General features: G+C 70.8%; 48 protein-coding genes and 2 pseudogenes. 34 read left to right on the forward strand and 16 right to left on the reverse strand.

Features of this window, described 5'->3' with window-relative positions; all coding sequences use genetic code 11:
* Positions 1-498: GNAT family N-acetyltransferase (locus GB864_RS06895; protein WP_160423612.1), on the reverse strand; the 498-nt coding region annotated here is incomplete at its 3' end.
* A gap of 114 nt (positions 499-612) precedes the next feature.
* Between GB864_RS06895 and smc the strand changes: the two genes are divergently transcribed.
* Entirely contained in the window at positions 613-4,125 is a 3,513-nt protein-coding gene (gene smc, locus GB864_RS06900; protein WP_160423613.1) for a chromosome segregation protein SMC, read from the forward strand.
* 111 nt (positions 4,126-4,236) lie between these two features.
* Here smc and GB864_RS06905 read toward each other — a convergent pair whose 3' ends face one another.
* Positions 4,237-4,869 (reverse strand): hypothetical protein, encoded by a 633-nt coding sequence (locus tag GB864_RS06905; RefSeq protein WP_160423614.1) that lies wholly within the window; start codon positions 4,867-4,869, stop codon positions 4,237-4,239.
* An 82-nt stretch (positions 4,870-4,951) separates the two neighbouring features.
* Between GB864_RS06905 and ftsY the strand changes: the two genes are divergently transcribed.
* The 3 genes from ftsY to ffh are packed head-to-tail and all read left to right on the forward strand — an operon-like array spanning position 4,952 to position 7,950.
* Positions 4,952-5,827 (forward strand): signal recognition particle-docking protein FtsY, encoded by an 876-nt coding sequence (gene ftsY, locus GB864_RS06910; RefSeq protein WP_160423615.1) that lies wholly within the window; start codon positions 4,952-4,954, stop codon positions 5,825-5,827.
* A gap of 16 nt (positions 5,828-5,843) precedes the next feature.
* A complete protein-coding gene (locus tag GB864_RS06915; protein ID WP_160423616.1) occupies positions 5,844-6,332 on the forward strand; it encodes a DUF2004 domain-containing protein in 489 nt (162 codons plus the stop codon).
* 31 nt (positions 6,333-6,363) lie between these two features.
* Positions 6,364-7,950: a signal recognition particle protein gene (gene ffh, locus GB864_RS06920; protein ID WP_160423617.1), complete on the forward strand. Its 1,587-nt coding sequence runs from the start codon at positions 6,364-6,366 to the stop codon at positions 7,948-7,950.
* Positions 7,951-8,017: 67 nt separating this feature from the next.
* On the opposite strand, the gene GB864_RS06925 is transcribed toward ffh, so the two are convergent.
* Positions 8,018-9,424 carry a hypothetical protein gene (locus GB864_RS06925; RefSeq protein WP_160423618.1) on the reverse strand — a complete coding sequence of 469 codons (1,407 nt, stop codon included), beginning with the start codon at positions 9,422-9,424 and terminating at the stop codon, positions 8,018-8,020.
* A gap of 115 nt (positions 9,425-9,539) precedes the next feature.
* Positions 9,540-10,394, reverse strand: a complete 855-nt coding sequence (locus tag GB864_RS06930; protein ID WP_160423619.1) for a hypothetical protein — start codon at positions 10,392-10,394, stop codon at positions 9,540-9,542.
* Positions 10,395-10,700: 306 nt separating this feature from the next.
* Between GB864_RS06930 and GB864_RS06935 the strand changes: the two genes are divergently transcribed.
* Complete coding sequence (locus tag GB864_RS06935; protein WP_160423620.1) at positions 10,701-12,134, forward strand: GH1 family beta-glucosidase; 1,434 nt, start codon at positions 10,701-10,703, stop codon at positions 12,132-12,134.
* An 85-nt stretch (positions 12,135-12,219) separates the two neighbouring features.
* Here GB864_RS06935 and GB864_RS06940 read toward each other — a convergent pair whose 3' ends face one another.
* Both GB864_RS06940 and GB864_RS06945 read right to left on the reverse strand, forming a co-directional pair.
* The gene (locus GB864_RS06940; RefSeq protein ID WP_160423621.1) at positions 12,220-12,627 is read right to left on the reverse strand and encodes a hypothetical protein; all 408 of its coding nucleotides are present in this window, start codon (positions 12,625-12,627) and stop codon (positions 12,220-12,222) included.
* A gap of 61 nt (positions 12,628-12,688) precedes the next feature.
* Positions 12,689-13,828 carry a glutamate--cysteine ligase gene (locus GB864_RS06945; RefSeq protein ID WP_160423622.1) on the reverse strand — a complete coding sequence of 380 codons (1,140 nt, stop codon included), beginning with the start codon at positions 13,826-13,828 and terminating at the stop codon, positions 12,689-12,691.
* 305 nt (positions 13,829-14,133) lie between these two features.
* Here GB864_RS06945 and rpsP point away from each other — a divergent pair, with 305 nt between their 5' ends.
* From rpsP to rimM, 3 genes are read left to right on the forward strand one after another with little or no spacing between them, the layout of a single operon-like run.
* Complete coding sequence (gene rpsP / locus GB864_RS06950; RefSeq protein WP_160423623.1) at positions 14,134-14,544, forward strand: 30S ribosomal protein S16; 411 nt, start codon at positions 14,134-14,136, stop codon at positions 14,542-14,544.
* Between the two features lie 3 nt (positions 14,545-14,547).
* On the forward strand, positions 14,548-14,784 hold the full coding sequence (locus GB864_RS06955; RefSeq protein WP_160423624.1) for an RNA-binding protein: 237 nt from the start codon (positions 14,548-14,550) through the stop codon (positions 14,782-14,784).
* A 1-nt stretch (position 14,785) separates the two neighbouring features.
* Positions 14,786-15,415: a ribosome maturation factor RimM gene (gene rimM / locus GB864_RS06960; protein ID WP_160423625.1), complete on the forward strand. Its 630-nt coding sequence runs from the start codon at positions 14,786-14,788 to the stop codon at positions 15,413-15,415.
* A 100-nt stretch (positions 15,416-15,515) separates the two neighbouring features.
* Here rimM and GB864_RS06965 read toward each other — a convergent pair whose 3' ends face one another.
* The gene (locus tag GB864_RS06965) at positions 15,516-17,612 is read right to left on the reverse strand and encodes a molybdopterin oxidoreductase family protein (protein WP_160423626.1); all 2,097 of its coding nucleotides are present in this window, start codon (positions 17,610-17,612) and stop codon (positions 15,516-15,518) included.
* Between the two features lie 189 nt (positions 17,613-17,801).
* Between GB864_RS06965 and GB864_RS06970 the strand changes: the two genes are divergently transcribed.
* The 3 genes from GB864_RS06970 to GB864_RS06980 all read left to right on the forward strand — a co-directional run bounded on the left by GB864_RS06970 (position 17,802) and on the right by GB864_RS06980 (position 20,021).
* Positions 17,802-18,464, forward strand: a complete 663-nt coding sequence (locus GB864_RS06970) for an NTP transferase domain-containing protein (protein WP_202107033.1) — start codon at positions 17,802-17,804, stop codon at positions 18,462-18,464.
* Positions 18,461-19,660 (forward strand): molybdopterin molybdotransferase MoeA, encoded by a 1,200-nt coding sequence (locus tag GB864_RS06975; RefSeq protein ID WP_160423627.1) that lies wholly within the window; start codon positions 18,461-18,463, stop codon positions 19,658-19,660. The genes GB864_RS06970 and GB864_RS06975 overlap by 4 nt, the downstream gene beginning before the upstream one ends.
* Before the next feature lie 91 nt (positions 19,661-19,751).
* Positions 19,752-20,021 (forward strand): hypothetical protein, encoded by a 270-nt coding sequence (locus tag GB864_RS06980; RefSeq protein WP_160423628.1) that lies wholly within the window; start codon positions 19,752-19,754, stop codon positions 20,019-20,021.
* A gap of 44 nt (positions 20,022-20,065) precedes the next feature.
* On the opposite strand, the gene GB864_RS06985 is transcribed toward GB864_RS06980, so the two are convergent.
* From GB864_RS06985 to nirB, 5 genes are all read right to left on the reverse strand, one after another.
* The gene (locus GB864_RS06985; RefSeq protein WP_160423629.1) at positions 20,066-21,649 is read right to left on the reverse strand and encodes an FAD-dependent oxidoreductase; all 1,584 of its coding nucleotides are present in this window, start codon (positions 21,647-21,649) and stop codon (positions 20,066-20,068) included.
* 58 nt (positions 21,650-21,707) lie between these two features.
* Positions 21,708-23,138 (reverse strand): MFS transporter, encoded by a 1,431-nt coding sequence (locus tag GB864_RS06990; protein ID WP_419672776.1) that lies wholly within the window; start codon positions 23,136-23,138, stop codon positions 21,708-21,710.
* Positions 23,139-23,334: 196 nt separating this feature from the next.
* On the reverse strand, positions 23,335-24,522 hold the full coding sequence (locus GB864_RS06995; RefSeq protein WP_336603903.1) for a uroporphyrinogen-III synthase: 1,188 nt from the start codon (positions 24,520-24,522) through the stop codon (positions 23,335-23,337).
* Positions 24,519-25,325, reverse strand: a complete 807-nt coding sequence (cobA, locus tag GB864_RS07000; protein WP_236778946.1) for a uroporphyrinogen-III C-methyltransferase — start codon at positions 25,323-25,325, stop codon at positions 24,519-24,521. The genes GB864_RS06995 and cobA overlap by 4 nt, the downstream gene beginning before the upstream one ends.
* An 8-nt stretch (positions 25,326-25,333) precedes the next feature.
* On the reverse strand, positions 25,334-27,952 hold the full coding sequence (gene nirB, locus GB864_RS07005) for a nitrite reductase large subunit NirB (RefSeq protein WP_160423631.1): 2,619 nt from the start codon (positions 27,950-27,952) through the stop codon (positions 25,334-25,336).
* Positions 27,953-28,171: 219 nt separating this feature from the next.
* On the opposite strand from nirB, the gene nirD reads away from it, so the two are divergent.
* The 4 genes from nirD (at position 28,172) to GB864_RS07025 (ending at position 30,975) form a co-directional block, all read left to right on the forward strand.
* Positions 28,172-28,573, forward strand: a complete 402-nt coding sequence (gene nirD, locus GB864_RS07010) for a nitrite reductase small subunit NirD (RefSeq protein ID WP_160423632.1) — start codon at positions 28,172-28,174, stop codon at positions 28,571-28,573.
* Entirely contained in the window at positions 28,570-29,319 is a 750-nt protein-coding gene (locus tag GB864_RS07015) for a CbiX/SirB N-terminal domain-containing protein (RefSeq protein WP_160423633.1), read from the forward strand. The genes nirD and GB864_RS07015 overlap by 4 nt, the downstream gene beginning before the upstream one ends.
* A gap of 78 nt (positions 29,320-29,397) precedes the next feature.
* Positions 29,398-30,102 carry a tRNA (guanosine(37)-N1)-methyltransferase TrmD gene (trmD, locus tag GB864_RS07020; RefSeq protein ID WP_160423634.1) on the forward strand — a complete coding sequence of 235 codons (705 nt, stop codon included), beginning with the start codon at positions 29,398-29,400 and terminating at the stop codon, positions 30,100-30,102.
* 132 nt (positions 30,103-30,234) lie between these two features.
* Positions 30,235-30,975, forward strand: a complete 741-nt coding sequence (locus tag GB864_RS07025; RefSeq protein ID WP_160423635.1) for a sirohydrochlorin chelatase — start codon at positions 30,235-30,237, stop codon at positions 30,973-30,975.
* 105 nt (positions 30,976-31,080) lie between these two features.
* Here the strand turns inward: GB864_RS07025 and map are convergent, their stop codons facing one another.
* The gene (gene map, locus GB864_RS07030) at positions 31,081-31,848 is read right to left on the reverse strand and encodes a type I methionyl aminopeptidase (protein ID WP_160423658.1); all 768 of its coding nucleotides are present in this window, start codon (positions 31,846-31,848) and stop codon (positions 31,081-31,083) included.
* Between the two features lie 185 nt (positions 31,849-32,033).
* Here map and GB864_RS07035 point away from each other — a divergent pair, with 185 nt between their 5' ends.
* The 18 genes and pseudogenes from GB864_RS07035 to GB864_RS07120 all read left to right on the forward strand — a co-directional run bounded on the left by GB864_RS07035 (position 32,034) and on the right by GB864_RS07120 (position 45,505).
* Complete coding sequence (locus tag GB864_RS07035; RefSeq protein ID WP_160423636.1) at positions 32,034-32,558, forward strand: hypothetical protein; 525 nt, start codon at positions 32,034-32,036, stop codon at positions 32,556-32,558.
* Positions 32,559-32,769: 211 nt separating this feature from the next.
* The gene (gene rplS, locus GB864_RS07040; RefSeq protein ID WP_160423637.1) at positions 32,770-33,117 is read left to right on the forward strand and encodes a 50S ribosomal protein L19; all 348 of its coding nucleotides are present in this window, start codon (positions 32,770-32,772) and stop codon (positions 33,115-33,117) included.
* A gap of 113 nt (positions 33,118-33,230) precedes the next feature.
* Complete coding sequence (gene lepB / locus GB864_RS07045) at positions 33,231-34,001, forward strand: signal peptidase I (protein WP_336603904.1); 771 nt, start codon at positions 33,231-33,233, stop codon at positions 33,999-34,001.
* On the forward strand, positions 34,001-34,672 hold the full coding sequence (locus tag GB864_RS07050) for a ribonuclease HII (protein WP_160423638.1): 672 nt from the start codon (positions 34,001-34,003) through the stop codon (positions 34,670-34,672). Before lepB ends, GB864_RS07050 begins: the two co-directional genes overlap by 1 nt.
* 39 nt (positions 34,673-34,711) lie before the next feature.
* On the forward strand, positions 34,712-35,035 hold the full coding sequence (locus tag GB864_RS07055) for a DUF2469 family protein (RefSeq protein ID WP_160423639.1): 324 nt from the start codon (positions 34,712-34,714) through the stop codon (positions 35,033-35,035).
* 142 nt (positions 35,036-35,177) lie between these two features.
* Positions 35,178-35,543 carry a YraN family protein gene (locus GB864_RS07060; protein WP_336603905.1) on the forward strand — a complete coding sequence of 122 codons (366 nt, stop codon included), beginning with the start codon at positions 35,178-35,180 and terminating at the stop codon, positions 35,541-35,543.
* Positions 35,543-36,478, forward strand: a pseudogene (locus GB864_RS07065) (ATP-binding protein); the annotation flags it as partial. The gene GB864_RS07060 and the pseudogene GB864_RS07065, both read left to right, overlap by 1 nt.
* A 201-nt stretch (positions 36,479-36,679) precedes the next feature.
* The gene (locus tag GB864_RS07070; protein ID WP_160423642.1) at positions 36,680-37,786 is read left to right on the forward strand and encodes a hypothetical protein; all 1,107 of its coding nucleotides are present in this window, start codon (positions 36,680-36,682) and stop codon (positions 37,784-37,786) included.
* A 212-nt stretch (positions 37,787-37,998) separates the two neighbouring features.
* Positions 37,999-38,580: a hypothetical protein gene (locus GB864_RS07075; RefSeq protein WP_160423643.1), complete on the forward strand. Its 582-nt coding sequence runs from the start codon at positions 37,999-38,001 to the stop codon at positions 38,578-38,580.
* A complete protein-coding gene (locus GB864_RS07080) occupies positions 38,577-39,125 on the forward strand; it encodes a hypothetical protein (RefSeq protein WP_160423644.1) in 549 nt (182 codons plus the stop codon). The genes GB864_RS07075 and GB864_RS07080 overlap by 4 nt, the downstream gene beginning before the upstream one ends.
* A 187-nt stretch (positions 39,126-39,312) precedes the next feature.
* Complete coding sequence (locus GB864_RS07085) at positions 39,313-39,630, forward strand: hypothetical protein (protein ID WP_160423645.1); 318 nt, start codon at positions 39,313-39,315, stop codon at positions 39,628-39,630.
* A gap of 186 nt (positions 39,631-39,816) precedes the next feature.
* A complete protein-coding gene (locus GB864_RS07090; protein WP_160423646.1) occupies positions 39,817-40,122 on the forward strand; it encodes a helix-turn-helix domain-containing protein in 306 nt (101 codons plus the stop codon).
* Positions 40,123-40,462: 340 nt separating this feature from the next.
* On the forward strand, positions 40,463-41,323 hold the full coding sequence (locus tag GB864_RS07095) for a bifunctional DNA primase/polymerase (protein WP_160423647.1): 861 nt from the start codon (positions 40,463-40,465) through the stop codon (positions 41,321-41,323).
* A complete protein-coding gene (locus GB864_RS07100) occupies positions 41,320-42,573 on the forward strand; it encodes an AAA family ATPase (protein WP_160423648.1) in 1,254 nt (417 codons plus the stop codon). Before GB864_RS07095 ends, GB864_RS07100 begins: the two co-directional genes overlap by 4 nt.
* 600 nt (positions 42,574-43,173) lie before the next feature.
* Positions 43,174-43,452 carry a hypothetical protein gene (locus GB864_RS07105; RefSeq protein ID WP_160423649.1) on the forward strand — a complete coding sequence of 93 codons (279 nt, stop codon included), beginning with the start codon at positions 43,174-43,176 and terminating at the stop codon, positions 43,450-43,452.
* The gene (locus GB864_RS07110; RefSeq protein ID WP_160423650.1) at positions 43,449-43,745 is read left to right on the forward strand and encodes a hypothetical protein; all 297 of its coding nucleotides are present in this window, start codon (positions 43,449-43,451) and stop codon (positions 43,743-43,745) included. Before GB864_RS07105 ends, GB864_RS07110 begins: the two co-directional genes overlap by 4 nt.
* A 229-nt stretch (positions 43,746-43,974) precedes the next feature.
* A complete protein-coding gene (locus GB864_RS07115; protein WP_160423651.1) occupies positions 43,975-44,595 on the forward strand; it encodes a recombinase family protein in 621 nt (206 codons plus the stop codon).
* A 31-nt stretch (positions 44,596-44,626) separates the two neighbouring features.
* Positions 44,627-45,505: a DNA-methyltransferase gene (locus GB864_RS07120; protein WP_160423652.1), complete on the forward strand. Its 879-nt coding sequence runs from the start codon at positions 44,627-44,629 to the stop codon at positions 45,503-45,505.
* Here GB864_RS07120 and GB864_RS07125 read toward each other — a convergent pair.
* The 3 genes from GB864_RS07125 to GB864_RS07135 form a co-directional block, all read right to left on the reverse strand.
* Positions 45,455-46,114 (reverse strand): ScaI family restriction endonuclease, encoded by a 660-nt coding sequence (locus tag GB864_RS07125; protein WP_202107035.1) that lies wholly within the window; start codon positions 46,112-46,114, stop codon positions 45,455-45,457. The genes GB864_RS07120 and GB864_RS07125 overlap by 51 nt on opposite strands.
* 382 nt (positions 46,115-46,496) lie before the next feature.
* Positions 46,497-47,282, reverse strand: coding sequence for a hypothetical protein (locus tag GB864_RS07130; RefSeq protein ID WP_160423653.1), 786 nt, complete (start codon positions 47,280-47,282; stop codon positions 46,497-46,499).
* 18 nt (positions 47,283-47,300) lie between these two features.
* Complete coding sequence (locus GB864_RS07135) at positions 47,301-48,962, reverse strand: recombinase family protein (protein WP_419672777.1); 1,662 nt, start codon at positions 48,960-48,962, stop codon at positions 47,301-47,303.
* On the opposite strand from GB864_RS07135, the pseudogene GB864_RS07140 reads away from it, so the two are divergent.
* Positions 48,843-49,337: pseudogene (locus tag GB864_RS07140) on the forward strand (ATP-binding protein); the annotation flags it as partial. The gene GB864_RS07135 and the pseudogene GB864_RS07140 sit on opposite strands and share 120 nt — an antisense overlap.

A 49,337-nucleotide genomic window follows, 5' to 3' on the forward strand; every position in this document is an offset into this window, starting at 1 on the left:
GTAGCCGTGCGCGAGGGCGAACGCCGCGGCCGGCTCGTCGGCGGGCAGGCTCGCCGCGCCGTCGGGCGGGCGGAGGGCCGGCCCCGGGCGGTCGGCGTCGGCGGCGGAGTGCTCGCTGTAGCCGACGACGACGCTGCGGCCCGCGTCATCCGCGAACGCCTCGACGTGCGCGAGGAGCGCGCTGCCGACACCGGAACGCCGGTGCTCCGGCGCCACGCCGGCCTGCGCGTCGGTCGAGCGCGCCGCCGGATCCGGGTCGTACCAGGATGCCGCGTACCCGACGAGCCGCTCGCCCTCGTAGGCGCCGACGAGGTCGTGACGTCGGTACTCGTCGTCGCGCAGCCACGCGAGCCACTCGGCGGCGCTGCCCGCCTGGGAGTCGTCGCCCCAGACGGCGACGCTCAGCCGCTCGGCGAGCGCGACGTAGTCCAGGAACGGTGCCGCCGCCTCGTCGGAGAGGCGGTCGGGCAAGGGGATGGGCCGCAGGTCGGCGCGCATGGCGTCAGGCTAGTCGTCCTGCCGAGAGGCGGGTAGCGGCGCGTGCGAACGGACCCGGGCGACGCGTCGACTACGCTGCACGGAGCGTTCGCGCACGTGAGGAGCAGGTGGCCCGTGTACTTGAAGAGCCTGACGTTGAAGGGGTTCAAGTCGTTCGCGCAGCCGACGACGTTCGCCTTCGAGACCGGCGTGACGTGCATCGTCGGCCCGAACGGCTCCGGCAAGTCCAACGTCGTCGACGCCCTCGCCTGGGTCATGGGCGAGCAGGGCGCCAAGAGCCTCCGCGGCGGCAAGATGGAGGACGTCATCTTCGCCGGTACCGCGACGCGCGGGCCGCTCGGCCGCGCTGAGGTGGCCCTCACCATCGACAACTCCGACGGCGCCCTGCCGATCGAGTACACCGAGGTGACGATCAGCCGCACGCTCTTCCGCAACGGCGCGAGCGAGTACGCCATCAACGGCCAGTCGTGCCGGCTGCTCGACGTGCAGGAGCTCCTCAGCGACTCCGGCCTCGGCCGCGAGATGCACGTCATCGTCGGGCAGGGCCAGCTCGACGCGGTGCTCCGCGCGACCCCCGAGGACCGCCGCGGCTTCATCGAGGAGGCGGCGGGCATCCTGAAGCACCGGCGGCGCAAGGAGAAGACGCTCCGCAAGCTCGACGCGATGCAGGCCAACCTCACGCGCCTGTCCGACCTCGCCGGCGAGATCCGGCGCCAGCTCAAGCCGCTCGGCCGCCAGGCCGAGGTCGCGCGCGAAGCGGCGTCCATCGCCGCGATCGTCCGCGACGCGAAGGCGCGCCTCCTCGCCGACGAGGTGGGGGAGCTGCGCCGCGTGCTCGACGAGGCGGGCCGCACCGAGCACGAGCGCCATGCCGAGCGGCTCGTGCTGCAGGAACGGCAGGGCGACCTGCAGCACCGCATCGCCGCGATCGAGGCGAGCCTCGTCGGCGACGAGGTCGACACCGCGCGTTCGATCGCCTTCGCACTCGAGCAGGCGCAGGAGAAGCTGCGCAGCCTCGCCGGTCTCGCCGAGCAGCGCATCGCTTTGCTCGGGGCCGAACGCGAGCCCGAAGCGGTGCAGGGCGTCACCCGCGGTGCGATCGACGAGGCCAAGGCCGAGCTCGCCGGGCTCCGCGAGGCGATCGGCACGGCCGAGCAGGGGCTCGCGGATGCCCGTGCGGCCGTGCAGACCGCCCGCGACGGCCTCGACGTCGTCGACCAGGACATCGCCGCGCAGTCCGCCGCGGTGGCCCGCTACGACCAGGAGCGGCAGCGTCTCGCCGGCCGCCACGACAGCGCCGCCTCGAAACTCGCCGCCGTGCGGGGCGAGGTGCTGCGCCACGAGCAGGCCGTCGAGGCCGCCGCCCGCCGCGCCGACGCCGCCCGCATCGCGCTCGAGGAGGCCGAGTCGGCCGAGCTCGACGCCGAGCCGGACCTCGACCTCGACGAGGCGTACGAACTGGCCCAGGCGGCCGTCTTCGAGGCCGAGGGCGAGATCGAACGGCTCCGCGAGACGTTGCACGCCGATGAGCGCGAGCGCGACGCCCTGGCCGCGAAGACGAGCGCCCTCGGTCGCGCCCTCGACGTGCAGGGCGGATCGGCCGAGCTCGTCGCGGCGGGCCTGCCGGGCATCCGCGGCTTCGTCGCCGACGCCGTCTCGGTGCAGCCCGGGTTCGAGGCCGCGATCGCCGCGGCGCTCGGCACGCTCGCCGACGCCGTGCTCGTCGACTCCCATGACGCGGCGGTGGCCGCGCTCGCCGCAGCCGCGGACCGCGAACTCGGCCGGGTCGAGGTCGTCGTCGCCGGTTCGACGGCGCCCGACGCCGGCCCGGTGCCGGCCGGCGCCGTCGCCGCGGCCTCGGTCGTGCGCGCGCCCGCGGGCATCCTCGGCATCCTCCAGCACATCGCGGTCGTCGACGATCTCGACGCGGCCCGCGCACTGCTGCCCGAGCTCGCCGGCGGCACGCTCACGATCGTCACGAAGTCGGGCGAGGTCGTCGCCGAATGGATGCTCCGCGGCGGCAGCGGCGAGGGCGCCGGACGCATCGAACTGCTCGCCGAGCTGGATGCCGCACGGGCCCGCCACACGGAACTCGTCGGCCTCATCGAGCGCTCGCGCGACGAGCTCGGAGAGCACCGCGCCGCGCACGACCGCGCCAAGCAGGCCTCCCAGGCCGCGCTGTCGGCGCTGCGCGAGTTCGACGCCCACCTCGCCGAGCGCGCCGAGCGGCTGAACCGCGCCCGCGCCCAGCACGAGGCGGCCACGGCCGAGGGCGAGCGCCTCGCCGCGGCCGCAGCCCAGGCTGCGGAGCGCGTCGCCGACGCCGAGACGGTCGCGCAGGCCGCCAAGGCCGAACTGGAGACCCACGCGGCCGTGCCGCGCCCCGTCCTCGACGCCTCGGCGCGCGAGGGCGCGCTGGCCGTCGTCGAGCGCGCCCGCGAGAGCGAGGTTGAGTCCCGGCTCGCCGTCGAGACGGCCCGCGAGCGCGTGCGCAGCGAGGCATCCCGCATCGACGGCCTGGAGCGGCGCTACGAGGCCGAGCAGCGCGCCGCCGAGGAAGCCGCGCGACGGGCCGTCGTGCGCCGTCGTCAGCTCGACGCCGCGACCCGCGTCGCCCGGGCGCTGCCGCCGTTCCTCGAGTCCGCCTCCCGATCGGCCGCGGAGGCGCGCGCCGCGCTCGCCCGCGCCGAGCACGAGCGCGCCGGACGCAACGAGGAGCTCGTCGGACTCCGCCGCGACGAGGCGGGGGTGCGCGAGCGGTTGCAGGCCGTCACCGAGGACGTGCACGGACTCGAGCTGCGCATCTACGAGAAGAAGCTGCACGTCTCGAGCCTGCTCGAGCGCGCGCAGAGCGAGCTCGGCCTCGGCGAGGAGGTGCTGCTCGGCGAGTACGGGCCCGACCACCCCGTGCCGCTCGACGACGCGGAGCCCGACGAGGACGGCACGACCCCGACCAAGCCGTTCGTGCGGGCCGAGCAGGAGGTCAGGCACCGGGCGGCCGAGCGCAAGCTCGCCCAGCTCGGCCGGGTCAACCCGCTCGCGCTCGAGGAGTTCGCCGCGCTCGAGCAGCGCCACCTCTTCCTCACCGAGCAGTTGAGCGACCTCTCGAAGACCCGTGCCGACCTGATCACGATCATCGAAGAGCTCGACGGCACGATGCAGACGATCTTCGCGAGCGCGTTCGAGGACACGAAGGCGGCGTTCGACGAGGTCTTCCCGATCCTCTTCCCGGGCGGCGCGGGCTCCCTGACGCTCACGAATCCCGACGACCTGCTGACGACGGGCATCGACGTCGCCGTGCGCCCCGCCGGCAAGAAGATCGAACGGCTCTCGCTGCTCTCCGGCGGCGAGCGCTCGCTCGCGGCCGTGGCGCTGCTCATGGCGATCTTCACGGCCCGCCCCAGCCCGTTCTACATCATGGACGAGGTCGAGGCGGCGCTCGACGACGCCAACCTCGGCCGCCTGCTGACGACGTTCGAGCGGCTCCGCGCCGACTCGCAGCTCATCGTCATCACGCACCAGAAGCGCACGATGGAGATCGCCGACGCGCTCTACGGCGTCTCGATGCGCCAGGACGGCGTGTCGGCCGTCGTCGGCCAGCGCGTGCGGGAGGCGCAGCCCGCGTAACGCGGGAGTGCGCCCGGACGCGCGCGGCGCGGTCGGCCGGGCATCCGCTACCGTCGGGGTCGTGGATGCCTCCGCGCGATCGGGCTGCCGGCGGCTCCGTCGCCCGTTCGGTCAGTCGCCCCAGAGTCGGCGCTGCACCGGATCGCGTCGCGAGTGCGCCGCGTTGACCCGGAAGGTGCCGCCGAAGAGCCCGCAACCCGCGACGAGCAGCACGAGGCCGTACGCCCCGCTGAGCAGCCGCCCGGCCGCGGACTGCTCCGGCATGAATCCGGCGATCGAGAGGAGCATGATCGCGCCGAGCAGCGTGATCGAGGCGAGAGCGATGCGCCAGAACAGGAACGGCTCGAACACGAAGTACCGCGCGAGGCCGGCGTCGCCGAGGCCGCCGCGGTGCTCGGGACCGTAGGTCGAGCGATAGCGGGAAGCGAGGGCGCGCGCGAGCCGCCGGCCGCTGCGGTGGAGCCCGAGCAGGAGCCATCCCGTCACGACGGCACCGCCGAGGCCGACGAGCCCGAACGGCACGCCGAGCAGAGCGCCGCCCGTCGCCACGAGGTCGAGCGCTCCGCCGAGCACGAGCAGCGCGATGCCGAAGCCGAGGGTCGCCCCGATCCCCACGAACAGCCGCGACGCGCGTCCGTAATCGCGCCGCAGCGCCCGGGTCTGCTGGGGCAGGTTGCCGGGTCCGTCGGGGTAGTCGACGTCGACGAGCGGGCGCGATTCGGGCAGCAGGAACCGGAAGGTCACGTGGGAGAACCTATCCGGTCGACCGCCGCCGTCCGCGGCCGCACTGCACGGGCATCCGGGGCCGAGCGCCTAGGCTGGAGGCATGGCGGAACGTGCATCCTGGTCGCTCGGCAGCGCGCTGCGCGGCATCTTCGGCGCGAAGACGATCGACGATGACACGTGGGACGACCTGGAGTCCGCGCTCATCCGCGCCGACTTCGGTCCCGACGTCACGGAAGACATCGTCGAGCAGCTGCGCGCACAGGTCGAGCGGTACCGCACGACCGATCCGCGCGACCTCAACCGCATGCTGCGCGAGCTCATCGAGGAGCGCCTCTCGAAGTTCGACACGACGCTGAAGCTCACCGAACGGCCCGCCGTCGTGCTCGTCGTCGGCGTCAACGGCGTCGGCAAGACGACCACCATCGGCAAGTTCGCGAAGTTCCTCGGCAACTACGGCCGCAGCGTCCTCGTCGGCGCCGCCGACACCTTCCGCGCGGCCGCCGTCGACCAGCTCGCCACGTGGGCCGAGCGTGCCGGCGCGGCGATCGAGCGGCCCGAGCGCGAGGGCCAGGACCCGGCCTCCGTCGCCTTCCAGACCGTCGATCGCGCCAAGCGCGAGGGCATCGAGATCGTCATCATCGACACCGCCGGGCGGCTGCAGACCAAGGGCGGCCTCATGGACGAGCTCGGCAAGATCAAGCGCGTCGTCGAGAAGCAGGCGCCGATCAGCGAGGTGCTGCTCGTCCTCGACGCGACGACGGGCCAGAACGGGCTCGCCCAGGCGGAGGCGTTCATCCAGCACGCGGGCGTCACTGGCCTCGTGCTGACGAAACTCGACGGCTCGGCCAAGGGCGGCTTCGTCCTGGCCGTGCAGGAGAAGACGGGCCTGCCCATCAAGCTCGTCGGACAGGGCGAGGGCATCGGCGACCTCACGGGCTTCACGCCCCACGTGTTCGCCGAGAAGCTCGTCGGCTGAGAGCAGGGAGCAGAGCATGACCCTCGAACACGACTACTTCGGACTCATCGGCGACTATTGGTCGGAGCGGCGCCAGTTCGCCGACCAGGACGTCGAGGTCGTCCTCGACGCCGACGCCGACTTCGTCTCCACCGACGCCCTCGACCGGGCGGCCGGCTTCATCTCCGACCTCGAGGACCTCGACGGCGAGATCCGCGAGGCCTTCGTCGGCCAGCTCGCGAGCAGTTCGTCGACCGTCGTCGCGTTCCTGAACGCGTTGTTCGACGGCGACGAGGAGACGCTCGAGATCGCCGAGGAGTCCATCACCCGCGACTCGGGCGACCAGCAGATCGACGCGCTGCGTTCCCTGAGCCTCGTGCGCGTCGACCTCCGTCCGGACGCCGACGGGGGCGGCGAATCGTTCGCGGAGTTCGAGTACGCCCTCGCTCCGGAGGACCTCGACGACCGCCTCGTCATCGTCCTCGACATCACACGGGAAGTGGTCGACGTCCGACACGAGAGCTGAGGCCGCCGAGCCACGTAGAATGGTCGGCACTATGGCAACTTTCGGCACGCTCTCGGACCGTCTCGCAGAGACCTTCAAGAATCTCCGCACGAAGGGCAAGCTCTCGGCGGCCGACGTCGACGGCACCGTCCGCGAGATCCGTCGCGCCCTGCTCGACGCCGACGTCGCGCTCGAGGTCGTCAAGGAGTTCACGGGCAAGGTGCGCGAGCGCGCCCTCTCCGACGAGGTCAACCGTGCGCTGAACCCCGCGCAGCAGGTCGTGCAGATCGTCAACGAGGAGCTCGTCGCGATCCTGGGCGGCCAGCAGCGCCGCCTGCAGTTCGCGAAGAACCCGCCGACGGTCATCATGCTCGCGGGCCTCCAGGGCGCCGGCAAGACCACGCTCGCGGGCAAGCTCGCGAAGCACCTCGCGAAGGAGGGGCACACGCCGCTCCTCGTCGCCGCTGACCTCCAGCGCCCGAACGCCGTCAACCAGCTCCAGGTCGTCGGCACGCAGGCCGGCGTCGACGTGTTCGCGCCGGAGCCCGGCAACGGCGTCGGCGACCCCGTGAAGGTCGCGAAGGACGCCGTCAAGCACGCCGAGCGCACCCAGCACGACACCGTCATCATCGACACCGCCGGCCGCCTCGGCGTCGACGCCGAGCTCATGAAGCAGGCCGGCAACATCCGCAAGGCGACGAACCCCGACGAGGTGCTCTTCGTCATCGACGCCATGATCGGCCAGGACGCCGTCGCGACGGCCAAGGCCTTCCAGGACGGCGTCGACTTCACCGGCGTCGTGCTCTCCAAGCTCGACGGCGACGCGCGCGGCGGCGCCGCGCTCTCGGTCGCCTCCGTCACGGGCCGGCCGATCATCTTCGCGTCCACGGGCGAGGGCCTCGACGACTTCGAGGCCTTCCACCCCGACCGCATGGCGAGCCGCATCCTCGACCTCGGCGACATCCTCACCCTCATCGAGCAGGCGCAGACCGCCTTCGACGAGGAGGAGGCGCTCAAGGTCGCCGAGAAGCTCGCGAGCGAGAGCTTCACGCTCGAGGACTTCCTCGGGCAGATGCAGCAGCTCAAGGGCGCCGGCTCGATCAAGAAGATGCTCGGGATGCTGCCGGGCGCCGGTGCGATGCGCCAGCAGCTCGACCAGTTCGACGAGAAGGAGCTCACCCGCACCGAGGCGATCATCCAGTCGATGACGCCCGCCGAACGGCGCAACCACAAGCTCCTCAACGGCTCGCGGCGCCTGCGCATCGCCAGGGGCTCCGGCATGACCGTCACCGACGTGAACCAGCTCATCGCGCGCTTCGAGCAGGCCGCGAAGATGATGAAGACCGTCGCGCGCGGCGGCATGCCCCAGATCCCCGGCATGGGCCCGATCCCCGGCGCGATCGGCGGCGGCAAGCGCGCCGCGGCGAAGTCGAAGGGCAAGAAGGGCGGGTCCCGCTCGGGCAACCCGGCCAAGCGCGCCGCGGAGAACCAGGCCATCGCCGACGGCAAGCCGCTGCCCGGCGCGGCGGCCGCCTCCGGCGGTGCGGGCTTCGGCCTCGGTGGCGGTGCCGGTGCCGGTGCGGCTCCCGCGCCGTCGGCCGAGGACCTCGCAAAGTTCCAGAAGCTGCTCGGGCGCTGATCCCCGGCTCACAGGAACGGCCCCGGCTCGCGAACGCGAGCCGGGGCCGTTCCTGTTCCGCTCGACGTCAGTCGATGGATCGGAACTCGGCGCCGGGGCGTTCCACGAGCGATCCCGGGGTAATGCGGAGATCGAGGGGCACGACCGCGGAGCGGGAGGCGGTCGGCTGCGCCTGCTTCACCCAGGTGCCGCAGCCGAAGGTCTCGAAGCCGACGTCGCTCCCCAGAACCGGCCAGGTGACGACCTGGCCGGGCGTCGCGGTGTTGTTCGCGATGATGCTCGTCGCGTCGACGCCACGGAAGTCGCGGAGCGCGGAAACGTAGCATCCGGGGCTGTTCGCCGGCACCGTGGCGGTGTACGTGGCGGCGGCGACATCGATGCCGACGCGGTACTGGCCGTCGACGGGGGATGCGACCGGTGCCTTCGTGTCGTCCGGGAGCGCCTGCGTCCACGTGCCGCACGCCGGATACTCGGCGAACGCTGCCGCGTCGTTCCCGATCTGCGTGTACGAAGGGCGTCCGGCGCCGTAGCCGTACCCGTAGCCGATCTCCTCGCCGGCCTTGTTCTGGGTGATCCAGACGCAGTCGGCGGTGGCGTTCGTGGACTTGTACAGACCGGTCTTCACCTGCGTCGGGACGCTGTAGACCCAGACGCTCGCACCGGTGGGGCCGGCGGGGATGGTGTTGCGGACCGGAGCGGGGCGGCGGATGCCGAGGGTGTCGGTGCCGTCGCCGTTCCAGTCGCCGACGAGGACGGTGTCGGTGGCGCGGCCGTAGGCGAAGGTGAGGTTCGCGGCTCCGCCGGTGGTGCCGTTGGTGAGGTAGTAGGTGCTTTCGCGTCGCACGCCGAGGGTGTCTTTGGCGTCGCCGTTCCAGTCGCCGACGAGGACGACGTCGGCGGCTTTGCCGTAGGCGAAGGTGATGTCGGCGATGCCGCCGCGCGTGGCGTTGGTGAGGTAGTAGGTGCTTTCGCGTCGCACGCCGAGGGTGTCTTTGGCGTCGCCGTTCCAGTCGCCGATCATGACGACGTCGTTCGGTTTGCCGTAGGAGAAGGCGAGGTCGGCGGTGCCGCCGGCGGTGCCGTTGGTGAGGAAGAACTCGTTGGCGCGGCGGACGCCGAGGGTGTCTTTGCCGTCGCCGTTCCAGTCGCCGATGAGGACGACGTCGGTCGGTTTGCCGTAGGAGAACGTGATGTCGGCGTTGCCGCCGGTGGTGCTGTTGGTGAGGTAGTAGGTGTTGCCGCGGCGCACGCCGAGGGTGTCGGTGCCGTCGCCGTTCCAGTCGCCGATGAGGACGACGTCGTCGGCTTTGCCGTAGCCGAAGGCGAGGTCGGCGGTGCCGCCGGTGGTGCCGTTGGTGAGGTAGTACATGTTGCCGGGCGGCGTGGTTGCGGCGCCGGCGGGGGCGGCGGCGATGGCGGCGAGGGCGGCTGCGGCGAACGCGGCGACCGTCACGAGCACGGGACGACGTCTCATGCGGGGTGGCTCCTTCTTCGGATGGGCCGTGCTCGGGACGACACGGTCCCGGCGATGCTATGTCCTCGCTCTCCCGGCATCGGACGCCTGTGGAGAATCCCAGCGGCTCCCGCGCTCAGGGCACGAACTGCCAGCTGCAGTACTCCGAGAACACGATGCCGCGCGTCGCGATGCCGTTGTAGGAGGCGCGGACGACGACCGGCTTCGCCGGGTCGCTGAAGGTGGACCACTCGGCGAGCACGCTCCGGTCATCGTCGAATTCCTGGCCGCGGAAGTCGCGCACCGCCTGGACACGGCAGTACTGTCCCCCCTGCAGACGGAACGTGCCCGCCTCGACCTCGTGCCCGACTCGGAAGGAGCCGTTCCCTCCCTCGGTTTGCAGCGGGGCGCGATCGGTTGCCAGCACCTCCGACCAACCGCCGCACTTCGGCCAGGTGCCATCCGGTCGGCGGTAGGAGATCAGCTCGATCTCGTCGAACTCCGCGCTGATCTCGAGATAGGCGGGTTCGCCCGGATCGCTGCCGTAGCCGAGGGTCGCCTTCATCACCTGTCCGTCCAGTCGGTCGACGAGCGACCAGGCGCAGTCGCTCCAACGGAAGTCCATGCTCTTGTAGAGGCCGCGCTTGATCGGCACCGGCACGGTGTGGCGGACCCGTTCCGTTCCGACGGGCATTGCCGGGATCTTGGCGCGTGGAGGCTCGAAGCGGCGGATGCCGAGGGTGTCGGTGCCGTCGCCGTTCCAGTCGCCGATGAGGACGACGTCGTCGGCTTTGCCGTAGCCGAAGGCGAGGTCGGCGGTGCCGCCGGTGGTGCCGTTGGTGAGGTAGTACATGTTGCCGGGCGGCGTGGTTGCGGCGCCGGCGGGGGCGGCGGCGATGGCGGCGAGGGCGGCTGCGGCGAGGGCGGCTGCGGCGAGGACGGCTGCGGCGAACGCGGCTGCGGCGGCACGGGGAGAGGAACGTCGGAGCATTCGGGGCGTCCTTCATCGAAACGTCGGCCCGCCCCGGGGACGGCGGGTCGACGAGACTCTAGTGCAGTCGTGCACGCCGGGGCATCGGCCCATCGGCCGCGCAGCCGTCCGCAGAGCCGACCCCGCGGGCATCCGAGGTGCCGCCGCCCCGCCCGCTCGCGCGGCCCGACGAGGTTGCCGTTGCTGACCGGCCGGTCAGCGGAGCCGGGAACCCCGTCGATAGACTCGGGGGCGTCCGCGCGCCAGGGTCGACCCGCATCGGCCGGCCGGCGGATCCCATCACCTCGATCACGTCTGGGAGCCCTCATGACCACCGGCAACGCCGACTACCGCGACTCGGGGCTGGCCTTCCCCGACGGATTCCTCTTCGGCTCGGCGACCGCGTCGTACCAGATCGAGGGCGCCGCGCAGGAGGACGGCCGCGGTCCCTCCATCTGGGACACCTTCAGCCGCACTCCCGGCAAGGTGTGGAACGGCGACACGGGCGACGTCGCCTGCGACCACTACCACCGCTGGGAGTCCGACCTCGACCTGATGGCCGAGCTGGGCCTCGAGGCCTACCGGTTCTCGATCGCATGGCCGCGCATCCAGCCGACCGGTCGCGGTCCTGCGAACGAGGCGGGCCTCGCGTTCTACGAGCGGCTCGTCGACGGGCTCATCGCCCGCGGCATCACGCCCATCGCGACGCTCTACCACTGGGACCTCCCGCAGGCGCTGGAGGACGAGGGCGGTTGGACGAACCGCGAGACGGCGTACGCGTTCGCGGACTACGCCCGCATCGTCGGCGAGCGCCTCGGCGAGAAGATCGCAGTCTGGACGACCCTCAACGAGCCGTGGTGCTCGGCCTACCTCGGCTACGGCTCCGGCGCCCACGCGCCCGGCCTCATGGACGGCGGGAAGGCCCTCGCCGCGGTGCACCACCTGAACCTCGCCCACGGCCTCGCCGTCGCGGCGCTGCGCGAGGTCGTCCCGGGCGACCCGCAGTTCTCGATCACCCTGAACCTCCACGTCATCCGGCCCGTCGGCGAGAGCGGCCCGGAGGCCGCCCGCCGCATCGACGGCCTTGCCAACCGCGTGTTCCTCGGACCGCTGCTCGACGGCGAGTACCCGGCCGACGTCATCGCCGACACCGCCGCCGAGACCGACTGGTCCTTCGTGCACGACGGCGACCTCGAACTCATCCGGCAGCCGCTGCACGTGCTCGGCGTCAACTACTACTCGACCGTCACGGTGCGGATGTGGGACGGCGTCAGCGAGCGCGCGAACAACGACGGCCACAAGGACATGGGCGGAACGCCCTGGCCGGGCTCCCGCGACGTCGAGTTCCTCGTGCAGCCCGGGCCGTACACCGAGATGGGCTGGAACATCGACCCGTCCGGGCTCGAGGACCTGCTCGTCTCGCTCCACGAGACGTACCCCGCACTGCCGCTCATGGTCACCGAGAACGGCGCCGCGTTCGCCGACGAGGAGGTCGTCGAGGACGGCGAGCGGCGCGTCCACGACGCCGAGCGCCTCGACTACCTGCGCCGGCACTTCACGGCGGCGCACCGCGCCATGGCGCGCGGGGTCGACCTGCGCGGGTACCAGGTCTGGTCGCTCATGGACAACTTCGAGTGGGGCTACGGCTACTCGAAGCGCTTCGGCATCGTGCGCGTCGACTACGACACGCTCGAGCGCACGACGAAGGACTCGGCCCGCTGGTACGCGGAGCTCATCCGGCAGCGCGCGATCCCGGCCTGAGCCGCATCCGGAGCACGACGCGGCCCGGCCCCCGATCAGCGGGTGCCGGGCCTCGTCGTCGGCACGTGCGGCTGCGCCCGCGAGCTCAGGCGCCGACGGTCGGCGCGGCCGCGACGGTGACGAACCAGTTGGGCAGCATCGGCAGGACGCCGCCCGTGACGAGGGCGATCGCCGCGTAGGCGCCGACGGCCATCGCGGCGATGCCGAGGATGCGTCCGACGAGCGCCGCGGTGCGACCCGAGGGATGGGTGCTCGGCCGCCCCAGCATCCCGAGCGCGAACCCGACGGCGCCGAAGCCGACGACCCAGAGCGCGGGGAACACGGTGATCCAGCCGACGAGCACGAAGGCGAGGGACGCCCCGCCGACGAACGGCGCAGTCCACGCGAACAGCCCCACCGCGAACGCGTCGTCGAGTGCGCCGCCTCCCCACACGGGCGGCTGGCCGCTCGGCACGTCGTCTCGGTCGGGGGCGTCGTCGGGGCGCTCGGACATGGGTTCCTTCCACAGGGAGGCGGGCTCGCTCCGACGCTAGCGGGTCGTCGCCGGTGCGGGGCTACTCGGCGAGTTCGCGCACCAGATGCGCGACGACCTCGCGCAAGTCGCCGCCCGCGGCCTCGGCGACGGCGAGCTGCCGGGCGGCGCTGCCGCCGTCGTCGATGAGGTCGCGGACGTGGGCGAGCTCGCGCGCGCAGCCGAGCCGCACGGCGATCGGCTCGAGTTCGCCGAGGAGGTCGCGGAGATCGTCGACGAGCGGCACCTGCGTGCCCGCGACGTCCACGATGACGTCGGCCGCGAGGCCGTAGCGGGCCGCACGCCACTTGTTCTCCCGCACGTACCAGGGCTGCAGCACGCTCGGGCGGACCCCCTCGTCGAGCCGGGTCGAGAGCAGTTCGACGAGGCACTGCGAGAGGGCGGCGAGCGCCGCGATGTCGCGCGTCGAGGAGACGCCGTCGCACATGCGCAGCTCGACCGTGCCCCACTGCGGTGCGACGCGGATGTCGCCGCGGAACTCCGTCGAGTCGGCGATGACGTCGGTGCGCACGAGGTCGTCGATGTAGCGCTCGAACGACGCCCAGTCGGCGAGCGGATACGGCAGCCCGGCCGTCGGCAGCTGCTGGAAGAGCAGCGTGCGGTTCGAGGCGTAGCCGGTCGCCTCGCCGTTCCAGAACGGACTCGAGGCGCTCACGGCGAGCAGGTGCGGCAGGTAGCGCAGCAGCCCGTCGGCGATGGGCAGCGCCTTGTCGCGGTCCTCGATGCCGACATGCACGTGCACGCCCCAGATGAGCATGTTCTCGCCCCACCACCGGGTGCGTTCGATGAAGCGGGCGTAGCGCGGATGCTCCGTGGTGCGCTGGTCCCGGCCTTCGGCGAACGGGTGCGTGCCGGCGCACATGAGGTCGAGGTCGCCGACGCCCCGGGCCGCCGCGCGGGTGCGGCCGAGGAGGCCCCGCAGCTCGTCGACCGCCGTGCCGACCCGCTCGTGCACGCCCGTGACGAGCTCGACGGTGTTCTGCTGGAACTCGGCGGTCATGTGGGGGAGCGGCCTGCCGTCCTCGTCCTTGGGCGGCGTCGCCAGCTCGGCCAGGATCTCCGGCGCCGCGGAGACGAGGTCGCCGGTGTTCCGGTCGACGAGGGCGATCTCCCATTCGACGCCGAGCGTCGAGCGCTGCGATGGGGCGAACTCGAGGTGCATGGCTCTCCCGTCCCCGACGCGCTGCCGCCGGTCCCGTCATCCTGGCACTTCGAAGCCGTACGGGGGAGGGGTTGCGGACCGACGCCCCGATGGGGCAGGACCGACGGCATCCTGCCTGTGCGAGCGCCGCGAACCGTCCGACCCGATTCGCCGTTCGCTCGGCGATCTGCAAGAATGGTCAGTCGAGTTCCGTCTCGCCCGACCCTCTATCCGGCGAGGTGGAAACCCTTTGAGCTTCCGCCGAGTGTGCACCCCACGCTCACGGCTGTCAGTTCGCTTCCTAACGAAACCATTTCAGGAGAATTGTGGCTGTCAAGATCCGCCTCAAGCGCCTCGGCAAGATCCGAGCCCCCTACTACCGCATCGTCGTCGCCGACTCGCGCACCAAGCGCGACGGTCGTGTGATCGAGGAGATCGGCAAGTACCACCCCACCGAGAGCCCCTCGTTCATCGAGGTCGACTCGGACCGCGCCCAGTACTGGCTCTCCGTCGGCGCGCAGCCGACCGAGCAGGTCGAGGCCATCCTCAAGCTGACCGGCGACTGGGGCAAGTTCAAGGGCGACAAGGACGCGAAGTCCACCGTCCAGACCAAGGAGCCCAAGGCCGCCTACGTGGCCGACGGCGCCAAGAAGGTCGTCCTCAAGCCCAAGGCCGAGAAGCCGGCCAAGGCCGTCGAGCCCGAGGCCGAGGCCGAGGCTGCCGCGGACGAGGCGTAAGTCTTGCTCCGCTCCGCGCTGGAACACCTCGTCACGGGGATCGTCGATCACCCTGACGACGTTTCGGTCGTTTCCGCGTCGAGCGCACGCGGCGAGGTCCTCGAGGTGCACGTGCACCCCGAGGACCTCGGTCGCGTGATCGGACGCGGCGGTCGCACCGCCAAGGCGCTGCGCACGCTCGTGACGGCCCTCGCCGACGGCAAGCGCGTTCGCGTCGACGTCGTCGACACCGACCGCTGACGTGGCGGAACGCAACGGCGCCCGCGGCGCCGACCACGAACCGGCCGATCGCCTGCGCATCGGCCGCCTGACGAAGGCCCACGGCCTGAAGGGCGCCATCAAGCTCGAGCTCTTCACGGATGCTCCCGAGCGCCGGTTCGTGCCGGGCGCCCGGTTCTCGCTCCAGGTGCCGAAGGAGTCGCCCTGGCACGGCCAGGAACTGGTCTTCCGCGAGCTGCGCTGGTACAACGGCCACCCCGTCGGGTTCTTCGACGGCGTCGACGACCGCACCGCGGCCGAGTCGCTCATCAAGGCGATCCTCTGGATGGACGCCGACCCGGACGAGCCCGCCGAGCCGGACGCCTGGTACGACCACCAGCTCAAGGGCCTGAAGATCGTCCGCGACGGCGCCGAGATCGGCCACGTGCTCCGCGTCGAGCACCTGCCCGCGCAGGATCTGCTCATCGTCGCCCACCAGGGCGGCGAGGTCATGGTCCCGTTCGTCTCGGCGATCGTGCCCGAGGTCGACCTCGAGTCCGGCACCATCACGGTCACGCCGCCGATGGGGCTCTTCGAAGAACTCCCGGACGACGAGCCGGAGGCCGAAGCCGAGGCCGAGTCGGACTCCGAGCCCGGTTCCACCGAGGCCTGAGCCCGAACGCATCGAACGCCCGTCCCGCAGCAGCGGGGCGGGCGTTCTCGCATTCCGGTCGGCGTTCCAGCTCGACCTCCGGCGCGATCTCCGAGCCCGCTCAGGCCTTCGCGACGGTCACGACGGCGCTCTTGAACTCCGGCATCGAGCTCGTCGGGTCGACGGCGTCGCTCGTCAGCAGGTTCGCGCTGTCGCCGCCCGGGAAGTGGAAGGGCAGGAAGACCGTGTCGGGTCGGATGCCCGCGTCGAGCGCGATCGGGGCGGAGATGCTCGCGCGATGGTTGGCGAACACGGCCGTGTCGCCCTCCGCGAGCCCGCGTGCGCTCGCCGTGGTCGGATGCATCGTCGCGACGAGCCGCGGACGGGCATCCATGAGCTCGGGCACCTGGCGCGTCTGCGCGCCCGACTGGTAGTGCTCCAGCAGCCGCCCGGTGACGAGCCACAGCTCGTCGGGCCGGGAAGGGGTCTCGGGGTTCTGGCGCCGCTTCACCGGCACGAACTTCGCCAGCCCGTCGGGGTGGCCGAAGCGCTCGGCGAACGGGCGCGGGGTCGAGGTGCCGCCGGCCGGGAACGGCCAGTGCACCGGCTCGTCGCCATCGAGCATCCGGTAGTCGATGCCCGAGTAGTCGGCCTTGCCGCCCGCGGAGGCTCGGCCGAGCTCCCCGAAGACGGTCTCGGGGTCGGTGTCGAACTGCGCGGCCGAGCCGAGCCGGCGGGCGAGCTCGGCGAGGATCCAGAGCTCCGAACGCGCCTGTCCCGGGGGCTCGAGGGCCCGCCGGCGCCGGAGCACCCGGCCCTCCAGGTTCGTCATCGTGCCGTCCTCCTCGGCCCATTGGGCGATGGGCAGCACGACGTCGGCGAGGGCGGCGGTATCCCCGAGCAGGAAGTCGCAGACGACGAGGGTGTCGAGTCGCGCGAACGCCGCGCGCACCGCGCCCGCGTTCGGTGCGGAGATGACGGGGTTCGAGCCGTGCACGAAGAGGCAGCTGACCCCGCCGGGCGCCCCGGCGCTCTCGAGGAGCTGCACGGCGGGGACGCCGGGACCGGGGATCGAGTCGGGGTCGACGCCCCAGACCGCGGCCACGTGGGCACGGGCGGCCGGGTCGGCGATGGAGCGGTAGCCGGGGAGCTGGTCGGCCTTCTGGCCGTGCTCGCGCCCGCCCTGGCCGTTGCCCTGCCCCGTCATCGTGCCGTAGCCCGAGCCGGCCGTGCCCGGCAGGCCGAGCAGGAGGGCGAGGTTGATGGCGGCCTGGGCCGTGTCGGTGCCGTCGGCGTGCTGCTCGACGCCGCGACCCGTGAGGATGTACGCGTCGCCCTCGGCGAGGCGGCGCACGACCTCGCGCAGCCGGTCGGCCGGCACCCCGGTGACGGCCGCGGTGCGTTCGGGCCACCACTCGGCGACGCTGCGGCGCAGGGCCTCGAAACCGCTCGTGCGCGCGTCGACGTAGGCGCGGTCGACCAGGCCCTCCGCGATCACGAGGTGGGCGAGTCCGAGCAGCAGTGCGAGGTCGGTGCCGGGGGCCGCGGCGAGGTGGATGCCCACGCCGTCGGCGGTGAGGCGCGCGGTCGACGAGCGGCGCGGGTCGACGACGATGAGCCCGCCCGCGGCGCGCGCGCCCTCGAGGTGCCCGAGGAACGGCGGCATGGTGTCGGCGGGGTTCGAGCCGAGCAGGAGCACCGTGCGCGCGGCGTCGAGGTCGGTGACGGGGAAGGGCAGGCCGCGGTCGAGGCCGAAGGCCCGGTTCGCCGCCGCCGCGGCCGAGGACATGCAGAAGCGGCCGTTGTAGTCGATGCGGGAGGTGCGCAGCGCCGTGCGGGCGAACTTGCCGAGCTGGTAGGCCTTCTCGTTCGTGAGGCCGCCGCCGCCGAACACGCCGACGGCGTCGGCGCCGCCCGCCGCCTGCGCGGCCCGCACCCGGTCGACGACGAGGTCGAGCGCCTCGTCCCAGGACGCCTCGGCGAACGAGCCGTCGGGCTGCTTGACGAGCGGGACCGTGACGCGGCCGGGGGCGTCGAGCACGACGGCCGACGTCCAGCCCTTCTTGCAGAGCCCGCCGCGGTTCGTCGGGAAGTCGCGGCCGGCGACCTCCAGCAGCGGCTCGCCGGGCGCCCGCGAGGCCGGCTCGGTCAGGGTCATCGCGCACTGCAGGGCGCAGTACGGGCAGTGCGTGCGCGCGCCGCCGCTCGTTCGCTCCATGCGCGTCCCCTCCGATGCCGCCGCGGGACTCCGCGGTGCGGCACAGCCTAGGACGCGGGTGTGTCGGCGGAATGGCACCGGCCTCACAATCGGGCATCCGAAGCGTGAGCGTCGCGGCACGCGGACGCAACGGATGCCTCGCTACGCTGCGTGGACGGGCGGCGCCGGCCGCCGGGACGGAGGCGGCAGGTGAGCGTGCGCCCCGACGCGACCCCGCGATTCGACGCGATCGTCCTCGCGGGTGGGCGCGGCAGCCGGCTGGGCGGGCTCGACAAGGCGCGGCTCGTCGCCGGCGGCCGGATGCTCCTGGAGCGCAGCCTCGACGCGCTCGCCGCCGCCGACCGCGTCGTCGTCGTCGGCCCGGCGCCGGATGCCGCCGTGCTCGAGCGCGCCGGTTCCGAGCGGGTGCGGAGCGCGCTGGAGGCGCCGCGGTTCGGGGGACCGGTTCCGGCCCTCGTCGCGGGGCTCGGCGAACTCGCCGCGGACGCTCGCACCCCGCAGGATCTCGTGCTCGTGCTCGCCGTCGACCTCGTGCGCCCGGCCGACGCCGTCGCCGGACTGCTGCGCGCGGTGAGGGCCGAGTCGTCCATCGGCGCCGACGCGATCGTCGCCGTCGATGCCGCCGGAGTGCGCCAGCCCGTCCTCGCCGCCTACCGCCGCGCACCGCTCGTCATCGCCCTCGCCGAGCTCGACGCCGACGGCGGGCTCGACGGTGCGCCGCTCCGGCGCCTGCTCGCCGGGTTCGAGGTCGCCGAGGCGCCCCTCGGCGAGGCGTGCGACGACGTCGACACCCCCGAGGATGCCGCCCGTTTCGGCGTGGAGACCGCCCGCGTCGCGGAACGCGCGACATGACCGGCGGCGTGCCGTTCGACGAGGCCCGCTCGATCGCCCACGCGCTCGGCGCCGCGACGCCCGTGCGCCCGATCGACGTGCCGCTCGCACAGGCCGCTGGGCTCGTGCTCGCCGCCGACGTCGTCGCCCCGCGTCCGATGCCCGCCTTCGCCGCGAGCGCGATGGACGGCTGGGTCGTGGCCGGGTCGTCGCCCTGGCGCGTCGGCGAGGCGATCCTCGCCGGGGACGACCCGTGCGCCGTCCCGCTGGAAGCCGGCCGGGCGCGGCCGATCGCGACGGGGGCTCCGGTCCCGGCGGGCGCCCTGGCCGTCCTGCGCCGCGAGCACGGCCGGCTCGACGCCGATCGGATGCTCCGACCGCTCGAGCCGGGCGGCCCGCCGCCGGGCGCGGATCTGCGTCCCGCCGGGGAAGAGGCCGACCAGGGCGAGGTGCTGCTGCGAGCGGGCGTCCGGCTCGGGATCGGCGCCGTGGCGCTCGCGGCGGCCGCGGGGTGCAGCAGTCTCGCCGTGCGGCGTCCGCGGCTCGTCGTCGTCGTCACGGGCGACGAGGTCCGCACCGTCGGGGAAGCCGGCGGGGGAGCCGTCCGCGACGCGCTCGGCCCGGCGCTCGCCGCGCTCGTCCCGGCCCTCGGCGCCGAACTCGTCGTGCTCGAGCATGCGGGCGACGACGTCGACGTCCTCGTCGAACGGCTCCTGGCCGCATCCGCGACGGCCGACGCGATCGTCACCACGGGCGGCTCCTCGCACGGCCCGGCCGACCTCGTGCGGGCCGCGATCGCGGCGGCGGGCGGTCGCATCCTCGTGCCCGAGGTCGCGATGCGCCCCGGCCATCCGGTGCTCGTCGCCGAGGGCGTGGGTGCCGCGCCCGGCTGCGACGGCGTGCCGCTCGTCGGCCTGCCCGGCAACCCCCTCGCGGCGCTCGCGACCGCCGCGACGGTCCTCGCCCCGCTCGTCCGAGGTCTCCAGGGCGCGCCGCCGGCGACGCCCGCCGAACGGCGTCGGCACCCGATCCCGGACGGCTTCCCCGCATCCCGCCCGGGGTGCACGATGGTGCTCCCGTGGCGGAGCGACGACGACGGCGCCCCGGTCCCGACGGGCTGGACCGGCTCCGGCATGCTCCGCGGCATCGCCGCGGCCGACGGCCTCGTCGCGATCGACGAGACGGGCGCGCGCTTCCTCGACCTGCCGGGTCGCTGAGGCACGTCGCGCCGCGCCGAGCGGCCTTCGCGCTGCGGGTCCGCCCGCAGGCTGCACGCGGGCCCGCCCGAGTTCTGCGAGGATCGATGCCATGTCGAACGCCGTCGCACGCACCTCGAATCCCACCGCTTGGGCCGCATTCTGGGTCGCCCTCGCGGGCCTCGTGCTCATGCCCATCCCGCTGTTCATCGGGCTGATCGTCGGCGGCGGACTGTCGATCATCGCCGCGATCCTCGCGGTGATCGCCCTGCTGAAGGGGCTCGCCCGCGGCGGCAAGGGCATCGCGCCCGTCGTCTTCGCGGCGATCTTCATCGCCCTCACCTGGGGCGGCATCTCCATCGGCGGCGGCGTGATCTGGTGATCCCGCGCGGCTGACGCCGCGCTCGCGCGAGGCGGTCCGGCCGGCTACGCGACCGACGCCGGGGACATCGCCCCGTCGAGCACCGCCTGGATGCGGTCCTTGCAGCCGCCGCACCCGGTGCCCGCGCGAGTGGCCGCGCCGACCTCGGAGACGCACGTCGCCCCGCACGCGGCGGCGTCGGCGATGCGACCGGCGCTCACGCCGTTGCACCAGCAGATCGTCGTCTCGGGGGTGATCGTCGCGGACTCGGACGACGGGTCGTGATCGGCGCCGTCGAAGCGCAGCAGCAGCGAACGGTCGGCGGGCAGTTCGCCGCCGCGGTCGAAGAGGATCGTGAGCTCGGCCGCGGTGCGCGGCATCCCGACGGCGACGAAGCCGGTGAGCACGCCCGCGCGCGTGAGGGTCTTGACGTAGGCGCCGTGCTCGGGGTCGGCCCACTGCGCGACCCGGCGGCCGTCCTCGGGGGAGTCCCACGGCTCGGCCGCGACGTCGCCCACGGCGACGCAGTCGACGCCCTCGCCCTTCAGCATGACGACGGCGGGGCGTTCGGCGGGCGGCGGCACGTCGAACGGCGCACCGGATGCCTCGGCGCTCAGCCGCGCCGCGAGCCAGTCGGCCTGCTGCCAGCCGGGGCCGATGAGCCCGGAGGGCCCGCCGCCGATCCGCCCGCCGGCATCGCCCTCCGCGGGCGGGTCGGCGACGTGGGCGCAGTCGCCGATCGCGTGCACCGACGGGTCGCTCCACGACGTCAGCGTGCGGTCGACGACGACGCCCTGCTCGACGCGGAGGCCGGCGAGCGTCGCGAGTTCGCTGCGGGCGCCGACGCCGCACGAGAGCACGAGGAGCGAGCCGTGCACGTGCTTGCCGTCGGCCGTGACGAGGGCGTCGAAGTGCGCCTCGCCGGTCGTCTCGTCGTGCCGGTAGGCGATCGCCTCCGCACGGGAATGGGCGACGATGCCGACGCCCGCCCGGCGCAGCGACTGGGCGAGGGTGAGCCCGCCGCCCCGGTCGAGGTTGCGGGGCATCGGCGTCGGCCCGTGGTGCACGACGACGACCTCGCAGCCGGCCCGCGCGGCGAGCAGTGCGAACTCGAGCCCGAGCACGCCGGCACCGAGCACGACGATGCGCCGCCGGCCCTCGACCGCCGCCGCGACGCGGGCCGCATCCTCGAGATCGCGGAGCGTCGTGACGCCCGAGGGGAGCGCGTCGTCGGCGCCCACGAGCGCGGTTCCCGCCCGCTCGAGCGAAGTGCGGTCGCGGGCGACGCGGAGGATGCCGTCCAGCGTGGGCACGTTCGCCCGGGCGCCGGTGGCGAAGACGATGCGGTCGTACTCGACCGGCTCGCCGTCCTCGAGGAGCGCGGTCCGCGCCGCCGCATCCACCGACACGACCCGCGTGCCGAGCCGCACCCGGACGCCGGCCTCGGCCAGCGCGTCCGGGTCCTGCACGACGATCTCGTCGAAGACCGGACCGCCCACCGCGTGCTCGGCCACGAGCACCCGGTTGTATGCGGGCACCGGCTCGGCGCCGACGAGCGTGAGCTCGACCGACCCCGAGCGGACGGCGGGCACGAGCTCCTCGGCGAGGCGGGCCCCGACCGGTCCGGATCCGACGACGAGGACCCGCATCACCGGTCCGCCTCCGGCCGGGATCCGACGACGGCAGTGCCGTGGAGGAGTGCGCCCATCAGATGCGGTGTCCGGCGAGGGTGCCGCGGGGGCGGACGTAGACGAAGACGGTGATGAGGAGGAAGACCGCGTAGGCCGCGACGAAGCCGAGGAACGCCGCCGAGTAGCCGCCGGTGGCACCGTGCGAGGCGTTGAGCACCTGAGGGATGAGGAAGCCGCCGTAGGCGCCGATCGCGGAGATGATGCCGAGCGCGGCCGCCGACCGGCGCTGCGCGTCCTTCGCGCGAGGGTCGTCGGGACCGGTGGCGCCGCTCGTCGCGAGGAAGACCGCCGGGATCATCCGGTAGGTCGCACCGTTGCCGACACCGGCCGCCGCGAACAGCACCAGGAAGCTCACGAGGAACAGCCAGAACGACCCGAGCGGCAGGGTGAGCACGACCGAGAGTGCGACGGCGCCCATGACCGCGAACGCGACGACGGCGATCGTCGCGCCGCCGAAACGGTCGGCGAGCTTGCCGCCGTACGGGCGGGCCAGCGAACCGACGAGCGCCCCGAGGAACGCCAGCGTGATGGCGGCCGGGCCGATCGGGATCGTCGCGAACGCCGGGAACTGGTCGGCGATGAGCTTCGGGAAGACGCCGGCGAAGCCGATGAACGAGCCGAACGTGCCGATGTAGAGCAGGGCGAGCAGCCACAGGTGCGGCTCCTTGAGCGCGGCGGCGCTCGCGCCGAGGTCGGCCTTCGCGCTCGTCAGGTTGTCCATCTTGCGCCAGGCGCCGAACGCGGCGATGAGGATGAGGGGCACCCAGATCCAGCCGGCGACGCCGAGCCCCAGGCCGAGGGACGCGGCCGCGGAGAGCGCGACGACGATCGGCACGACGAGCTGGGCGACCGCGGCGCCGAGGTTGCCGCCCGCGGCGTTGAGGCCGAGCGCCCAGCCCTTCTCCGCCTGCGGGTAGAAGAAGGTGATGTTCGACATCGAGGAGGCGAAGTTGCCGCCGCCGAATCCCGCCAGGCCGGCCACCGTGAGGAGCACCCAGAACGGCGTCTCCGGGTTGCCGACCGCGAGCGCGAGGCCGACCGAGGGCAGCAGGAGGAGCAGGGCCGACACGATCGTCCAGTTGCGCCCGCCGACGAGCGGCACCATGAACGAGTACGGGATGCGCAGGGTCGCGCCCACGAGGCTCGGCAGCGAGATGAGCCAGAAGCTCTGGCTCGTCGTGAGGTCGAAGCCGGCGCCGGGCAGCAGCACGACGACGATCGACCAGAGCTGCCAGACGACGAAGCCGAGGAACTCGGCGAAGATCGACCAGCCGAGGTTGCGGCGTGCGATCGCGCGGCCCTGTCCGGCCCACTGACCGGCGTCCTCGGGGTTCCAGCCGGAGATCCACCGGCCGGGGAGGAAGCGCAGTGGCGCTGCGGCGACGTCGGTCGTCGCGGTGGTCGTCGAGTCGGTCGGTGCGTCGGTGGGGTTGAGCGTTTCGGTCACGGGAACCTCCTGCGTGCGCAGTGCCGGTGGATGAGTGGTTCCGACGCTACGGAGCGGGTGTTTCCCCGGTCCGCGCCCCCGGTAACACCCGCCGAACGTTGTCCCCACCGGACCCGGACCGGACTGTGAGGACCGTGTGACGCCCGCGACTCACCCGCGGCGCGGCGGGTGCGGGCGTCGGCCTCCATGGCGCCGATCAGTCGTCGAGGACGGCGATGCGGTAGCCGCGCTTGACGACCGTCGCGACGAGTCCCGGCGCGTCGAGCGCCGTGCGCAGGCGGCTGAGCGCCATGTCGAGCACGTGATCGTCGGGGTTGCCCGGCAGCGCCCGGGCGAGGTCGTCGCGCGAGACGACGGCGCCGCGCGCGAGGAAGATCGTGCGGAACACGGCGAGCTGCGTGGGCGTGAGCGGCACCCGCCGACCACCGATGCGCACGACCGTGCCGCGCAGCTGCACCCGGCCGTGGGCGGTCTCGAGGCCGCCGGCCGCGCTGCGCTCGAGCTCCTCGCACACGAGGCGGATGAGCGCGCCCATGCGGAAGCGGTCCGGCTGGATCGGCGAGATGCCGACGTCGACGAGCGGCGCCGCGGTCACCGGGCCGACCGCGGCGACGAGCACCGAGTCGCGCAGGGCGGCGATGAGCTCCCGTTCGCGGCCGAGTGTGGCGGCCGTGGCGAGGAGGGCGTCGACGGCCGGGGCGCTCGTGAACGTGACGGCGTCGAGCTGCGCGGAGCAGACCGCGTCGATGAGGCGGGCCACGCGGGTGTCGCCCTCGTCGGGCTCGCGCCACTGGTACGGGGCGACCGTCAGCACGCGCGGGTGCACGGCGCGGAGGCGGTCGAGCTGCGGGGCATCCGTCATGCCGTGCAGCTGCACGGCGACCGTGAGCCCCGACGGGAACTCCTCGAGCACCTTGTCGACGAGGGAGGGGGTCGTCTCCTCGCGGCTCATGCCGACGTCGTCGAGGCCGGCCGCTCGGATGCCGCCGCGGGCTTTCGGCCCCCGCACGAGGATGCTCGTGTTCGACAGCGCGTCGACGAGGTCGTCGCCGAGGCCCGCCGCGTCGGCGACCTCGAACCAGCGGCGCACGCCGTACGCGGTCGTCGCGAGCAGCACGTCGGGGCGGGCGGCGATGATGTCGTGCGTCGCCTCGATCACCGGGTCGTCGCGGTGCGCGTTGGCGATGTGCAGCGTCGGCGCGTGCAGGACGCTCGCGCCGCGGCGCTCGAACGCGTCGATGAGGTCGCCGGCGCGGCGATCGCTCGTGACGCCGATGCGGAACCCTTCGAGCTGATCGGGCCGGAAGCCGAGCACGCGCTCGCCGGGCTCCTCGAACGGTGCGCCGCTGTGCGCGGGGCCGTCTCCGGCGAGCACGTCGTTCACGTCGCCGCCGTGGAGAGGGTCGCGCCGAGGCGCTCGGCGCGGTCGACGAGTTCGGCGGCCGTCGCGTCGCCGGCGTAGGCGAGGCGCACGACCTCGCCGATGACGACGACCGCGGGGGAGGCGACGCCGGCCGTGTGCGCGTCGACGACGATGGAGTCGAGCGAGCCGATCGTCGTGCGCTGCTCGGGGGAGCATCCGCGTTCGATGATCGCGACGGGGGTGCCGGCGCCGAGGCCGTGCCGGGCGAGACCCGGCGCGATCTGGGGGAGCGTGTTGACGCCCATGAGCACGACGATCGTGCCGCCGAGCTTCGCGAGGTGCTCGAGTTCGTCCTCGTCGAGCGGGGCGTGGCCCGAGACGACCGTGAAGAGGCGGGTGATGCCGCGGTGCGTGAGCGGGATGCCCGCGGCGGCCGGCACGGCGATCGAGCTCGTCACGCCGGGCACGACGACGACGGGGATGCCCGCCGCATGGCACGCGAGCACCTCCTCGCTGCCGCGGCCGAAGACGTACGGGTCGCCGCCCTTCAGCCGCACGACGTGGGCGCCGCGGCGCGCGTGCTCGACGATGAGGGCGTTGATGCCGGACTGGTCGACGGGGTGGTGGCCGGGACGCTTGCCGACGTCGATGAGCTCGGCGTCGGGCGCGAGCTCGGCGAGGCGGTCGTGGGGCGCGAGACGGTCGTAGAGGACGACGTCGGCGGTGCGGAGCGCTTCGAGGGCGGCTGCGGTCAGGAGTGCGTCGTCGCCGGGCCCGCCGCCGGCGATGGTCGCACGTCCCAGCGCCGGTGCGGGATCGGTCATGCGGAGCATCATGACATGACTGCGGGGCGGACCGTGGGCATCCCGAGCTCGACGGGACCGGCGGCCTCGCGTTCCTCGGCCGTGGCCGGACGGATCTGCCCGCGCTCCAGGACCGTCTCGATCGACGGATCCGCGGCGTCCGGGGCGTTCACGAAGCTCCGGAAACGGCGCAGCCGCTCGGGGTCGGCGAGGGTCGCCGCCCACTCGTCCTGGTAGTCGCCCACATGACGTTCCATTGCGGCCTCGAGTTCCGCGGCGAGGCCGAGGGAGTCGTCGACGACGACGTCGCGGACGTGGTCGAGGCCGCCGGGGAGGTCCTCCATCCAGCGCGCGGTGCGCTGGAGGCGGTCGGCGGTGCGGATGTAGTACATGAGGTAGCGGTCGATGTACTTGATGAGCGTCTCGTCGTCGAGGTCGCTCGCGAGCAGCTGCGCGTGGGCGGGCTGGAAGCCGCCGTTGCCGCCGACGTACATGTTCCAGCCCTGGTCGGTCGCGATGACGCCGACGTCCTTGCCGCGGGCCTCCGCGCACTCGCGGGCGCAGCCCGAGACGCCGATCTTGAGCTTGTGCGGGGAACGCAGTCCCCGGTAGCGCAGTTCGATCTGCACGGCCATGCCGACGGAGTCCTGCACGCCGAAGCGGCACCAGGTCGAGCCGACGCAGCTCTTCACGTTGCGGAGCGCCTTGCCGTAGGCCTGCCCGGACTCCATGCCGCCGTCGACGAGCCGCTGCCAGATCTCGGGGAGCTGCTCGAGGCGGGCGCCGAACAGGTCGATGCGCTGACCGCCGGTGATCTTCGTGTAGAGCCCGTAGTCGGTCGCGACCTGGGCGATGACGGCGAGCTTGGCGGGCGTGATCTCGCCGCCGGGGATGCGCGGGACGACCGAGTAGGTGCCGTCCTTCTGCATGTTCGCCATGGCGCGGTCGTTCGTGTCCTGCAGTCCGCCGCGACCCTCGTCGAGGATGTGGCGGCCGTGCTGGCTCGCGAGGATGCCGGCGACGGCCGGCTTGCAGATGTCGCAGCCGCGGCCCGTGCCGTAGCGGCCGAGCACCTCGTCGAACGAGGTCAGCCCGAGCACGGAGACGGCCTCGAAGAGCTCCTGCCGGCTGAGCGCGAAGTGCTCGCAGAGGGCGCGGCTGACGGTGACGCCCGACTTCGTCAGTTCCGCCTCGAAGAGCTTCTTGAGCAGCGGCACGCACGAGCCGCACTGGGTGCCGGCGCGCGAGCATCCCTTGACCTCGCCGAAGTCGTGGCAGGGCGCCCCGCCCTCGCCGCCGCCCGAGATGACGCCGCGCACCGTGCCGGCGGTGACGTTGTTGCACGAGCAGAGCACGGCGTCGTCGGGCAGTTCCACGCCCGCGGGGGCGTCGCCGGAGGAGGAGAGGAACGCGCCGGGCTCGGCGGGGAGCTCGCGGCCGAGCAGCGGCCGCAGCCCCGCGTACGGGGAGGCGTCGCCGACGAAGACGCCGCCGAGGAGGGTCTTCGCATCGTCGGAGACGACGATCTTCTGGTAGAGCCCGCGCGCCGGGTCGGCGTACACGACCTCGAGGGCGCCCGGCTCCCGGCCGAACGCGTCGCCGAAGCTCGCGACATCCACGCCCGAGAGCTTGAGCTTCGTCGCGTCGTCGATGCTGGTGAACTCGGCGTCCCCGCCCAGCAGACGATCGGCGACGACCTCCGCCATCGCGTTCGCGGGCGCCACGAGGCCGATGCACCGGCCGAACGCACTCGCGACCTCGCCGATGGCCCAGACGTTGGGGTCGGAGGAGCGGCAGTCCGAGCCGATCGCGACGCCGCCGCGCGGGCCGAGGTCGATTCCCGCGTCGCGCGCGAGCTCGTCGCGCGGCGAGATGCCGATCGCGAAGATCACGAGGTCGGCCGGCACGAGCACGTCGTCGGTGAGGCGCACGCCCGTGACGCGCTCGCCGGAGCCGTCCGCGGCATCCGCGTCGGCGACGGTCTCGATCGCGGCCGGGCGCACCCCGAGGTGCAGGTGCAGGCCGTCGGCGGCGATGAGACGGCCGAGCGCCTGGCCGGCGCCTTCGTCGAGCTGGGCCGACATGAGCCACTTGCCCGAGTGGACGAGCACCGAGTGGCGCCCGAGCCGGTGCAGGCCGCCGGCGGCCTCGAGGCCGAGCAGGCCGCCGCCCGCGACGACGACGCGCGCCGGTCGCCCCTCGCGCGTCTCGATCTCGGCGCACTCCGCGAGCAGCCGGTCGAGGTCGTCGACCGTGCGGTAGACGCGGGCGAGCGGCGAGCCCGGGATCGCGGGCACCGGGGCGCTCGAACCCGTCGCCAGCACGAGCTCGTCGTAGGGGACGGTCTCGCCGGCGTCCGTCGCCACCGTACGGGCGGCGCGGTCGAGCGAGACGACCTTCACGCCCGTCGACAGGGTCACCCGCGGGTCGTCCCAGATCGCCGGGGCCAGCGTCAGGTCGGCCGTGCCGTCGAGGCGCTTCGAGAGCTGCACCCGGTCGTAGGGCCGACGGGGTTCCTCGCCGAAGACGCGGACCTCGACGGGCTCGTCCGCGGCCGAGGCCGCGCTCGCGAGCGCCTCGACGAAGCGGTGGGCGGCGGGGCCGCCGCCTGCGACGACGATGCGGCGTGGCGTGGACGTTGCGCTCATGGGTCTCCTCGATCCGGTGCGATGCCGTCACGCTATGCGGGCGCGGTGTCGGCGTCGTTGCCCTCGGATCACCGTCCGTTTCAGTGTCCCCACCGCTCGATCGGATGCCGGTGAGGTCGGTTTCACCCAGGGGTAACACCGCGCGCGGGCTCGCGAAACACGCGCTTCCTACGCTCGGCATCGGATGCTCGCCCGCGGTGCGTCCGGAAGGGGATCAGGATGACGATCGCGATCGAGGCCGCCGACACGGATGCCACCACGACGGCACCGTTCGAATGGCGCGCCGTGTGCCGCCTCGACGACCTCGAGGTCGGCTGGGGCGAAGCGGTGCTGCTCGGCGGGCTGCAGCTCGCCCTCGTGCTCGCCGCCCCCGACGAGCTCTACGCCGTCTCCCACCGCGACCCGAAGACCGGCTCCCACGTCATGGCGCGCGGCATCGTCGGCTCCAGGGGCGAGCGGCCGACGATCGCCTCGCCGCTGCTCAAGCAGGTCTACGACCTCGGCACGGGCGAGTGCCTGAGCGAACCGGGCCTCGCACTCGAGACCTACCGCACGCGCGTCGTGGACGGCCGCGTCGACGTCGAGGTCCCGGCACCTGCGGCCCCGGGAGCGGACGCGTGAGCGCGCCCGCCTTCCTCGCCATCTCGCACGGCACCTCCTCGCCCGAAGGCGCCGCAGCGGTCGCCGACTACGTCGACGCCATCGCGGCTGCGGCCGCGGGCCGATTCCCGGGCGCGCTCGTCGCCGGCGGGTTCGTCGACGTGCAGCAGCCCGACGTGCCGAACGTGCTCGGCGGCCTCGACGAGTCGGCCGAGGCGGTCGTCGTGCCGCTACTCCTGAGCGCCGGCTACCACGTCCGCGTCGACCTGCGACGCGACCTCGACGCCGAGCGGCGGCCCTCCGCGCTCGCCGGAGCGCTCGGCCCCGACCACCGGCTCATCGACGTGCTCGTGCGACGTCTGCACGAGGCCGGCCTCCGCCGCGACGACGTCGTCGTGCTCGCCGCCGCGGGGTCGAGCGACGCCCACGCCGTCGAGGACTGCCGGGTCGTCGCGCAGCACCTCGGACTCCGGCTGCGCCGTCCCGTCTCCGTCGGGTTCATCTCGGCGGCGACGCCCGCCCTGCCCGATGCCGTGGCCGCGGCACGCGCCGCCCGCCCGGGCGCCCGCGTGGTCGTCGCGACCTACCTGCTCGCGCCCGGCTACTTCGCGGGTCTCGCCGAGGATGCCGGCGGCGACGTCACGAGCGCACCGCTCCTGACCGTCGGCGCCCCGGTGCCGCCCGAGCTCGTCGCCGTCGCCCTCGACCGCTACCAGGAGGCATCCGTACGCGTCGCCCAGCCCGTGCGCGAGCGCGCGCTGGCCTGAGCGGGCGGTCCGCTCGCCGTCGCTCACCGCGGGCGTGCGCCCCCGGGCGGGCTCGGGCACCCCGCCTAGACTGGGGGGATGCGCGTCGACATCGTCACGATCTTCCCCGAGTTCTTCGGGGTCCTCGACGTCTCCCTGCTCGGCAAGGCGCGCCAGTCGGGCATCCTCGAGATCGAGGCGCACGATCTGCGCGCACACACCCACGACCGGCATCGCACCGTGGATGACACCCCGTACGGCGGCGGTGCGGGCATGGTCATGAAGCCCGAGCCGTGGGGTGAGGCGCTCGACTCGCTCATCGACGCCGGTCCCGGCGACGACCCCGTGATCGTCTTCACCTCGCCCGCGGGCGAGCGGTTCACCCAGGCGACGGCCCGCGAGCTCGCCGAGGAGTCGCACCTGATCTTCGCCTGCGGCCGCTACGAGGGCATCGACCAGCGTGTGGTCGACCACTACGCGGCCCGCGGCCGCGTGCGGCTGCTCAGCCTCGGCGACTACGTGCTCAACGGCGGCGAGGTCGCCGCCATGGCGATGATCGAGGCCATCGGTCGACTCGTCCCGGGCGTCGTCGGCAATCCCGAATCGCTCGTCGAGGAATCGCACGAGGGCGAGGGGCTCTTGGAGTACCCGAGCTACACGAAGCCCGCCCTCTGGCGCGACCTCGAGGTGCCGCCGATCCTGCGTTCCGGCGACCACGGCAAGGTCGCCGCGTGGCGCCGCGAGCAGCAGATCGAGCGCACTCGGCGGGTGCGTCCCGAGCTCCTCGGCGACGACGTCTCCTGAACTGTCGCGACCCCCGAACGAGGGTGGGGCCGATTTCACAGACCGGAAACATTCGCGCGGCGGACCGGTAACACCGTCTCCATAGCTTCATCGAGACGGCCGTCCCGGTCGCTGACGGTGGATGGAGCGGTGATGTCGGATCGAGTCGAGACCCGGACGAGGCTCGCCCCGCTCACGCTCCTCGCGGTCACGCATGGTGCGCCGTCGGCCCAGAACCGCTCGGCGATCATCGCCCTCGTCGACGCCATCGCGGCCGAGCGCCCCCAGCTCGACGTCGGCATCTCCTTCGTCGACGCCGCCCACACCGACGTCGCCGTCGCCCTCGCGCAGCGGATGCACGCGCCGGGCGCCGTCATCGTGCCGCTCGTGCTCTCGGCCGGCTTCCACGTGCGCACCGGCCTCGCCCAGGGCCTCGAGCGCATCCAGGGCCGCGGCGGCACGCTCGCCGACCCGCTCGGCCCCGACCCCCGCATCGTCGACGTGCTCGCCATGCGCCTCCGCGCCGCCGGGCTCGCCGAGGGCGACGCGGTCGTGCTGGCCGCCGCCGGCTCCCGCGACTCGCGCGCCGTGCGGGAGTGCTTCGAGACAGGTCGCCTGCTCGCAGCCCGACTCGGCCGTCCGGTGACGGTCGGGTTCATCGCGGCCGCGATCCCGCGCCTCCCCGACGCCATGGAGATGGTGCGCGAAGTGCACCCGGGTGCCCGCATCGTCGTCGGCCCCTACCTGCTGGCTCCTGGCAACTTCAACGACGCCGTGCACACCGCCGGCGCCGACCTCGTCGCCGAGCCCCTCGTCGCGCTCGACGAGCCCGTGCCCGGCGAACTCGTCGACCTCATCCTCGCCCGCTACGACGGCGCGCGCGACGAGGACTGACGGCGATCGGTCGATCGCGACGGCGCGCGACGGGGACCGAGAACGGACGACGACCGCCCGACCCCGTGCGGGATCGGGCGGCGATCGGTCGATCGAGACGGCGCGTCAGTCGCGCGCGGTCAGCACCAGCGGGCCGTCGGGGGTGATCGCGATGGTGTGCTCCGAGTGGGCGCCGCGCGAGCCGTCGCGCGAGCGCAGCGTCCAGCCGTCGGGATCCGTGAAGATGCGGTCGGTCGTCTCGAGCCACCACGGCTCGATCGCGAGCACCAGTCCGGGCTTCAGCGGCAGTCCGCGCTTGGCGCGGCCGTCGTTCGGCACGTGCGGGTCGCCGTGCATGGTGCGGCCGACGCCGTGACCGCCGAAATCGAGGTTGATCTTGTACCCGTGGCCCTTGCCGACCGACCCGATCGCGGCGGAGATGTCGCCGATCTTGTTGCCGACCCGGGCCGCATCGATGCCGGCGGCGAGCGCCTCCTCGGTCGTGCGGATGAGCCGCTGGTCGGCGGGCTTCGGCGTGCCGACGATGACGGAGATCGCCGAGTCGGCGACCCAGCCGTTCACCGAGGCCGCGAAGTCGAGGCTCACCAGGTCGCCGTCGCGCAGCACGTAGTCGTGGGGGAGGCCGTGCAGCACGGCGTCGTTGACCGAGGTGCAGATGACCTTGCCGAACGGGCTCGCGCCGAACGAGGGGTGGTAGTCGATGTAGCAGGACTCTGCGCCGGCGTCGCGGATCATCCGGTGCGCGAGCTCGTCGAGCTCGAGGAGGTTCACCCCGACCTTCGCCGCGGCGCTCGTCGCCTGCAGCACGCTCGCCACGAATCGGCCGGCGGGTCGCATCTGCTCGATCTCAGCAGGGGTGCGCAGTTCGATCACGTGGGGGTTCTCCTTCATCCTCGTGGCATCCATCTTGCCGTCTCCGGCTGGGCGCACGCCCCGACCGGCCTGGAAGTCGCCGGAGCGGCGGCGAGGGACGGGCGGCGACGGACATCCGGCACGCCCTGGGCGAACGCGTCCGGATTCCCGGCTCCCTCCGAGCGGTGCGGATCTAGCCTGGACGCATGGCCTTCCGCAAGCTCTTCGCCCGCTGGTTGCAGCTCGCGCCGATCGTGCTGCCCGTCTGGCTGTTCGTCGGCTGGGCGCTGTGGGGCGGCAGCGCGTGGGGCGTGCTCGGGCTCGCGGTGCTCACCCCGGTCGTGTTCGTCGTGCTCGGCGTGCTGGCGCTGCTCGTGTGGGCGCGTCCCGCCGTCCGTACCGAGAAAGCGGTGACGTGGCGCGACGTCGGCATGTTCGGCATCCTCGACCTCGCGATCATCGGGATCGGCTTCTACGGCGACGCGGCCGTCGGCTGGACGGTCGTCGCCGTCATCGCCGCGATCGTCGCCTTCTGGTACGCGCTCATCGCCCTGCTGCAGGACGGCGCGCGCGCCGCCAAGACGCAGTTCGACGCTGGCGCGGCGTTCGAGCGCGGCGCCGGCGCTCCCGGCCAGGTGCCGCCGTTCGGCCCCGCGACGCCCAACGCCGCGCCGACCGACCTCGGCGAGGTCATCGTCGTGCGCGAGGCCCGCAAGGACGGCGAGGGCTGATCCGGCGCCGGCCCGACGTCGGCGCCCTGCCCCGCTTTGGCGGAATCCCGCCTCATCTGGCAGAATGGATGCTTGTGCCGTCGCACGCCCTGCCTCCGGGGGGCTGCGCCGCTCCCTCGCGGAGCCCGGCGCGCCGCGATCACTACGGCACCGCACACTTCCAACCATTGAGACGCGTTCGACCGGCGGCGGGCGCAGAGAGCGATTCATCATGCACATCCTCGACTCCGTCGATGCCGCGAGCCTGAAGTCGGACGTCCCCGACTTCCGCCCCGGCGACACCGTCAAGGTGCACGTCAACATCATCGAAGGTTCGCGTTCGCGCGTCCAGGTCTTCCAGGGCGTCGTCATCGGCCGCCAGAACGAGGGCGTCCGCGAGACCTTCACGGTCCGCAAGGTGAGCTTCCAGGTCGGCGTCGAGCGCACGTTCCCCGTGCACTCGCCGGTCATCGACAAGATCGAGATCGTCACCCGCGGTGACGTCCGTCGCGCGAAGCTGTACTACCTCCGCGAGCTCCGTGGCAAGAAGGCCAAGATCAAGGAGAAGCGCGAGAACTGATCTCGTCGCGTCAAGCGCACCGGGCTCCCCGTCCTACACTGGACGGGGAGCCCGGTCGTTTTTCCGGGCACCGAGCACCACGCGATCGCCGCGGGGGCACGGGCGGAGGCGATGTGGAACAGACGACGACGGACGCACTCCGCCAGCAACCCGATCGTCGACGCGGTTTCCTGCTCTTCCTGCGCGATCTGGCGATCATCTTCGTCGTCGCCGTGCTCGTCTCGTTCCTCATCAAGACGTTCCTGATCCGCTCCTTCTTCATCCCGTCCGGGTCGATGGAGAACACGCTCGTCGTCGACGACCGCATCATCGTGAACGAGCTCGTCCCCGACGTCGTGGGACTCGAGCGCGGCGACGTCGTCGTCTTCCAGGATCCGGGCGGATGGCTCGACAGCGCGCCGGAGATCGAGCAGTCGCCGGTCACGGCCGCTGTCGAGTGGTTCCTCTCCCTCGTCGGGCTCGCCGCCCCCGACTCCGACGACCACCTCATCAAGCGCGTCATCGGCCTGCCGGGCGACACCGTCGAGTGCTGCAACGCCCTCGGCCAGCTCTCGGTCAACGGCGTGCCGCTCGACGAGTCGGCGTACGTGAAGCTGCCGGTCGGCGAGTCGCGCGTCTCGCAGATCGACTTCTCCGTGACGGTGCCCGAGGGCTCGATGTGGGTCATGGGCGACAACCGCTGGAACTCGCAGGACTCGCGCTACCACATGGACATGCCCGGCGGCGGCTCGGTGCCGATCGACGACGTGGTCGGCCGTGCGTTCGTCATCAGCTGGCCGGTGTCCCGCTGGGGTTGGCTCGGCAACTACCCCGAGGTCTTCGACGGCGTCCCCGACCCCGCCGACGTCCCCGCCGACTCCGGCGCGACCACCGGCGGCGAGTGATGGCGGTCGTCCTCCCGACGCTCGAGGTCGAGCAGGCGTTCTTCGCCTCGGGATGCCCGGCCGTCATCGGCGTCGACGAGGTCGGCCGCGGCGCGATCGCCGGCCCGGTCACCGTGGGCGTCGTCCTGCTCGAGGCCGGCGTCGCCGAGTGGCCCGAGGGGCTGCGCGACTCGAAGCTGCTCTCCGAACCGCGGCGCGAGCTCCTCGACCCGCTCGTGCGCGAGTGGGCGGTGCGTCACGCCGTCGGTGAGGCGACGCCGCGCGAGGTCGACGAACTCGGCATCGTGACGGGACTCGGGCTCGCCGCGGCGCGTGCCGTCGCCGCGCTCCTCGCCGTCGCTCCCGCGCCCGCGGGCACGGTCATCCTGCTCGACGGCTCGCACGACTGGCTCACGCCCGCGATCGCCGGCGGGCCGGGTGCCGGGATGCCCGTCACGGTGCGGCCCAAGGCCGACCGCGACTGCGTCGCCGTCGCCGCGGCGTCGGTCATCGCGAAGGTGCACCGCGACCGCGCGATGCGCGCCGCCCACGAGGCGGAACCGCACTACGGCTGGGACGGCAACAAGGGCTACGGCTCGGCCGCGCACCTCGCCGCGATCGCCGAATCGGGCCTCTCGCACCTGCACCGGGCGACCTGGGTCAAGTCGAGCGTTCCCGCCCCCTTGTTCTGAGGCCCCGCCCGCCCGCCGCGCCGACATAGGATGGACGGGATGGACGAGGACGAATTCGAGGACTACGACCGCGAGGTCGAGCTGGCCCTGTACCGCGAGTACCGAGACATCGTCTCGCAGTTCTCGTACGTGGTCGAGACCGAGCGACGGTTCTACTTGGCGAACGAGGTCGAACTCGTGCGCCGCGACACCGAGCACGACTTCTACTTCGAGCTGACGATGCGCGACGTGTGGGTGTGGGACGTCTACCGTTCCGACCGGTTCGTGAAGTCGGTGCGCGTGCTGACGTTCAAGGACGTCAACATCGAGGAGCTCGCCTCCCGCGACTTCGAGCTGCCGAAGGAACTCGCGCTCGACGAGTGAGCCCGCCGGGCGCCTCGGTCGATCCCGTCCGTTGACGGTGCCCGCACTCCTCCTCACCTGGCGGCCGTCCGGCTGAGGCATCCACCGAACCCGCACGCGCCGCACGCAGTAACCGCCCGCCCGTCGACCCTGGTCGACGGAGGTGGTGCGGATGGCCCGCAAGGACGAACTGGGCAGGCTCGGCGAGCGGATCGCGGCCGAGCATCTCGAGGCGCGCGGGATGCGCGTGCTCGAGCGCAACTGGCGCTGCCGCAGCGGCGAGCTCGATCTCGTCGCCCTCGACGGTGATGAGACGGTCTTCGTCGAGGTGAAGACCCGGTCGGGGCTCGGCTACGGGCATCCGTTCGAAGCGATCACGGCGCGCAAAGTCGCCCGGCTGCGGGCGCTGGCGTCCGCGTGGGCCGAGGCGCACGAGCGGCCGCTCGGTCGGGCCCGGCTCGACGCCGTCGCCGTGCTCGCGCTCCCGGGCGAGGACCCCGTGGTCGAGCACCTGCGGGGGATCGGCTGATGGCGGTCGGACGCACGCGCGCCGTCGCGCTCATGGGGCTCTCGGGTTCGCTCGTCGAGGTCGAGGCCGATCTGTCGGCGCAGCTGCCGAACTTCGTCATCATCGGGCTGCCCGACACGGCCCTCGGCGAGGCGCGCGACCGCGTGCGCTCGGCCGCGACGAACGGCGGCTGCCCGCTGCCGAGCCGTCGCATCACGGTGAACCTGTCGCCAGCGGCGCTGCCGAAGCAGGGATCCGGGTTCGACCTGGCGATCGCTCTCGCGGTGCTCGCCGCGGCGGGCGACGTGTCGCCGTCCTCCGTGGCGGCGGTCGTGCATCTCGGCGAACTCGGACTCGACGGCCGGCTCCGCCCGATCGACGGCGTGCTGCCCGCGGTGCGGGCGGCCTCGCGCGCCGGTGCGGAGATCGTCATGGTGCCCGAGGGCAATCGCGCCGAGGCCGCGCTCGTGCCCGGCGTCCGGGTCGTCGGGGTCGCCTCGCTCAACGAGGCGGCCGTCTGGCACGGCGGCGAGTTCGCGCCCATCGACGTCGAGCCGGTGCTGCGCACCGACACCGACGGCGAGGATGCGTCGCCGACCCACCAGCCCGACCTCGCGGACATCGCGGGCAACGACGAGCAGGTCGAGGCGCTGCTCGCAGCGGCCGCCGGCGGCCACCACATGTACCTCCTCGGTCCGCCCGGATCCGGCAAGACGATGCTCGCGAGCCGGCTCCCGGGCATCCTGCCCGACCTCGACCCGGAGGCCGCGCTCGAGGCGACGTCGCTGCGTTCGCTCGCCGGACTTCCGGTCAGCGGAGGACTGGTGACGCGGGCGCCCTTCGAAGCGCCGCACCACACCGCGACGGCCGCGGCGATGGTCGGCGGCGGCAGCCGGCTCATCCGGCCCGGTGCCGCGCCGCGCGCGTCGCACGGCGTGCTCTTCCTCGACGAGGCGAAACACCCAAAAGTAATACATGCATAGGGAGTGCATCGTGTTACCCAAGTTGATACAATCGCTGCAACAACGGTTCGCCAGCGTCGAACCGCAGCCTGTTGAGTGGCGAGTGTTCGAGCGTTCTAGCTCACCCTCCACAAGTCAGGGAGTCCAGCAACGACCAGAGGTCGAAGCGACACACCTGACTGATTGGAGAATGCCATGCCTCGTGGCTTCAATGTCGGGGCCGATGTCCTCACCCGCACCGCGGATGGCGTCGACCTCAACCTCATTTGGAACGAGTTCAACGACGCGCTCACTGCCTGGAACGCCGGTCGTTCCGCGGTCGCAGCCCTCTTCTCGTTCCCCACCGTCGACTCGTTCGTCCAGTACGCCGTCGGCGAGGGCGACTTGGAGCTGGAGCTCGCATCCGAGTTCGGCGTCCCAACCTCCGGCCGTGCCGAGCCGGACTACGCCCGGATGGGCTTCCCGCTCGACTGGTACGACAAGGCCAAGCGCTACACCCGCAAGTTCCTTCGCGACGCCACGGCCGAGCAGGTCCGTGCTCAGCACGCGGCGTTCCTCGAGGCCGACAACAAGCTCGTCTTCCGCAGCGTCATGAAGGCGCTGACGACCAAGACCGCCTCCGGTTCGCGCTCCATCAACGAGAACGGCGTGGAGATCTTCGATCTCTGGGACGGCACCGACTCGGTCGCACCGCCCAGCTTCGGAGGCAAGACCTTCACCAACAGCCACTCGCACTACCTGGTGTCCGGCGCGGCGACCATCGACGGCGGCGACCTCAAGGCGCTGATCGACACGATCCAGGAGCACGGCTTCGGCTCGCGCGGCTCGAACGAGCAGATCGTCATCATGGTGCACCCCACCCAGGGCGACGTGATCAAGACCTTCCGCCGCGACCCGGAGAACGCCGCGGTCGATCCGTTCGACTTCATCCCCGCGGTGAATGCTCCGGCGTACCTCACCGACCAGGCGATCGTCGGCGACAAGGCTCCGGCCTCGTTCAACAGCCTCGCCCTGATCGGCTCGTACGGCGACGCGTGGATCCACGAGAACTACCTGATCCCGCAGGGCTACGCCATCGCGCTCGCGACGGCCGGCCCCAACGCCGGGCGCAACCCGGTGGCGTTCCGCCAGCACCCGCAGGCCGAGAACCAGGGCTTCCGCCTCCTGCCCGGTCACGAGCGTTACCCGCTGCTCGACAGCGTCTACGAGCGCGGCTTCGGCGTCGGCGTCCGGCACCGTTCGGCCGCAGCCGTCATGCAAATCAAGGCCTCGGGGTCGTACGACAACCCCACCTGGCCGTAAGACCCGCTCGCGCCGGGGTCGGGTTCCCTCGGCGGGAGCGTAGCGGCGCTGGATCTTCCTTTCTCACCAGCGCCGAGCCGAAGCACTTCCCCCAGCGACGCCTCCGGTCGAGATGTCGAGGTGCTTCGACAATCCGGAGGGCACCGCGTTGTCAGTGCGCGGTGCCCTCCCACTCACTGACACCACTGGCGACCACCGGGAAGGAGCCGACCATGGCTTTCCTCAACGCAACAACCCCCGAAGAGCTGCGACGTGCTGTCGCAGAATCGGCCGATCCGATTCACGCCCTGGACTTCGTCCTCGACCTCCAGGCCAGTGCCGAGGCCCGCGCGTTCTGTACCCGCGACGGCGCGGACAACGGCTGGCTGCTCGCGCTCGGCGACGCCTTCATCGACCACACCATGGCCGAGGCGACCTCTGGCACCGGCCTGCGCCACAGCGACCTCGCGCGACGCCACGAGGGGCCTGACCCTGGCCGTGCCATCGTCGTCCGCGCCAGTGACTACGACATCGAACAGACCGTCGTCGAGGCCAGCCAGAACACGGCAGCGTCCTGGCGGCGCTGGCTGTACATCTCGGAGATCGAGAACGGCGCGTGGAGGAACACCGGCGTCGGCCCGTGCGACCGCTGCGACCTCCCGCCGCAACTCCGGCTCGACCACCACGAGGCCGGTCGAATCGCAGGCGTCTTCCATGTATCGCGAGGCCGATACGTCGTGGAGTTCGCCCTCTGCGCCACGTGCCTCGACTTCTACACGAACCTAAACGTCGCAGCATCCCAGGAGTGCTCATGACTAGCGGCGTTGTCTCGGCCGAGAAGCGCTGCCTCGCGAGGAACAAGCGCGGTGTGCAGTGCGGCAAGGCGCGACTGGTCGGCCTGACGGTATGCCGCATCCATGGCGGTGGAACCAAGGCGTCGTTGGCCAAGAGTCGTCGAGCCATCGATCAGCTCGTTACGCCCGCCCTCGTCCAACTCCAGCAGATCATCAACTCGGAGACGTCGACCAATACGGAGAAGCTCCAAGCGATCCGGCTTGTGCTTGATCGAACTGGGTTCGGACCCAACGCGACGATCCAGGTCGACGGCAAGTGGGAGCAGACCATGGTCCACATCTTCGGGAAGGGCGCCGCCGATGCTGCGCGAGATGGTGAACTCGGGCTCGCTATCAACCGGGAGGTCCCGGAGGAGTACCGCGCCGAACTTGAGGCGTACCAGCCGACGACCTTGGAAGACATCCAGGAAGCCGAGGTAGTCGAGGACGAGCCTGAGGTTCCCGAGAACGTTGTCCGGATCCGTTCCGTGCGCGGATCCGCTGAACCTCCGAGAAGGGACCGCTGATGCTCACTGATGCAGACGTCCCGCGCGCGCCGCGCGGTGCCCAAACAGCTGAGTTCTCGCCCGATCCGGTGCCGCCCAAGGTCATCGGTGACCCGGTGGCGCCGCCTCACGTGACGCGCCGAACGGTTACTGCCGAGGGACACGAGGAACGGTACAGCGAGCAGCGCCAGCGAGACCGGAGGCAGTCGTGAGCACGGTCGAGGAACTGCGCCAGGAGTTGCTGGCGAAGCGTGCGGCGACGGCCGCAGCCGACGCCGAGGCAGGGCGCGACCTGGAGGCCGAGCGGGAAGCCCGCGACGACTGGCGGGTACGTTCGCAGCGAACGACAAGCCTCCTGTTGCTCTGGTGGGCGACCGCGCCAGAGTGCCCGATGTACGGCCACGCCACACGTGATTGCCGATGCCGCACGACGAACAACCGCGAAGAGGCTGAACAGCACGTGGCTGAGCAGAACGCGCTGATTCGCGCCGTGCGAGTCGCTGCGAAGGTGTTGGAGAAGCGTTAGGCGGCGATCTAGGGCGCTTGCGTCGCGAGGTCGAATCGAATATCGACCGGCGAATGCAAGCGCCCCGGAACGCGTTCGCCCGGAGTGGTTCCCAAGCGTGCCTGAGGTTTATATAATCGATCTATCGCGACAGTCGCGGGGTGCGGAAAAGATAGCCCACTTGTCTAAGACAGGTGGGCTTTTGCTTTGCTTACTTTCAACGACCAGCCGCTGAAGCGATTCGTTCAGCACCGCGGCTGGACATACGCCGCGTTCGCGCGTGAGCTTGCCGACCGAACCGGCGAGCCGCTTTCCTCCAACGAGGCCATGCTCATCTGCCGCGGCCGGCGTCACCCCAGCCCCAAGCAGATCGACGCCATCCTCGATCTGCTCGGCGGATCCCTGCCGGTCGAGGTCGTCTTCGAGCCGGAACTGCTGGAGTTCCGGCACTCGTGGCCTCCGAAACGAGGCACCAAGCCCTCCGGGTGGGTGCGACCGACGGCAGGCGAGTGACGTGGCCGCCGCAGAGCTCGACATCGTCCAGATACCGGACGAGTACATCGACCGAGGTGTTGCGTTCCTCCGAGGGATGGAGGCCGACAATGCTCGCGAATGAGAAAAGGGCCGCTCCCTTTTCCACGGGGAGCGACCCCAAGAGCCGCCAAAGCTCCACCATCGATTCAGATTGTATCGAACGTGTCTTCGAATCGGAATCGGAGTCACCCGACGTGCGCAACGCCTCCAAAGCTGTCGCAGCCGCACGGTTCGCCGCGGCTCGTACTGAGTCGCTTGTCCTCGAGGTCCGGGCTGCCTCGTTGGCTATTCGCCGCAATGCGATGGCGGTGATCGCCCGATGAACGGCCACGGCTTCCGGCTCCTGCCTCTCAGGCCGGGCACGAACATCCCGGCGATCCGCAACTGGCAGAACCTCGCCACAGACGACCACGATCAAATCTTCGCCTGGCGTCAGGAGTTCCCTGGCTGCAACTGGGGCGTCCGCACCGGCGATGGTCTCGGCGTGCTCGACCTCGACACCAAGAACGACGAACACGGCTTCGGCGGTTTCGACTCGCTGATCGACGTTCAGGAGCATTACGGCGTCGACCTCAGCAACCTGCCTGTCGTCCAGACTGCGAGCGGAGCGCACCTGTACTTCCGGTACGACGGTCACCTGCCATCCAAGGTGCCGTGGCTTCCTCACCTCGACGTGAAGGCCGATGGCGGGCATCAGGTCGCCGGTCCCGGCACGCGTCGCGAGGTGAACGGCGTCGGGCGCGTTTACGAGGTCATCCGCGGCGACCTCGCCAAGGGTCTCCGTGGCGTGCCGTTCGCTCCGCCCGAGCTGATCGAGGCCATCCGCAACACTCGCGGATCCCGGAGGTCGGGCACGGGCCGGGGATCGCCCTCAGCAGGTGCCGATCTCCCCTCGACGGAAGACGCGATCCGGGACGGCCTGCCCATGGGAGCGCGTGATGACTTCATGCACCGGCTGGCGTGCCGGTGGTGGTCGAAACTCGGCCTTGACGCGCATGCCGAGGTCTACGCCTTGGGCCTGACGGTTTGGTCCGAGACGCCGGACCACGACTCGTTCCCGTGGTCGCAGGCCGAGAAGTGCTTGATGAGCGCGCATCGCTTCGTCAGCGCCGAGACGGCATCCAACCTCGCGGTCATAGATGCATGGCTGCACGCATCCAACGAAGGGGGCCGGGGATGAGCGACCTCCCTACGCCGGAAGAGATCAGGCGATTCGCCGAGCAGGCCAGCGCGCGGATGGGGGGCTTCGGCGATCCTTCGTTCTCCCTCGTCAATGGCGAGCTGCCCGCGTTCCTCCTGGAACTCGACGCCGACGTCCTCAAGGCCGTCGAAAAGGGCGTAATGAACGCCGAAGTGCGCGAGCTGGTCGCGCGTGTTCGTCGTGAGAAGCGTGTCGCGAAGTACGGCGACGCTGCGGCAACCTCGGGTTTCGACTTCATGTTCGGCGAGACTGCTTCGGATATCCCGATCTGGGGTGCAGGCGACGACCTACTCTGGGCCGAGGCCGGCGGGCTGATGATCCCGTCCGACCAGGGACTCGGTAAGTCGTTCACGGCTCAACAGGTGATCCTCGGCCGGCTCGGATTCGGCCCGGGGCACCTGCTGGGCCAGCCAATCCGACCTCTCAGGGAGGACCGGAAGGTTGTCTACCTCGCGCTCGACCGACCTCGACAGATCGCGCGCAGCATGGCGCGCCTCTTCACGAGCGACGAGGAACAGGCGGCTGCCCGTGAACGTCTCGGAGTCTGGACGAAGCCGATCCCGATCGACATCCTCGGGGACCCGTACGCATTCGCGGACTGGGTGCAAGACACCTTCGGTGAGAACGTCGGCGATCTGGTCATCGACAGCGTGAAGGACCTCACTCCGGCGAACCTCTCGGCAGGTGAGGTCGGGCAGGCGCTCGACATGGCGTGGAAGGAGTGCCGAGCCCGGGGGATGAGCACCTTCGTGCTGCACCACGAGAGGAAGACCGGGAACGAGGAATCCCGCGCGAATCGCATGCCCTCGCTCGACAACATCTACGGCTCGGTCTGGCTCACCTCCGGCATGGATTCGATCCTTCACATCCAGGGCAAACAGGGCGACAACCTCGTGCGGTACACGCACCTGAAGGCGATCCTCAACATGCTCGAACCGATCGATGCGGTGCACGACCAGGAGAACGGTCGTACAGACGTGATCGGCCTCGCGAAGGCTTCCAACGCGTCCGATGCGAAGGTCGAGCAGGTGTACGCCTCGATCCGTTCCGGAAGCGCCGGGGGAGCGGTGACGACCGCAGCCGACATCGTGCAGAGGACGGGCATCGCGAAGGCATCGGTCGATCGCTACGTCAAGAAGCTGGTCGAGGCAGGGCGCGTGGTGGTTGCGAGCGAGTACGTCAAGGCGTCGGCCACGCCCGCGACGTACCGAGTGCCGGAGCCTGCGTAGGCGCTCAAAACCGAGAATCACTTTCGAGAATCACCCCAGAATCATCGACCGAGAATCATCGGTCGACTGGGGTGATTCTCGGTTCCGGTTCTGGTCGATCTTGAGGTCGACGAATGGCCCTCAATGCGCGACATATCAACCATCTGGACCGAGAATCACCAGCGAGAATCATTCGAGAATCATCCGGGCTCGATCGAGAATCATTCGCGCGATTCCCTTAGAATCGCGCATGATGATTCTCGGGTTGGTCCTCGGCTGCCAAGCAGCTTCTTCGGGAGGATCGTTTGAGGACCCATGGGAGAAGTTGGCTCAATAGGGTGCCGATTTCCTGCATCAATAGTTTTTCGAAGCGATTTCGATCCGCCCTCAAGTCTCCGATTGGCTTGTAGAAGCCGTAGAAGACCCTCTGAGGCGATCGAGGCGCGATGTTGATTCGAATATCGACCGTGCATTCTCGATGCCTCTAACGCGCGCTCAATGTTGAGGACTATCGAGGCGTGTACACAAACCGAGGGGATAGTTGACAAGAGGCGTACGTCGATTATTGTCCAATCGATCGATTCGAACAAAGCTTCGAGTCTCGAAAAGGATGGAAAGACCATGACGAATACCGAAGTCAGCACCTCGACCACGCGCGTGCTGCTCAACATCTCCGACAACCAGGGATACGCGCCCGACCAGATCGAGACCCGCGTCACCCTCGGCGACTTGCTCGATGCCGTGACCGAGGCCATCCGGGAGTTCGGCGAAGGTGCCGTGATCGTGCTGTCGAACGGCCAGCGCTACGGAGCCGGCTTTGGCTCGATCTCCAGCACCTGGGACGGTGCCGTTGAGTTCGAGGTCTCCGACGCTGACGAGGACGAGGAGGGCGAGTGGTGAGCCTCCGTGCCTACTGGGCGGCCTACGACGCCACCCTTGCCCGAATCCGTGCTGAGAAGCCCGACACCTTCACTGCCTTGAAGGCGATCCTCGATGCCTTCGAGCCGCCGAGCTCCGGGCAAGCGTTCTTCCCGGACGGTGCCGACGACACGCTCGCCGATGCGCTCGAAGAGGCTGGGTGGGACGTCAACTTCAGGGATGGGACCTACGTCTACTACGCAGTCCACTTCGCCACCCACGCCTCGCTGGCCTTCGTTGAGGGCGACCTGTACGAGGGGCTGCATCGCTCATGAGTAGGTCAGGACTCGATGGGCTCCCAGGTGCCCCGAGCGCCGCGAAGAGGGATCTTCACCAACCGATACTGCTGACCACAGTCATCGCATGCCCAGATGGTGCCGACTCCGAAGTCAGGCTCGCCGGTCGTCCACTTCCGTGTGATGTCCGGAACCGGGCAAGGAGGGTGGCTTGCGACCGGCACGATCTTCACGAATCCCATGCGCACATCCTGCCGGAGGTCGGCGCATGAAGGTCGTCGGGTATCTCCGGGTCTCCACCGTCGACCAGGAACACGGCATCGCTGCGCAGCGAGCGGCGATCTGGGGAGAGGCTGACCGTCGAGGCTGGGCTGTCGAGTTCATCGAGGACGCGGGCAAGTCGGGCAAAGACATCGATCGGCCCGGCATCACCCGTGCCCTCGGCTTGCTGAGCCGCGGTGAGGCCGATGCGCTGGTCGTCTCGAAGCTCGACAGACTCTCACGCTCACTCTCGGACTTCGCACGCCTACTCGACCTTGCCTCGAGGCAGGGTTGGTCGATCATCGCGCTCGACCTCGGCATCGACACGTCAACGCCCACAGGGAAGCTCGTCGCCTCAGTGATGGCCGCGGTCGCTCAGTGGGAACGAGAGACCATCGGCCTTCGCACGAAGGAAGCCCTCGCCGCGGCCAAGGCCAAGGGTGTGCACGTTGGCCGGCCCCGCAAGCTCGATCCTGCCGTTGCCCGGAGGATCCGCAACCTGCGTTCGCGAGGCCACACGTATCGGGCTATCGCAGACCGCCTCAACGCCGACGCCGTGCCGCTGCCTGGGGGAGGGGCGCGGTGGCACCCAAGCGGTGTCCGGCAGACCGCGCTGCGAGCCAGCTGATGTCCTCTACGCAACCTACGATGGGATCGAAATGGAACTGACTGATCTGATGCGGCACCTTGGCACTCCGGCTTACGAGCGAGACGGGGTGGTCTTGTTTCGTGGCGACTGTGTAGACGGCATGAGGTCCCTGCCTGAGGGGTGGGCCGACCTAGTAGTAACCAGCCCTCCGTACAACATCGGCAAAGAGTATGAGCAGCGGCTAGATCTTGGTCAATATCTGGATTGGACAGAGCAGTGGATCGGTGCCGCGCATAGGGCGTCCACCGCTAACGGGCAGTTCTGGCTCAACTTGGGCTACTTGGAAGTCAAGGGTCGTGGTCGCGCCGTACCCATCCCGTATCTCATGTGGGACCGAACCCCGTTCTACCTTCGCCAAGAAGTCGTGTGGTCCTATGGGGCCGGCACGACCTCGAGTCGGGCTTTTGCACCCAGGAATGAGAAGGTGCTGTGGTACGTCAAGGACCCTGATGCTTACTACTTTGACCTCGACTCAGTGCGTGATCCAGACGTCAAGTACCCGAATCAGAAGAAGAATGGCAAGCTCAAGGTTAATCCGTTGGGGAAGAACCCCGGTGATGTCTGGTATATCCCAAAGGTAACGTCAGGATACCGACGCTCGTCGAAGGAGCGCACGCCGCACCCGGCGCAGTTTCCTGAGGCGCTAATCGAGAGGATTATTCTCGCGTGCACGCGGCCCGGGGATATCGTCTTGGACCCCTTCATGGGCTCAGGGACAACGGCTGCAGTCGCGGCTCGACTCGGCAGGCGATGCGTCGGTTTCGAGTTGCGGGACGATTATCTCCGAGTTGCCGTATCACGGATTGAGGGCCTCCTCGACATGCGGGCGTCGCAGCTTTCAATCGTCGAAAACGATGGCGAGTTGCGACCCATAGACAATGCTGGGTAGTGAGGAGGCCTGGCCGGTTTCGGCAGTCTGGGCGATCCAATCCGTACTATCGATCCAGCCAAAACGTACTCGTCGGATTCGCGGCTGGTTTCTGCCTGCTTCCCTCCAGCTCTGGAAGTTTACGGCGATGTAGTAGCCGGACTTGGCCTTTTTTCCCCGGCCCGAGTTCTCGACTCCGTAGCTTCGGTTTCCATAAATCAGGTTCGAGTTTGATGAGGTCTTTACCTCAGTAGAGAAACGAAGATCGGGTTCGAAGACGAGGTCCTTCTCGGACGCTTCGGAGTCCTTTCGCCACCCATTATGGCTGGAACTGACTCGTAGTGGGATCAGTTCGTGAAGGAGGAAACCCATTATCTGAGGAGTGGGGAAGATATCGATGCCGATTCTTCCGACTCCAATTGTTGACGTGAAGATGTCCTCCCACGCGTCTAGTACAGCGTTAGTAACGTCCTGCCCAGAAAGCGGATGTTCCCGTAGCAACTCGCGGGTTACCGCTTGTCGCTCGTTGTCGGGAACATCGAAGTACGGGCTCTCGCTCGACTTCGGACGGCTCCAGAAGATGGTGGAGCCCTCGCGAAAGCGAAGGTCGTCGGTCCAGTGGTAGGTCACGGTCGGAGCATACTGGGACCCGGCTAGACCGGACTCGCTCGTTCACGAATGACTTGAAGCTCCTGGCTAGCCGCTAGCGTTTCGGGCGCTGGTTCGATGCCCGACCAGCGCACTCCGCGTGGCCACCGCCCGGTCTTGCTAGCTGGCCGACTTGCGTCCGCGGCGTGGCACCATGCAGCCATGGTGTCAGCGGTGTGTGCGTTCTGAGTCCTTGAACTGATGAGCGAAGTGCCGAACGAGGTGTTCCAGGGGCTGGCGCGCACGGCGCGAATCAGGGCGCGACGAGAGGGCGCTGCCGAGGCATCCTGAGTCGATCTGAGGCGCTGAGGGCGCTGAATCGAATCGATTATCGACCCAGCGCCCTCGGCGCGTACACGCGCCGCTAGAGGCGCAGTACCCGCTGTTCGGCATCCGGATCGTCTTCCCACGGGGGCGCGGTGACTTCTTCGCGCTGCTTTGCACCGTCCTCGTCGTACCATTCGACAGAGAAGCGCACACCCAGGTACTCGCCTTCCTCAGCCACCTGGGCGACGAACTGCTCGCTTACCTTCCCACTGAGAGAAGCCCAGTGCCCGGCGTCCCTGACGCGCACGCGCGACGTACCTTCGATCCGTACCTCGTTGGCAACGCTGCGAGGAACGTGATTCGTGATGTCGAAGAACGAGTTGGGCGTTCCGTCATCGTGGGCGAGCCATTCGATGTCCCACCTTGGGCGAGGCAGAGGCGGGCTCGTAGGCGCGAGCGGTTCGGCCACCGCACTGGCGCCTGGTCCGCGCTTGATCTCACTCTCGAGGCTCACTACCAACGCTGCGACAGCCTCGTGGTTCTTCTCTTGGCGATCGAGCCGCTGCTTGATCGCCTTGAAGTCGGCGTCGAGGGCGATCCTCAACCGAGCATCGCCTTCCAACGCAGACTTCTTCGCCGCGCCTTGAACCTCGGAGTCGCCGAACTTCAGTGATTTCCGCAGCCGGTCGAGCTCCCTGGTGTGCCTCCTGGCGCTGACTGGGTGCCACGCCCAGAGCCACGTGAGTGCGCGCCTGATGTAGGGTCCCACCTTCGGCAGGTGAGAGAGTGCCCAACCCAGCGCGAGCAAGATCAGACCGCCGACTACAGTCGCGGCGAGCTGGTTCTCATTGGCCCAGGTCCAGAAGCCATGCCACGCATCCACGTGGAAGAAGATAGCGACTCACGAGGATGCGGCGCTCGCTTGCTCCCACTGCCATACGATCTTCACGCGCTTGGACGCGACCTCGATCATCCGAGCGCGCTGACGCTCGCGGTACGCATCGTCCGTCTCACCTCTCAGCCTGAAGGTCGTTCGGGCGACGCCCTCAGGCCACTCGTTCACGACGATCCGGTCGATGTACAGCCGCAGGAACGCGCGGCGGCTGCCGGGCGCCCAGGTCCGCCAGCTGTGCAGCGTGCCGTTCGACAGGAAGCCTGCCAGGGAGGGTGCCCCGAGCAGTGCATCCAGGCGCTTGCCGATACCTTCAAGCTCGGCGTCGATGCGGGCCACCTCGGCTACCGATTCGCGCTCGCTCATGACGCCGAGTACGTAGGCACGCCCTGCCCGCTCTCGCTGATCACGCAACGCCGACCGTTCGGCTTTGAGCGCGTCGATCTTCGCGTCTGTCTCGGGCGTCTGCTGGGCAAGCTGCTGAGGCCAGCGCTCTGACGACTCGATGCTCCGAATGAGCACGCCGAACACGTATTCTTCGAGCGAGTCGTGGTCGATGGCGATCCGACCGGTGCTGCGAGGCTTGCCGTTCTTGCCAATGACCTCCGGGTGCTTGTCCAGTGCCGGATTTACCCGGGGCAGGCATCCGAGCGAGACCTGGGCCCGGCCTGCGACCTCGCGCTTCATCGAGGCGACGAGCTTCCCGCCGCAGATCCCGCAGACCGCGAGACCGCCCGAGAGTGTGTACTTCGCTGACTTGCGGCCATCCGGGTTCGGTGCCCACGACTTGCGGCTGTCTCCGAGCAACGCCCCGAGCCGGTCGAAGGTGCGCTGATCGAGGATCGGCTCCCAGCCCTGGACGCCGGCCTTGGTCTCACCGATCAGCGACCGGTTCAGGAGGTTCGCCCGGAGGTTCGTCTGTCGCCAGTGCTTGCCCGAGCGCGTGGCGCGCTTCGGCACCGCGGCGGATCCGACTCGAGGACGGTTCCAATCGGCGACGATCGATGCCAACGGCTCGCGGTCATCGAGCAAGCGCCGCGCAGCCTCGCGCAGCATGTCGGCTTCCTTCTTCGCCTCAACGAGCGTGCCGTCCTTGAGGCGGAACCCGAACGGGGGAGTCCCGCCATGCCACTTGCCCTGCTCCGCACGCTGCGCCTTCTGGCGCTTGATGCGCTCAGAGGTTCGTCGCGTCTCGAATCGCGCGATGCCTGCAAGCATCGTGGCTCGGAACTCACCGTCGGCGGTTGTGAGGTCGATCTCGCCGTTCACGGTGACGACCGGCACGCCTGCGTCGATGAGGGTGTTGAGGTCCTTGGTGGACCGGAGTAGACGGTCGAGGTCGACTGCAACCAGGACATCGAAGTCCCGATGCTCATCGAGCATGCGCGCCCAGCCGGTGCCTGCACCTCGCGTTGCCGAAGCACGGACCTCGTTGTCCTCGTACGTCGCGACGATTGTCCAACCGCGCGCCTCCGCGAGGGATCTGCAGCGCGCGCGCTGGCGCTCGATTCCCTCAGGGTTGTCGATGCTCTGGCGCAGGTAAAGCGCCGCTCGGCGGTTCGATTCCATACAAGTAATAATATCTGCACTATGGCTGAGGCGGCGGAGTTCCCGGCCGCGGTGCTCGACGTGCTGCGGCAGCCGCTGGAGTCGGGCGAGATCACGATCCATCGGGCCAACGCCGTCGCCCGGTTCCCGGCGCGCTTCCAGCTCGTGCTCGCGGCGAACCCGTGCCCGTGCGGCAAGTGGGGCCTCGACGGCGGTGACTGCACGTGCCCGCCGGCCGCCCGCCGCCGATACCTCGGTCGGTTGTCCGGGCCGCTGCTCGATCGTGTCGACGTGCAGATCTGGGTGCCGCGGCTCTCGCCCGCGGCGCTGCGACGGGCCGCGGCGGCGGACGCCGATGGCACCCGGCTGACGAGCGCGATGGCCCGGGAGCGCGTCGTCGCCGCGCGCGCGGTCGCCGCCGAGCGGCTCGCCGGGACCCCCTGGCGCACGAACGCCGAGGTGCCGGGCCCGTGGCTGCGCGGTCGCGGGTTCCACCCG

Source organism: Agromyces seonyuensis, assembly GCF_009789225.1.
Lineage (GTDB): Bacteria > Actinomycetota > Actinomycetes > Actinomycetales > Microbacteriaceae > Agromyces > Agromyces seonyuensis.

Excerpts from the sequence above, each read along its gene's own strand:
- GB864_RS07025 (WP_160423635.1), top strand. The coding sequence starts at position 30,235 with ATGTCGGATCGAGTCGAGACCCGGACGAGGCTCGCCCCGCTCACGCTC.
- rplS (WP_160423637.1), top strand. The coding sequence starts at position 32,770 with ATGCACATCCTCGACTCCGTCGATGCCGCGAGCCTGAAGTCGGACGTC.
- ftsY (WP_160423615.1), top strand. The coding sequence starts at position 4,952 with ATGGCGGAACGTGCATCCTGGTCGCTCGGCAGCGCGCTGCGCGGCATC.
- GB864_RS06940 (WP_160423621.1), bottom strand. The coding sequence starts at position 12,627 with ATGTCCGAGCGCCCCGACGACGCCCCCGACCGAGACGACGTGCCGAGC.
- GB864_RS06965 (WP_160423626.1), bottom strand. The coding sequence starts at position 17,612 with ATGGAGCGAACGAGCGGCGGCGCGCGCACGCACTGCCCGTACTGCGCC.
- cobA (WP_236778946.1), bottom strand. The coding sequence starts at position 25,325 with ATGACCGATCCCGCACCGGCGCTGGGACGTGCGACCATCGCCGGCGGC.
- GB864_RS07135 (WP_419672777.1), bottom strand. The coding sequence starts at position 48,962 with ATGGATCGTGATCTCGCCCGACTCCAGCGGCTGCCGCAGCACGTCGAG.
- GB864_RS06975 (WP_160423627.1), top strand. The coding sequence starts at position 18,461 with ATGACCGGCGGCGTGCCGTTCGACGAGGCCCGCTCGATCGCCCACGCG.
- GB864_RS06925 (WP_160423618.1), bottom strand. The coding sequence starts at position 9,424 with ATGAGACGTCGTCCCGTGCTCGTGACGGTCGCCGCGTTCGCCGCAGCC.
- nirB (WP_160423631.1), bottom strand. The coding sequence starts at position 27,952 with ATGAGCGCAACGTCCACGCCACGCCGCATCGTCGTCGCAGGCGGCGGC.
- GB864_RS07100 (WP_160423648.1), top strand. The coding sequence starts at position 41,320 with ATGAGCGACCTCCCTACGCCGGAAGAGATCAGGCGATTCGCCGAGCAG.
- GB864_RS07050 (WP_160423638.1), top strand. The coding sequence starts at position 34,001 with ATGGCGGTCGTCCTCCCGACGCTCGAGGTCGAGCAGGCGTTCTTCGCC.
- GB864_RS07105 (WP_160423649.1), top strand. The coding sequence starts at position 43,174 with ATGACGAATACCGAAGTCAGCACCTCGACCACGCGCGTGCTGCTCAAC.
- GB864_RS06915 (WP_160423616.1), top strand. The coding sequence starts at position 5,844 with ATGACCCTCGAACACGACTACTTCGGACTCATCGGCGACTATTGGTCG.
- GB864_RS07115 (WP_160423651.1), top strand. The coding sequence starts at position 43,975 with ATGAAGGTCGTCGGGTATCTCCGGGTCTCCACCGTCGACCAGGAACAC.
- GB864_RS07080 (WP_160423644.1), top strand. The coding sequence starts at position 38,577 with ATGACTAGCGGCGTTGTCTCGGCCGAGAAGCGCTGCCTCGCGAGGAAC.
- nirD (WP_160423632.1), top strand. The coding sequence starts at position 28,172 with ATGACGATCGCGATCGAGGCCGCCGACACGGATGCCACCACGACGGCA.
- GB864_RS07070 (WP_160423642.1), top strand. The coding sequence starts at position 36,680 with ATGCCTCGTGGCTTCAATGTCGGGGCCGATGTCCTCACCCGCACCGCG.
- trmD (WP_160423634.1), top strand. The coding sequence starts at position 29,398 with ATGCGCGTCGACATCGTCACGATCTTCCCCGAGTTCTTCGGGGTCCTC.
- GB864_RS07120 (WP_160423652.1), top strand. The coding sequence starts at position 44,627 with ATGGAACTGACTGATCTGATGCGGCACCTTGGCACTCCGGCTTACGAG.
- GB864_RS06935 (WP_160423620.1), top strand. The coding sequence starts at position 10,701 with ATGACCACCGGCAACGCCGACTACCGCGACTCGGGGCTGGCCTTCCCC.
- GB864_RS06985 (WP_160423629.1), bottom strand. The coding sequence starts at position 21,649 with ATGCGGGTCCTCGTCGTCGGATCCGGACCGGTCGGGGCCCGCCTCGCC.
- GB864_RS06945 (WP_160423622.1), bottom strand. The coding sequence starts at position 13,828 with ATGCACCTCGAGTTCGCCCCATCGCAGCGCTCGACGCTCGGCGTCGAA.
- GB864_RS06980 (WP_160423628.1), top strand. The coding sequence starts at position 19,752 with ATGTCGAACGCCGTCGCACGCACCTCGAATCCCACCGCTTGGGCCGCA.
- ffh (WP_160423617.1), top strand. The coding sequence starts at position 6,364 with ATGGCAACTTTCGGCACGCTCTCGGACCGTCTCGCAGAGACCTTCAAG.
- GB864_RS06930 (WP_160423619.1), bottom strand. The coding sequence starts at position 10,394 with ATGCTCCGACGTTCCTCTCCCCGTGCCGCCGCAGCCGCGTTCGCCGCA.
- GB864_RS07035 (WP_160423636.1), top strand. The coding sequence starts at position 32,034 with ATGGCCTTCCGCAAGCTCTTCGCCCGCTGGTTGCAGCTCGCGCCGATC.
- GB864_RS07095 (WP_160423647.1), top strand. The coding sequence starts at position 40,463 with ATGAACGGCCACGGCTTCCGGCTCCTGCCTCTCAGGCCGGGCACGAAC.
- GB864_RS07075 (WP_160423643.1), top strand. The coding sequence starts at position 37,999 with ATGGCTTTCCTCAACGCAACAACCCCCGAAGAGCTGCGACGTGCTGTC.
- GB864_RS07055 (WP_160423639.1), top strand. The coding sequence starts at position 34,712 with ATGGACGAGGACGAATTCGAGGACTACGACCGCGAGGTCGAGCTGGCC.